This window comes from Vibrio sp. B172a, from assembly GCF_030248355.1.
Classification (GTDB): Bacteria; Pseudomonadota; Gammaproteobacteria; order Enterobacterales; family Vibrionaceae; genus Vibrio; species Vibrio owensii.
Genome location: NZ_JAHGAC010000030.1, coordinates 1 through 47,530, shown reverse-complemented (window position 1 = coordinate 47,530; position 47,530 = coordinate 1). Strand labels below are relative to the sequence as shown.

Sequence of the window (47,530 nt, the reverse complement as noted above, 5' to 3'; positions counted from 1 at the left end):
GGGAGGCGCCTCCATTATTCTCTTGTAGAATGAATGCGACACTAGCTCAGTTGGTAGAGCGCAACCTTGCCAAGGTTGAGGTCACGAGTTCGAACCTCGTGTGTCGCTCCAAATAAAAATGATATGGCGTTAAGCGGTATCAGATGATGGTGTTTTACTTTTCTGTAAAGGCATCACAAAGAAATTTGTGTGCCCTGGTGGTGGAATTGGTAGACACAAGGGATTTAAAATCCCTCGACGTTCGCGTTGTGCCGGTTCAAGTCCGGCCCGGGGCACCATCTCAAATCTGCGACACTAGCTCAGTTGGTAGAGCGCAACCTTGCCAAGGTTGAGGTCACGAGTTCGAACCTCGTGTGTCGCTCCAGATTCGGAAAGCCCAGCATAAATGCTGGGCTTTTTCGTTTCTATCGATTCAACTTCAATGAGCTCACTTTTCTCATCCCCTGAGCTTCACACCGCTGATCAGAATCGGTTTCTCACATCTTCAATATTATACCAATCGTAGTAAATAACTGGTCATTCTAGCTTGTTAAAATACTCGATAACTGCGTTGCAATTTTTGATTGTAGAATAACTACTTATCGAAAAATTGCGCCTTGTTCTCAAGCATTTTCCCTACGCTATTTCTGATCACTTATTTACTGTGATTGGTATTAGCTTTAGGGCTTCCTAAGTTTACTGAGTTGCTTCCTGACTCTTCCTTTGAGCATTTCAGATGATCCACTTCTGACGCTAATTTCTGCGATAGATATCAATATTACGGAAAATGAACTGAGTAAACGTTTGCTGTGATTGTGATCTCAATCAATATGCAACCTGTGAAAACATATTGCCAGAAGATTTTAGTTTGTGATAAATTCGCGCGCAATCTCGGAGCGTATTATTACGACTTTGATTCTCTGGGGGATACGCGTAGTGAACATTCAAGCTGATTGTGACACTACGTAGGGTAGGTATCGGCAAAGCCATTTGTCGATAGACGGGATACTAGTGCTGTAAGAAACAGCATGTTAATGGGAAACCCAACATTGAAACCTTTAAACAAACACACACTAATCAGCTTCATACTGCCGAAATGTCCTGTTTTACAAAACGGGTGCATTACGGAACCTTGATTACTCCCCAATCAAAATAAAAAGTCGCGTTCGTCGTGACGGGTTATCTGTATTTGTCATTTAATCGATGACGAATGCGGAGGTGTATCTATATCTCCTGTTATTTAATACTAACGAGAATAAATACAGGAAAGAGAATCATTATAATTCAAGGGATTATGTAGTATGAGCACTGCCTTTGAAGTCGATAACACTATCGCAAATTACTTTTCCTCCCAGGTTCCTGTTGTTGAAGGAATCTACGATTTAACGCCTGATCAAGTTCTTATCGAACAAGCAGAGCATGAATCTGAGGTTCGTTCTTACCCACGTCGTCTACCAATCGCGATTAAGCAAGCTTATGGCTGTTTGGTTGAAGACACGCGTGGTCAAATCTTCCTAGATTGTCTTGCTGGTGCGGGTACATTGGCTTTGGGTTATAACCACCCAGAGATTAACCAAGCGCTAAAAGAACAATTGGATTCTGGTTTGCCGTACCAGACTCTGGATATCGCAACGTCTGCGAAAACGCACTTCATCAAGTCTGTTAAAGGCTTTTTACCGCAAGAGCTGAGCGACAACTGTGTGATTCAGTTCTGTGGCCCTTCAGGTGCAGACGCGGTTGAGGCAGCAATCAAACTTGCCAAACAAACCACGGGTCGTAACACTATGTTCGCTTTCCGCGGTGCCTACCACGGTATGACGAACGGCACCATGGGTATGATGGGGAACTTGGGCACCAAAGCTCGTCGTACAGGCTTGATGTCAGACGTGCACTTTATGCCATTTCCTTACAGCTTGCGTTGTCCGTTTGGTCTAGGTGGAGATGAAGGTGCGAAAGCAAGCATCCGCTACATCGAGCGTCTACTGAACGACGACGAAGCAGGCATCATGAAACCGGCTGCAATCATTGTAGAGCCAGTACAAGGTGAGGGTGGTGTGATCCCTGCGCCTGCATTCTGGCTACGTGAGCTGCGCCGCATCTGTGACGATCACGGTATCCTACTGATTTTTGATGAAATTCAATGTGGTGTTGGTAAGTCGGGCTACAACTTCGCATTCGAAGAAGCGGGCATTGTTCCTGATATTTTGTGTTTGTCTAAAGCGATCGGTGGTGGCTTGCCAATGTCACTATTGGTGATCAACAAGCAACACGACACATGGAAGCCAGGTGAACACACTGGTACTTTCCGTGGTAACCAGCTTGCAATGGTATCAGGTGCGAAAGCATTAGAAATCATTCAACGTGACAACCTTGTTGAGCACGCCAATGTTGCAGGTCAATACCTTCGTTTTGGTCTTGAGAGCATTCAAAAACGCGTAAACTGTATTGCAGACGTACGCGGCAAAGGTTTGATGCTTGGCGTTGAGATTAAACATCCAAGTGGCGAGCTAAACAAGTTTGGTGAGCCGTTGTCAGATAGCCAGCTTACTCTTGCTATCCAACGTGCGGCGCTTGAGCGTGGATTGATGGTAGAAAAGGGCGGCCGTGACGGTTCAGTCATTCGTTTCCTTCCTCCGCTTATCATTTCTTTCGAGCAAATTGACTTTGCACTTCGTGTTCTGGAAGACGCAATTATCGCTGCAGGCGGTAGCCACGTTGAAGCAGACCCACAAGACGAGTGGAAAAAGCACTTCATTCAAACCGGTGAACTTGGTGGTACTGAGTTTGCGTCCGTGATGAATCACATGACTGCAGCAATGAAGTCGGTGTTTGAGCAGGTGAATGCACCATACTCGGGAATGGAGCCTAAACTGCTGGAAGCGGCGATTAACGCGGTCGATCTGGACAACAAAAACGCTTCGCTAAAGTCAGTGATTGATGAAGCAGCAGAGCTTGTTGCGAAGAATGCGATTTTCACTCAGCACCCAGATTGCATTGCTCACCTACATACGCCTCCTCTCATGCCTGCGGTAGCGGCAGAAGCCATGATTGCAGCATTGAACCAATCAATGGATTCATGGGATCAAGCATCGTCTGCGACTTACGTTGAGCAGAAGGTAATCAACTGGCTTTGTGACAAGTACGAGCTTGGTGATAAGGCAGATGGCATCTTCACTAGCGGCGGCACACAAAGCAACCAGATGGGCCTAATGCTGGCGCGTGACTGGATTGCTGACAAGCTAAGTAATCACTCAATTCAGAAGCTGGGTCTTCCAGAATACGCGGACAAACTTCGTATCGTATGTTCGAAGAAATCGCACTTCACGGTTCAAAAGTCAGCATCTTGGATGGGACTGGGTGAGAAAGCCGTGATGACCGTCGATGCGAACGCTGACGGCACAATGGACATTACTCAGTTAGATCAAGTTCTAAAACAGGCAAAAGCAGAAGGTTTGATTCCATTCGCTATTGTTGGCACCGCGGGTACGACCGATCACGGCGCAATTGACGATCTAGATTTCATTGCTGATATGGCAGCGAAACACGAAATGTGGATGCACGTGGATGGTGCTTACGGTGGCGCATTGATTCTTAGCGGCCACAAATCACGCCTGAAAGGTGTAGAGCGTGCCCACTCGATCAGTGTCGACTTCCACAAACTGTTCTACCAAACAATCAGCTGCGGTGCGTTGCTGGTGAACGACAAGTCTAACTTTAAGTTCCTGCTTCATCATGCTGACTACCTAAACCGTGAACACGATGAGCTACCAAACTTGGTCGACAAATCTATCGCAACGACGAAGCGTTTTGACGCATTGAAAGTCTTTATGACGATGCAAAACGTTGGTCCTAAAGCGCTTGGCGATATGTACGATCACTTATTGGTACAAACGCAGCAGGTTGCCGACATGGTTCGCAACCACGAGCAGTTTGAACTTCTTGCTGAACCTGCACTTTCAACGGTTCTATTCCGCGCAACTAATGTACGCACAAACAACGCATCTGCAGATTTAGATGAACTGAACAAAGCATTGCGTCTTGAAGCGTTAACTCGTGGTATCGCGGTACTTGGTGAAACCATCGTTGATGGTAAAACCGCTCTTAAATTTACGATTTTGAATCCTTGTCTAACGACAGCGGACTTTGAATCTTTGCTCTTGAAAATCAACACGCTAGCAGTTGAGCTAGTTTAATAAAGGTAACGGAAAACTATGGCAGTTCTACAGATTGGTGCAGGCGGCGTTGGCTGGGTTGTTGCACATAAAGCAGCACAAAACAACGACGTTCTGGGTGATATCACAATCGCATCACGTACTATCGGTAAGTGTGAGAAGATCATCGAATCGATTCAGAAGAAAAACAACCTGAAAGATTCAGCTAAGAAACTAGACGCGCGTGCAGTGAATGCTGACGACGTAGATTCTCTGGTTGCTCTTATTGAAGAAGTAAAACCGGATCTAGTGATCAACGCGGGTCCTCCGTGGGTTAACATGCCAATCATGGAAGCGTGTTACCGAGCAAAAGTTTCATACTTAGATACATCAGTAGCGGTTGACCTATGTTCTGAAGGTCAGCAGGTTCCCGAAGCTTACGATTGGCAGTGGGGCTACCGTGAGAAGTTTGAAGAAGCGGGCATCACGGGTATCCTAGGCGCGGGTTTCGATCCAGGCGTAGTATCAGTATTCGCGGCGTATGCAGTGAAGCATCTGTTTGATGAAATCGACACGATTGACGTAATGGACGTGAACGCAGGCGATCACGGTAAGAAGTTTGCGACGAACTTTGACCCAGAAACGAACATGCTTGAGATCCAAGGCGATTCATTCTACTGGGAAAACGGCGAGTGGAAACAGGTACCTTGTCACTCTCGTATGCTAGAGTTCGATTTCCCGAACTGTGGTTCACACAAAGTGTACTCAATGGCACACGATGAAGTTCGCTCAATGAAAGAGTTCATCCCTGCGAAACGCATTGAATTCTGGATGGGTTTCGGTGACCGTTACCTAAACTACTTCAATGTAATGCGTGATATCGGCCTATTGAGCCCAGAACCATTAACGCTGCACGATGGTACAGTCGTACAACCTTTGCACGTATTAAAAGCGATGTTGCCAGATCCAACGTCTCTAGCACCGGGCTACACTGGCCTAACGTGTATCGGTACTTGGGTTCAAGGTAAGAAAGACGGCAAAGAGCGCAGCGTGTTTATCTACAACAACGCAGACCACGAAGTGGCTTACGAAGATGTAGAACACCAAGCGATCTCTTACACTACGGGTGTTCCTGCTATTACTGCAGCGCTGCAATTCTTCCGTGGCGAATGGGCAGATAAAGGTGTGTTCAACATGGAACAGCTAAACCCAGACCCGTTCCTAGAAACGATGCCAACCATCGGTCTTGATTGGCATGTTCAGGAATTAGAAGCAGGTCAAGGTTTGCCGCTGATTCACGAACTGAACAAATAAGTTTAACGTCAAACTTATTTAGATTACTCGAGCAGTCATGGCGTGAAGCCGTGGCTGCTTTTGTTGTATTTAAGGTTAACCCCTTCCAGCCTCCCCTTGAAAAGGGGAGGAGCAAAGAAAGGCCGAGCTTAGTTTCAAATCTTCCACTTTTAAAAGGGGGGAAGTTGAGGCAAACCGAGTACAGTTTCCACTTTCCTTTTTAAGGGGAGTAGCAGAAACAGACTGATCGTGGCTTCAATCTCTCTACTTTTTTGGCAAGAGTAGAGGTGGCTTGGTTTAATCCTCCCCCTTTCTAAGGGGGGAGTTAGAGGGGGTTAATCGTTGATAAATGGTTAGTTATGAGCAAAGAACAACTGAAAACCCCGTACTTCATGATCAATGAAGACAAGTTGGTTGAGAACTTAGAGAAAGCAAAACAGCTGAAAGATATCTCTGGAGTGAAGCTGGTGTTGGCACTGAAGTGCTTCTCAACATGGGGTGTGTTCGACATCATCAAACCTTACCTAGACGGGACAACCAGCTCTGGCCCGTTTGAAGTAAAGCTTGGCTACGAAACTTTCGGCGGTGAGACGCATGCATACAGCGTGGGCTACAGCGAAAATGATGTCCGTGAAGTAGCAGATATCTGCGACAAGATGATCTTCAACTCTCAATCACAGCTGGCGGCATACCGTCATATTGTTGAAGGTAAAGCATCGATTGGTTTGCGCTTAAACCCGGGTGTAAGCTACGCGGGTCAAGATTTGGCGAACCCAGCACGCCAATACTCTCGTTTGGGCGTACAAGCTGACCACATCAAGCCAGAAATTTTCGATGGTATTGATGGCGTGATGTTCCACATGAACTGTGAGAACAAAGACGTGGACGCATTTATCGGCTTGCTTGATTCGATTTCAGAACAGTTTGGCGAGTACCTAAACAAGCTAGACTGGGTAAGCATGGGCGGTGGTGTATTCTTCACATGGCCGGGCTACGACATCGAGAAGCTAGGTCTTGCGCTAAAAGCTTTCTCTGAAAAACATGGCGTGCAAATGTACCTAGAGCCGGGCGAAGCCATTATTACCAAGACCACGGATCTTGTCGTGACTGTGGTAGATATCGTTGAGAACGTGAAGAAGACAGCGATTGTGGATTCGGCAACGGAAGCGCACAGACTAGATACCTTGATTTACAACGAGCCAGCGTCAATTCTGGAAGCGTCTGAAAGCGGCGAGCATGAATACGTCATTGGTTCATGTTCTTGTCTGGCTGGTGACCAGTTCTGTGTGGCGAACTTTGAGCAACCACTAGAGATTGGTCAGCGTCTGCATATTCTGGATAGCGCGGGTTACACCATGGTGAAGTTGAACTGGTTTAACGGTCTACGTATGCCATCTGTGTACTGCGAGCGTTCAAGCGGCGAGATTCAAAAACTGAACGAGTTTGATTATTCAGATTTCAAACGTTCGTTGTCTCAATGGACAGTGAAGTAACCACCAAATTGTCCAAGACAAAACGAAAAAGAGCAGCATAACGCTGCTCTTTTTATTGGATGAAAGAATAGGAACAGTGCGTTAACCTTCCACAATAACACGCGTATCTTCACTTAATGCTTCTAGCTCATTCGCTACGTCATCAATGCCTAACTCACTTGGCAACTTAATCGCCATTTTTGCACTGAATAGACTTGAGCTAACACCGCCGCCGCCAGCAATAAACACACGTTGGCAGTCCATATCAAGAATAGAGATACCTTGGCCGTCCAAGACATGAGTGATTTCATTGACGATACCAGCTCGGTCGTTGGCATCCAGACGCAGTTGAAAAACCGTCTCTTGAGCGTGAGCATTCGGTTCTGAATCAACAAATCTTACCACCAACGTTTGGCAAGCAGAGAACGCCTCTTTAACGATATCTACGTTCTTTTCAGGAAGTTCAACCTTGATAACACCGGCGACCTGATCCTCAATAAAGTTCACTTTACTGATTAACCATTTGCCGTCGTTTTCATGTGTAACCGCTGCTAGCTGTTTAATGGTTGCGGGTGATGCCTGACCAACAAAATTAACGATAAACACTGTGTTCATAATGTCCCCTCCCGGAATAAGGTTTGGGTGCGGCACGGTTAGACGTATCGCTGTAGTGATTTGAGCTTAAGGTTCAAGAACTTAAGTTATTGGAATTTTTCCTTAATTTCAGTGTAGGTGCTGGGGGAGGGTTATGTTTGACGAAGGTCAATTTTTGACGCTAATTCGTGATGCAAATAATGAAAACTATGCTTGGGGCACAAAAAAAGCAGCCCGTGAGCTGCTTCTTAAATGTTTGGTTTTAGAAGGTTACCTTCATTTCGAAACCGTAGAAGACGTTATCGTAGCTTGCGCCAGCGTCCATCGCGAATTTCGCTGCGTCTTGGTTGCCGAACCAAGGAGATGAGCTGAACTGGAATTCTGCGCTACCACCCCAAGCATCGGATACCCAGTAGTGGATATGACCTACAGGGTTTAGGAAGAACAGAGATACATCACCCATTGTCTCTGAACCCATCACTTCACCGCCGCCGGCAATAATGTCCTGTTCGGCTGTTAGCATCATTTCACCTACCACGGCACCAAAAAATGGAGTAATAAACAAGTCTTGCCATGATGGGACTTCAGCAAACGCTTCGACACCGTACTCCCAGAAGAAAGTCGACATGGTCGCTGAGTATAGGAACGATTCAAACTCGTTGTAACCCGCGTGACGCGCTGCCGTGTAGTAAACACCACCAAAGTAAGGGTGCATGATGTAGTTTAGGAAGTGTTCATCACGATCCCAAACTGGACCGTCTGAAACGTTATCTTTCCACTTACTACCAAGCTTACTCATGTCACGGTCTTCTTCGTCCCATTTGGTAATGCTTTCTGGTAGCAATGTCATCAAACCAACAGTCGCCACACTCAAACCGAGAATGGTATAAGTTTGACCCATTAGGTAATCCCAATCTTTGTCTTTTGGCACGATCATGTGCTTTGGTTGAAGACCTGCGTCGAGATTTAAGGAATCATCGCTATCCAACCCCATAGCAAAGCTACGATTTTGTGGTTCGAAGCTATACAGAGTAGTCGTTTCGCAGTAACCTGACAGGCAATCAGGCGTGTAAGAGAACTCGATATGGTTACTCATATCGTACTGGCTCGCGTTCGCCGCAGCTGACGCAGTCAGAACAAGACCACTTAGAGTTTTCTTGAACATGGATGATTTTGACACAGAGGTCTCCGAGTTGTTGGTTTGATGATCGGGCTCACAATTATCCCCTAAAAGAACAGCCATTTAAATACTTGACCTACATTTAATCTCAACAAATTAACTAAGAGATTAGTCTAATAAAATGAAAACGATATAGGCACAATGTCGAAAAAATGTGGATTTTGCCTATTTTCAGGAGTCAGTTGTGAAAATTGCTATGCTTAGTACCGGTGAAGAAGTCCTTCACGGTGATATTGTTGATACAAATGCTGCTTGGCTGTCGAGCTTGTTTTATCAGCATGGATTTGGCTTAACGAAACGCTCAACCGTTGGTGACAAGCAGTCGAGCCTAATTGAAGAATTCCTAATGCTCAGCTTCAATAACGATGTGGTCATCGTTAATGGTGGCTTAGGACCAACCACCGATGACATGAGTGCGGCGGCGGCAGCAAAAGCCGCTGAGTGTAAGCTTGTGTTGTTCAAAGATTGGTTAGAGCATCTAGAGGCAATGTATGCGCGTCGTGGTATTCCAATGCCAGACAGCAACCTAAAACAAGCGATGTTGCCAGAGACGGCAGAAATCGTAGATAACCCAATTGGTACCGCTTGCGGTTTTAAGATGCTGATCAATGATGCCGTCTTTTATTTTACCCCTGGCGTACCAAGCGAATTTAAGCTGATGGCAGAAATGCAAATTTTGCCAGATTTGAAAAAACTGTTCCCTGAAGTCGAAAGTTCGTCTTGCAGTCGAATTTATACCTTTGGTCTGTCAGAGTCTGGTATTTCAGATAAGCTTGACCAAATGAAACTGCCACAAGGTTATGAGCTTGGCTATCGCTCGTATTTACCTTTTATTGAAGTGAAGCTGTTTGGTCCATCCAATCAAGTAGAGCAGCGCATGAAGCTCATGCAGATCATCCACAAGCACCTTGAAAGCAATACGGTGAGTGTTGATATGCCAATGGTCGACCATGTAGGTCAACTGCTGGTGGATAAAGGATTAACCTTGTCCGTTTCAGAGAAGAGCAGTGCAGGGCACTTAACTTATTGGCTTAACGGTGATGAGAACGTTGAAAAGCAATTTGGTCATGGCTGGGTATTAGCCGGTCAGAGCCAAACCATTACTGACGAAGGTGATCCGTTGGCGGCGGCTTTTGCGCTGGCGGGTGCGACGCGTGAGAAGTGTGGTACTGATTTAGCGTTAGCCACAGGTAAGCTTGATGAGGGTGTTTTCTCTGTCGCACTTTCCACTTCTACGGGTGAGTGGGGGGCGTTGTACAAGCTATCGAGAAAATATCAACGCGATGATCAAGTCAAAGTCATCAGTGCGGCAGCGCTAGATATGTTGCGCCGTTATTTGGAGCGAAAGCCAATGTCGGCTCAATACGCTTTCTTAGAGAAAGTGAAAGAGATGCACATTCCGAGCAGTGCACTTTAATTCTGTCGCTTGAAAATGGCAGATAACAAAAAGCCAAGGCAAATGCCTTGGCTTTTTAGTATTCACTGGTGCTAAATCTATGCGCGTTTTTCTTTCATCGCGTAGTTCACACCACTGAGCGAAACACTGGATTTCGCTTTGCAAATACATGGCAGAATCTCATCTGGCTGAGTATAGGCCATAGCAAAACCAACATACTCCACTTCACCTGACTCTAACTTACAGCGGCAAGCACCACAGTGTCCGTCACGGCAGTTGTATTCAGGGAGTAAACCAGCTTGTTCCATCGTCTCCAAAATTGTATTGGATGGGTTGGACTCAATGCTGACGAGTTTGTTGATTTTGATGCTTGGCATTACAGCTCAAATCCTTCGAAGTCGTCTGCGCTTACTTCATTGTCAATCTGACCAACAAGGTAAGATGAAATTTCTGCTTCTTGTGGCGCAACCTGAACGTTATCCGATGACAACCAAGCGTTGATCCATGGGATAGGGTTTGAAGTTGCTTCAGGGTATGCCATTGGTAGACCTACCGCTTGCATACGGATGTTGGTGATGTACTCAACGTATTGGCTCAGGATATCTTTGTTCAAGCCGATCATTGAACCGTCTTTGAATAGGTATTCTGCCCATTCTTTTTCTTGCTCAGCCGCTTCTTTGAAAAGATCAAAACAGTCTTGTTTTGCTTCTTCAGCGATTTGCATGAATGTGAAGTCATCTTGGCCGTTGCGTAGCAAGTTGATCATGTGTTGTGTGCCGTTCAGGTGAAGGGCTTCATCACGGGCGATCAGCTTGATGATTTTCGCGTTACCTTCCATTAGCTCACGCTCTGCGAAAGCGAATGAACAAGCAAAACTTACGTAGAAGCGGATTGCTTCTAGTGCGTTTACTGACATTAGACATACGTACAGTTTCTTCTTCAGATCGTACAGGCTAACTTTAACCGTTTCGCCGTTCAGAACGTGCTCACCTTCACCGTAACGGTGGTAGTCATTTGTCGCTTGGATTAGGTCATCGTAGTAGTGTGCGATGTCTTTTGCACGCTTAAGGATGTGCTCGTTTTCAACGATGTCATCAAATACCACACTTGGATCATTCACGATGTTACGGATGATGTGTGTGTATGAACGAGAGTGAATCGTTTCAGAGAAAGACCAAGTCTCGATCCAAGTTTCTAGCTCAGGCAGAGAAACAAGCGGTAGCAGCGCTACGTTTGGGCTACGACCTTGAATTGAGTCAAGCAGCGTTTGGTACTTCAAGTTTGAGATGAAGATGTGCTTTTCGTGGTCTGGTAGCTTGTTGTAATCGATGCGATCGCTTGATACGTCCACTTCTTCCGGACGCCAGAAGAAAGACAATTGCTTTTCGATTAGCTTTTCGAAGATCTCGAATTTCTGTTGGTCGTAACGAGCAACGTTCACTGATTGACCTAGGAACATTGGTTCCTTTAGTTGGTCGTTTTTGTTCTGGTTAAAAGTACTGTAAGCCATAATGCCTCAATTCCTTTTAGACCTCCCCAAGCGGGGAGGTGTTCGATTGTTTGTTTCTACGGATTGTTAGGGTGGGTAAGATTAAATCTTACAACCGCCGCCTGCACAATCATCATCTTGTGGTTGAACTGCGTCTTTCTGGTCGTCTTTCGCGCCGTCACGAGTGTTGTGGTAGTAAAGTGTCTTCACACCAAACTTGTACGCAGTTAGAAGGTCTTGAAGAAGCTTCTTCATAGGAACCTTACCGCTCTCGTAACCAGAAGGGTCGTAGTTTGTGTTTGCAGAGATCGCTTGGTCAACGAATTTCTGCATGATGCCAACAAGGTGTAGGTAACCGTCGTTAGAACCGATGTTCCAAAGCAGTTCGTAGTTGTCTTTCAGTTCAGTGAAATCTGGCACAACTTGCTTCAAGATACCGTCTTTCGACGCTTTAACAGATACGAAACCACGTGGTGGCTCAATACCGTTTGTCGCGTTAGAGATCTGAGAAGAGGTCTCAGATGGCATTAGCGCAGTCAGTGTTGAGTTACGTAGACCGTGTTCCATGATCTCTTGACGTAGGCTATCCCAATCGTAATGCAGTTCTTCTTCACAGATTAGGTCAACGTCTTTCTTGTAAGTGTCGATTGGCAATAGGCCTTTCGCGTAGTTCGTTTCGTGGAACGAAGGACACTTACCTTGTTCTTTTGCTAGCGCTACAGACGCTTTCAATAGGTAGTATTGAATCGCTTCAAACGTGCGGTGAGTTAGACCGTTTGCGCTACCGTCAGAGTACTTAACGCCGTTCTTCGCTAGGTAGTATGCGAAGTTGATAACACCAACACCTAGCGTACGACGGTTCATTGTCGACTTGTATGCCGCTGGTAGTGGGTAATCTTGGTAATCAAGCAGTGCATCTAGTGCACGTACTACAAGCTCAGATAGCTCTTCGAAGTCATCTAGAGATTTGATAGCACCAAGGTTGAACGCAGATAGCGTACACAGAGCGATCTCACCTGAGTCATCTTCAACGTTCTTCAAAGGCTTAGTTGGCAGTGCGATTTCCAAACATAGGTTTGATTGACGAACTGGCGCTACTTCTGAATCGAATGGGCTGTGAGTGTTACAGTGGTCCACGTTCTGAATGTAGATACGGCCTGTTGATGCGCGCTCTTGCATTAGCAGAGTGAACATTTCGATCGCTTTAACCGTTTCTTTCTTGATTGAAGGATCGTTTTCGTATTTCACGTATAGACGTTCGAATTCTTCTTGGTTTTCGAAGAACGCGTCGTATAGGCCCGGAACGTCTGATGGTGAGAACAACGTGATGTTGCCACCTTCTACTAGGCGTTGGTACATCAGTTTGTTCAACTGAACACCGTAGTCCATGTGACGAACACGGTTCTCTTCAACACCACGGTTGTTCTTAAGAACCATTAGCGAACGAGCTTCACCGTGCCATAGTGGGTAGAACACAGTCGCTGCACCGCCACGAACACCACCTTGAGAACAACACTTAACGGCTGTTTGGAAGTATTTGTAGAACGGGATACAACCTGTGTGGAATGCTTCACCACCACGGATTTCAGAACCTAGCGCACGGATACGACCTGCGTTGATACCAATACCAGCACGTTGAGAAACGTAACGCACGATTGAGCTTGCTGTTGCGTTGATAGAATCAAGGCTATCACCACACTCGATAAGTACACATGAGCTGAACTGACGAGTAGGGGTACGTACACCAGACATGATTGGTGTAGGTAGAGAAATCTTAAATGTTGACGTCGCATCGTAGAAACGCTTGATGTAGTCAAGACGCGTTTCCTTCGGGTAGTTAGCGAATAGGCAAGCAGACACTAGGATGTATAGGAACTGCGCACTTTCGTAGATCTCACCAGATACACGGTTTTGTACGAAGTATTTGCCTTCTAGCTGTTTTACTGCTGCGTAAGAGAAATCTAGATCGCGCTTGTGGTCAAGGTACGCATCAAGTTCGTCCAGTTCAGCTTTCGTGTAGTCTTCTAGAATGTGTTGATCGTACTTACCCATATCAACAAGACGAGCTACGTGGTTGTAAAGCGTTGGCGGCTCGTATTGGCCGTATGCTTTTTTACGTAGGTGGAATACCGCTAGGCGAGCAGCTAGGTATTGGTAATCCGGTGTCTCTTCAGAGATCAGGTCTGCTGCAGACTTGATAATAGTCTCGTGGATATCTGTCGTCGTAATGCCGTCGTAAAACTGGATGTGAGCGCGTAGTTCTACTTGTGATACCGAAACGTTATTCAGGCCTTCTGCAGCCCACGTAATAACGCGATGGATTTTTTCCAGATCGATAGTTTCTTTGCGGCCATCACGCTTAGTGACGGTAAGTTGTTGGTTCATTCTGCTTTATTTCCCTAAGAAAACTGATAAAAGCCGTGTTTTTGTTTGTTTATGTGCAAAACTTGTAAAATTTGCGGCGGCTTTGTGATCAAAGTCTATCTATATATTGTAGTCGAAACACAACATATAGGGGTTCATTTGTTTGCGAGTTACAAGATAGTGCTATTACCCTGAGTTTTCAAGGTACAGGTTTGGGATGACTTGTGGATAACTAACAAAATAAAAAAAATCAGTAAGTGAACACTAACCGATGAGAAAAGGGCTGACTTGAATGGGGAAAATTACGTTTTTCAGATCGGTTCATAAATAACCGCATGTAAAAATATTTTCCTTGATCTTTGACAGTTTTTGTTTGTTAAAAACAGATTGGTCAAAATGGAATCTAGAGCACTTTTTTTCTACAGAAATTGACAAAAAAAGCGGCGCTTCTGTGCTACCGCTTTTCAATAAATTTCATATTACTGTTCGTCAAACTGGCTAGGCAATAATGATTCTATTAATCAGTATTTAGCAGTGTGAACGATGTAGTTTACATCCACATTACGACCGAGTTTGTAGCTGTCGTTAAGAGGGTTGTAGTGCAAACCCGTAATACCCATTTCAGTTAGGTCGGTTTGGTCAATCATCTTCATCATTTCTGCCGGTTTGATGAACTTCTCATGGTCATGAGTGCCTTCAGGAACAATCTTGAGTAGCTTTTCAGCACCGACAATCGCAAACAAGTAAGATTTGATATTGCGGTTTAAGGTAGAGAAGAATACGTGGCCACCAGGTTTCACCAATGCGGCGCAAGAGCGAATCACAGACAGTGGGTCAGGAACGTGCTCAAGCATCTCCATACAAGTCACTACATCATAAGTACCTGCGTTTTCGGCAGCGTGGTCTTCGATAGTGCTTTGGATATAAGTCAACTTAGTGCCTGTCTCAAGAGCATGAAGACGTGCCACTTCTAATGGCTCTTTGCCCATATCAAGACCGGTAACGACAGCGCCTTCTTTTGCCATGCTTTCCGCAAGGATGCCACCGCCACAGCCAACATCGAGCACTTTTTTGCCAAATAGGCCGTTAGCTTTCTCTAGGACATAGTTCAAGCGAAGCGGGTTAATTTGATGAAGTGGTTTGAACTCGCCTTCTAAATCCCACCAACGAGAAGCCATCTCTTCGAATTTCTTAATTTCACTTGGGTCGACGTTTTGTGCTTTTGTCATGATAGTTATATCGCTTCGCTAATAGTCCTTTGGAAGGCGTGATTATACTCCAATGGTACGATACGTTAAAACTGCTTCTTTTCTCACAATCGCTACAGGAGAGATTTTTGAGCGGTGTTGGTGGAAATATAGTCAGTTTTCATAAAGATATGGGATGAATGTGCAAATTCTCTTCATTTAACTCATAACGAAGCTCACAACCTGATAAAACGAGTGGGAAAGTGATGCCCCGTTGATGAATTGTGTGTTATATTTTTGCACCTTACACGTATCGTAATTACGATCAGATAATAGAGGGATAATGGCTCTATGAGCGATTTAGCTAAAGAGATCACGCCCGTAAACATTGAAGATGAGCTTAGAGGTTCATACCTAGACTACGCGATGTCAGTAATCGTGGGTCGTGCTCTTCCAGATGTGCGTGATGGCCTAAAACCAGTACACCGCCGCGTTTTATTCGCGATGAACGTACTAGGCAACGATTGGAACAAACCATATAAAAAATCAGCCCGTGTTGTTGGCGACGTAATCGGTAAATATCACCCACACGGTGATAGCGCTGTGTACGACACAATCGTACGTATGGCTCAGCCGTTCTCACTTCGTTACATGCTGGTCGATGGTCAAGGTAACTTTGGCTCGATCGATGGCGACTCTGCTGCGGCAATGCGTTATACCGAAGTACGTATGGCAAAAATTGCCCACGAACTTCTGGCTGACCTAGATAAAGAAACCGTGGACTACGTACCTAACTACGATGGTACGGAGCAAATCCCAGCGGTTCTTCCAACTAAAATTCCTAACCTATTGGTAAACGGTGCTTCTGGTATCGCGGTAGGTATGGCAACCAACATCCCACCGCACAACCTTGGCGAAGTGATCGATGGCTGTCTTGCGTTCATCAATAATGAAGAAATCACTATTGATGAGCTAATGGATTACATCCCTGGTCCTGATTTCCCAACGGCAGCGCTAATCAGCGGTCGTAAAGGCATCGTAGACGCGTACAAAACTGGTCGCGGCAAGATCTACATGCGTTCAAAAGCGGAAATCGAAGTGGAGAAGAATGGTAAAGAAACCATCATCGTCACTGAAATCCCTTACCAGGTAAACAAAGCTCGTTTGATCGAAAAGATCGCTGAGCTAGTTAAAGATAAGAAAGTAGAAGGCATCAGTGCACTACGTGACGAGTCTGATAAAGACGGTATGCGTATTGTTATTGAATGTAAGCGCGACGCTGTGGGTGAAGTTGTTCTGAACAACCTTTACGCACAAACTCAGCTTCAAACGACTTTCGGTATCAACATGGTTGCGCTAAACAACGGCCAGCCACAGCTATTCAACCTAAAAGACATGTTGAAGTGCTTCGTTGACCACCGTCGTGAAGTTGTAACTCGTCGTACTATCTTCGAACTACGCAAAGCGCGTGAACGTGCTCATATCCTTGAAGCACTGTCTCTTGCTCTTGCAAACATCGATGAAGTTATCGAGCTAATCAAAAACGCACCAACACCAGCAGAAGCAAAAGTTGGCTTGGTATCGCGTGGTTGGGATCTTGGTAACGTAGCATCAATGCTTGAGCGTGCTGGTACTGATGCAGCACGTCCAGAATGGCTAGAAGATCAATACGGTATCCGTGATGGTCTGTACTACCTAACAGAGACTCAAGCTCAAGCAATTCTAGAACTTCGTCTACACCGCTTAACTGGTCTAGAGCATGAGAAGATTCTTGATGAATACAAAGCACTTCTAGATGAAATCGCAGAGCTAATGCACATCCTTGCAAGCACTGAGCGTCTAATGGAAGTGATCCGCGAAGAACTTGAAGCGGTTCGTGATGGTTACGGTGATGTTCGTCGTACAGAAATCACAGCAGCAACCCATGACATCGACATGGAAGAGCTGATTGCTCGTGAAGACGTAGTAGTAACTCTGTCTCACGAAGGTTACGTTAAGTACCAAATTCTAAGCGACTACGAAGCTCAGCGTCGTGGTGGTAAAGGTAAGAGTGCAACGAAGATGAAAGATGAAGACTTCATCGAACGTCTACTTGTTGCAAATACTCACGATAACATTCTGTGTTTCTCAACTCGTGGTAAGACTTACCGTCTGAAAGTTTACCAATTGCCTCATGCAACTCGTACTGCACGTGGTAAGCCAATCGTAAACATTCTTCCTCTAGAGGAAGGTGAACGTATCACTGCTATTCTTCCTGTTGATGAGTTCTCACCAGAGAAATTTATCTTCATGGCGACAGGCGATGGTACGGTTAAGAAGACCCCACTGAACCAGTTTGCAAACGTACGTTCAAACGGCCTAATCGCTGTGAACCTACGTGATGATGACTCACTAATTGGTGTTGATATCACAAACGGCGATAGCGACATCATGCTGTTCTCTAAAGCAGGTAAAGTGGTTCGCTTCAGCGAAGACAAAGTACGTGCAATGGGTCGTACAGCGGCAGGTGTTCGCGGTATGAAACTAGCAGACGAAGACCAAGTTGTTTCTCTAATCGTTCCGTCTAACGAAGGCGATATCCTAACGGTTACACAAAACGGCTACGGTAAGCGTACTGAACTAGCGGAATACCCAACGAAAGGCCGTGCAACTCAGGGCGTTGTGTCTATCAAGGTTTCTGAGCGTAACGGTCCAGTTGTTGGCGCGGTACAAGTAGAAGAAGGCGACGAGATGATGATGATCACCGACGCTGGTACTCTAGTTCGTACACGTGTTGCGGAAGTGAGCCAAGTTGGCCGTAACACCCAAGGTGTGACACTTATCCGTACAGCTGAAGACGAATCAGTCGTTGGTCTACAACGCATCGACGAAGTTGAAGAAGTTGAATTGCCAGAAGGCGAAGAAGCAGAAGCAACAGAGGCGAACGCAGAAGGTCAAGCTCCTGAAGCGCCAGCAGCAGACGATGCAGCTGAAGGTTCAGAAGAAGAGTAAGCTTCTTCTAAATCGCTAAATTTGAAAGCCGAGCATAACGCTCGGCTTTTTTGTATCTGTATCAACGCAATGAAAATCAGAAACCAGTACACTGGCGTTATATTTATTCATAGGTTGCTTTATGTCTGTTTGGTTTTTCGTTGCCATCACCTTGATGGGCTTGTTCATCGTCCTCTTATCACTGAGTGCATTAAAAGTGAAACCTGCCCAATGGTTCGGCTTTTGTCTGTTAGTGCTTGTCATAACCAGTGCAAGCTTCTTACTGCTGCGTCAAACTCCGCCTCAACCGATGCAAGCAGAAATGTCACGTATGATGACTGCTCGTGACATCATGCAAGAGATTCAAGACCAGTTGCGAGAGGACCCAAACAACGCTGAATTGTGGTTCCAACTCGGGCAGGGCTACCTACTAGAGGGTGAATTTGACGGAGCGTTGATTTGCTTTGATTACGCGATCCAACTGACTGAACCTGTCAGTGCCACGCAACTTGCCGCAAAGGCGACCACTTTATACTACATCCACCAACAATCTATGACGCAAGAAGTCAGCCTGCTTCTGGAACAAGCTCTACAGATAGAACCGCACAATGAAGCAGCTTTGTCTTTGATCGCAAATGACCATTTTCTGTCATTCCGCTTTCAGGAAGCCATTGATACTTGGGTACTATTATTAGATTCTAATGATCCAAACTTAGATAGAGTGCAAATCATTAACTCTATCAACAAAGCAAAAGAGCTGTTGTAAGCGTACAATTTATTAAGCAGTAGAGGGAAAGGTGGGCAACGAATGAAAAATAAGGCACTGAGCATATTGGTTTTTCTGTGCGGCTCTGTATTAGCGGGTTGTAGCTCTTCCGATCATTCTGGTTCTTCCTCTTCGGTTTATTATTCTTCAGGTTATTACGATCCGTGGTGGTACGATCATGACGACTACTGGATTTATTACTATCCGGGTTGTTGCGACAACGACGACGAATACAAAGAGAAACTGGAAGAGTGGTGGAATGGTTTAGATGAAGACCAACAGCAATCCATCAAAGACAAAGTCGAGGATTGGAAGGACGATGATATGTCCGCCAATATCGATAACATGAAACGCCAACTCGACGATCATTGGCAATCACTGCCAAACGAGCAAAAGCAAGAGATTCAAACCAAATGGGAGAATCGTCCGGAGCGTATTGAGCCAGCGGCTTTACAAGACAAAGCGGTAAAAGAAAAGGTTCAACAAAGAAAAGCATTACCGGAAACGAAGATCCAGCGCCCAGTTGCTCGCCCAAATGTGCAGATGCCTAAAGCACGTCCAAATATTCAACCGAGACCGAGGCTTCCTCGTCGTTAGTACATTCGATTTTTACTCTCGATAAAATCGAGGATGAAGAAATAAAGATAACAAAGAAACAAATAAACAAAAAAAGGGGCGTTAAGTACGCCCCTTGTTGTATCTATAAATTAACCTCTGCCAGTGAGACTAATACGTGGCTTCGCGTTCAGCTGCTGCTTTATCCCATTCTGGTGCCACCGTTTCTAGGAAGTGTTTCTTGTCTGCGTTCATCTTATCCATATCCATGCCCAGTGCTTGTTGTGCTTTCGCTTTGGTCGAGATATCTGGAATTTGAACAGGGTCAGTAATGCCTTTGGTTGCTAGTAAACGAATCAACTTGGTACGAGCGTCAGCGGCGCGGTCAACTGCAGTACCTAGTACTTCAAGTGCTACCTCAGGAGCATGCATGTGAACACCGTGAGAAGCAATTGCGTAGTCCCAACGCCATTGTGCATGGCGAATATCTTGTAGGATAGGTTCCATCTCTGCTTCTGTTGCGCCTGCTTTCCACGCTGCGCCTGCTTCAAAGTGTGCCGCTACGATTTGCTTCTCGGCGGTTAGCTTCATGTTCAATACTTGCGCTTTGCGAGTCGAAACGATGCCTTGTAGCTGCTCTTTAGTTTGGGTATGACATTGTGCACAGGTGTCTTCGAAGCGATCAAACGGGTTACCCACTTTGTGGTCTGTGTACACCGTGCCATCTTCTTTGGTTACTTTAGGCATGTGACAGTCCACACACACCACTTTGTTTTTGCCATGGATGCCATCGCGCCATGTTTCGTAACCTGGGTGTTGTGCTTTTAGCATCGGAGCTTTAGATACTGCATGCGTCCAATCTTTGAAATTCAATGCGTCGTAGTATTTCTCCATGTCATTAACGGTGGTGCCCATATCCCATGGGAACTTAACCGCTTTAGTCGGACCGGTGAAGTAGTATTCAACGTGACATTGAGCGCAGACCGATGCTTGCTTATCTAGGCGAGATTGTTCATCAAAGTTTTTACCAATAGTATCAAAAGCACGCTCGACATAAGGGCGAGTTATCGCCAGTGCTGGTTCGCCTTTCTTAAATTCTTCAGAGCGAGTGTCGTGACAGTCAGAACAACCAATAGGGTTGACGATTTCTGAGCCCAATCGTGCCCATTTACCTTCGAAATAACCGTCTTCACCACGTTCATCAATCACGCGAGCAACGTCAGGGCTTTTACAGCTCCAACAGGCCATCGGCATAGGGCCGGATTTTTCATCAGTCGGTGCGCCAGTACGTAAGGTTTGGCGAACATCATCAAGTGCGTAAAAGTGACCGCGCGCTTTGTTGTAGTCTTTCGCAAAGCCGTAGCCAGCCCATAAGATCACCATGTTTGGGTCTTCACTTAGGGCATCCTCAATGTGTTCGCTTTCGGATGTTGCTTTCCAAGAGTGGTATTGGTCGGGGTGGTTCTGTTCAAAGGCGTCATTACGAGGATCGATGAGGCCTTTTTCTTCTGCCGCCAACGGAGCGCCGACCAAAAATAATTGGCTGGCGAATAAGGTCGCAACCGCGATAGGTGCGCTCATCCAGTGTTTTATGCTCACGGTGTTATCTCCATATTCGTTTTTATTAGCAGCGTTGTGAGAAGCTATTCCAAATAAGAACTGGAGATCTACGATTAATAATATTGCTTAATTGGATAGATGAAATAGTGAGCGAATCTTGTCTTGTTTTAGATCAATTTACACCAGTGATCTCAGTCATGTTTGAATTTATATACCCCTAAAGTGGTAGTGGTTAAGTCCTTATTCGTCAATGTTTTGGGCTTTTAACCTTTTTAAAAATAGGGTGATTTAGTTCGCTTTTTGAGCAGGTGTTTCTACCCCTTATGAATAATAGAGGTATTATAAATATAGGTTTAGCGTTGTGGCTTTCCGAAATAAGAATTGATGTCATTTGAAGATTTGAAAAATATCTTCAGAGGAAATTAATTGTCGCTCAAATAAATAATTGAGAATAGTTATCAATTATTGTCGAGCTAAGGAAAGAACAATATGGGCAATATAAAATTGACCATAGAGACAATGCTGAAACTTCTCTTCGTCTTTGCCATCTATGGTTTCTCCATCGCCGCCCATGCGACTTCTTCAGAGCCGATTGAAGGTGCTCAAGCTGAGCGTCATCAAGTCGAGTTGATCCGTGACCGAGACTACAAGTGTCTGCAATGTCATAAGGATGCCAAAGAGACTCTGAACCTTTCGCATGACCCGCAAGCTCTACTCAGCCAAGGGAAGCAACTTAATTGCACCAATTGCCATAGCAACATTGGTCCCGACCATCGTGAAGGCGCGCCTGATGTGATTAAGTTTTCTGCCGCGCAATCGAAAGAGGTACACGACAAAGTGTTCCTTGATCCAAGCATGATTCTTAAAGCTAACAGCCAATGTGTGGATTGCCACGCACCGGCACAGCTGAGAGAAAGCCACTGGACACACGATGTGCACGCCAAAAACCTCACTTGTTCAAATTGCCACGATGTACACGCAGCGAAAACCAAAGCGTTGTCATACGACAGAAAACAACTGATCAAGCAGTGTGTGGATTGTCACTCTGAATTTGCCGTCGAACCTGAACTTGCCAAAGAAGAGGAGAGATAGCATGAAATGTTCGAGAAGAAACTTTTTAGCCGGCAGCGGCGCGTTGATTTTAACTACAGGCGTTGCAGGCACTTCCGTTGTTAGCTCCTCTCTTTATGCCAGCAACAGTGAACAAGCGAAACGCATGGGTATGGTTCATGATGAAAATGCCTGTATTGGCTGTACCGCCTGTACTGATGCTTGTCGCGAAGTAAATAAAGTCCCTGAAGGCGTGACCCGACTTAAAATTCATCGCAGTGAACCGATTGGCGAGTTCCCAGATGTGGAATACCAGTTTACTCGTGAATCCTGTCAGCACTGTGATAACCCACCATGTGTATACGTTTGTCCAACAGGCGCTGCATACAAAGATGAAGCGACCGGCATCGTGGATGTACATAAAGAGAAATGTGTCGGATGTGGCTATTGCCTTGCTGCTTGCCCTTACCAAGTGCGCTTTTTTAATCCAGTCGATCACTCTGCGGATAAATGTAACTTCTGCCGTGATACCAACCTAGCGCAAGGTAAGCAGCCAGCTTGCGTGGAATCTTGCCCAACAAAAGCACTCATCTTTGGTGATTTAAATGACCCAACTAGCGAGGTGAGCAAAGCTATCGAAAGCCATGTTGTCTATCGCGATAAATCGCATTTAGGTACGCAACCTAAACTGTACAAAATTCCGCATAGCAAAGGGGAGGTGTCATCATGAACGGCTTCGAAAGTGCATTCCACTTTGACTCGTTAGTCTGGGATTGGATCATCGCGATTTACTTATTCCTTGCTGGGATGTCAGCAGGTGCGGTGATGATTTCTATCTATTTAAAACGCAAAGTGATTGAAGGTGATCCCGCAAACAACGGCATCATGAAAGCGATGGCTTGGCTTGCGCCATTTGGCATCATTGCTGGGTTAGTAATTTTGATTTTCCATTTAACCAAGCCTTTAGAGTTTTGGAAGATCATGATCTACTACAACCCAACGTCGGTGATGTCGATGGGCGTGATCTTGTTCCAAGTGTACATGCTAGTGCTGTTTGTTTGGATTGGCGTTATCTTCCGCCATCAAATCATCAGCTTCTGTGAAGGGAAGTTACCAAGCAAGCTGCTGGATTTTGCCGATGGTATTTTGATTAAGGCGGGGAAAGCCAACAACGCAATTGAATTGTTTTTGGGATTCTTAGCCATCGTGCTTGCGGCATACACTGGCTTTCTATTGTCTGCGTTGAAGAGTTACCCAATGCTAAACAATCCAGTACTGCCAATCTTGTTCCTGTTCTCTAGTTTGTCCTCGGGTGCAGCAGCATGTTTGATGTTCGGAATCTTGGTGTTTAAAGAGTCGACCAGCAGCCCAAGTGTGTCTTGGGTACACGGATTTGAACGCCCAGTAGTATTGTTTGAGCTGTTTGTCTTAGTGACTTTCTTTACTGGGCTGATCTTCAGCGGTGGTCAGAACGAAGTCGCGGCTTGGAATGCTATTTCGAGTGGGTTCTGGGCTCAATGGTTCTGGGTTGGAGTAGTGTTCATCGGCATGATTACGCCTTTGACTCTCAATTGGTTAACGCCTTCAGAAGTGCGCCACAAAGGCAGTTACGTTTTTGTCGTCACGACGTTGAGCTTGGTTGGCGTACTTATGCTGCGTACTTTCATTCTCTATGCCGGTCAAATGACCATAGTGTAAGGGGGAAAAATGGAGGCTGAGCTAGGGTTTTTCTTACTGATATTAGTGGCTGTAACATCGACTTGTGCATCGCTGCTGCATTGGATACGTCGTGCTATAGGTAAGAAGGCAACGTTGCCGCATCAAGTCGCGATGTCCCACATCATTAGCTTAGCTTCCATCATTTGCTTAGCTCTTCTGGTCGTCTGCTTCGTGCAAGACAACTTCACGTTGGAATATGTTGTTACGCATTCCAACAGTCAACTTCCCGTGGCGTTCAAAATTGCTGCCGCTTGGGGTGGGCACCAAGGCTCCATGTTGTTTTGGGTCGTCACCTTGAGTTTATGGGCGTCGTTTATTGCATTTAAGTCACCGCTCAATGCCCAATATACTTGTGACTGTCTAGGAATCATGAACGTTCTGATTGCGACGTTTGCATGGTTCACGTTAATGACCTCTAACCCGTTCGAATATGCTCAAGTATTGGCGTCGGAAGGACGAGATCTAAACCCAATGTTGCAAGATGTTGGGCTTATCATCCATCCACCATTGCTTTATCTCGGTTATGTCGGTTACGCAGCAATATTAGCTTTTGCATTAGCGGCGCTATTGGGTAAACAACCTATGAGCGATTGGTATGTGGTCGCTCGAAGCGCAGCGTTTTTTGCATGGGGAACGCTCACGTTGGGTATCTTGGTGGGATCATGGTGGGCGTACAATGAGTTAGGGTGGGGCGGATGGTGGTTTTGGGACCCTGTCGAGAACGCTTCTTTACTACCTTGGCTTACGGGTACTGCTTTGTTACACAGCGGTGTTGTCGCAACACGTAACAGAGGCGCAATTTGGAGCACTTATGCACTGGCGTTTGCTACGTTCAGCCTAAGCATTTTAGGGACATTCGTGGTGCGCTCTGGCGTGCTGACTTCAGTGCATGCTTTTGCGGTGGACCCAACTAAAGGTTTGGTGCTGCTTGGTGTATTGAGCTTGCTTGTCATCATCACTTTTGGCGTATTGATTTTGCGAGGAGAACAACTCCCTTGCTTCAAACTTCAATCTCTAACGAGCCGAGCTTACACTGTTTATATCGCCAAAGGGCTGCTGGTTATTGCGACTGCCATCGTTTTTCTTGGCACTTTTTATCCTATGGTTTATCAACTGCTCGGCTTAGGGAATATTTCAGTTGGCGCACCTTACTTTAATAGTCTGATCTTCCCATTAAGCATACTGGCTCTGATTGCCTTAGCTTTCATGCCGGTGCTGAAATGGACAAAAGGCACAGTTCCGAGTGCAAGCGGTGATATCGCGATCAGTATCGCGTTATCTCTAGTCTCTGGGATCGGGTTTATGTTCTCAGTGAATGCACTGCATTTCGAAGTATTGTTAACCATAACGTTGGCTACTTGGGTGATTGTGGCGCATCTCGTTATGCTGTTTCGCTGCTCCAATAAGCGTAAACTCATGCCAATCGTGATGGCACATATCGGTTTTGCAATGGCGGTGAGTGGGGCTGTTTTCAATAGTCACTACTCTTATGAATACAATTTACGTGTCTACCCCGGCGGTTCTCAACAAAGGGCGGGGATCACTATCGATTATCATGGTATCGAATGGCTGGTGGGGCCAAACTACACCGCGGAACAAGGACAGATCACCTTGCATTTGGAAGATGGCCGCATGCTCAATTTCAACCCGCAGAAGCGCCATTACCCTGTGCGAGTAATGAACATGACCGAGCCTGCGATTCGTTCACTATGGCATGGCGATTATTACGTGACACTGGGTGACAAAGTCGACACTCATGCTTATGCGATTAAAGTTCAGTATCGAGCAGGTATTTGGTGGATATGGTCTGGTGGGTTATTAGCTGTGTTTGGTGCGTTGTTAACCGGCCTAAAGAAAAGGAGAGAGGCTATCAATGCGATCGAGAAATACGCTTAAACTTGCAGGTCTCGTTGTGGCTGTTGCCGTGTTTGCAGTAGTAACTGCGGTGGCTTTGTCTGAGCGACCGCATGTTGAATTGTCCCCACAACGAAATTTAGAGACACCTAATTTTCGCTCAACTTCTCTGATCTCTGATGACATGGTTTCTGAGCAGTTGTTCAAAAGCGACGGATATAAATTATTGAATGTTTGGGCATCTTGGTGCGGGGTATGCAAACGAGAGCACGAAGAGTTATTGCAGTTAGCAGAACTTGGTGTGCCTATTATTGGGCTGAATTATAGAGATCAAAAACAAGCTGCTCGTGAATATTTGAGCTCTAAACGAAACCCATATATTGAAGTAATAAGTGACCCTAATGGAAAGCTCGCTGTGGAGCTAGGCGTTATAGGAACACCAGAAACTTACTTGATTGATCAAAATGGTCGTATATTGATCAAATATCGTGGGGAGTTAACGGCAGATAAATGGAACGATATATTTTCAGGGTATTTGAATGTTTCGATTTAATAGTCTTCTTCTCACAATAATCCTATTTACACTATTTTCTCCTTTCACGAGAAGTGCGGATTTAGAACAGAATGTTGATCTGTTTGAGTTTCATTCTGTTGAAGTGCAACAGCGCGCAACCTCATTAGCCAAGACATTACGCTGCCCGCAATGCCAAAACCAAAACCTTGTAGAGTCCAATGCACAAGCCGCCAAAGACCTTAGATTGAAGGTGTACACCATGGCTAATCAAGGCAGTTCAAATCAAGAAATAAAAGATTACCTAGTCGCTCGTTATGGGAATATTGTTCTGTATCAACCGCCATTTAATTATACCACCGCGTTACTTTGGATCTTTCCTGCTCTATTTTTGATCCTTTTTGTCTTATATTCGATCCAAATGGTAAAGCGCAATTAATGTGACCGTTATTCCACTATTAAAAATAAATTGTGCACATAACAAGCAGAATGTTATCATTTTCTCGAATTTATGAAGGCTCCAGTGAATAGCAGACCATAAAAATTGAGCTGGAGGAGTAATAAAAGAATGAATAGGTGTACGCAGTGGATTCAGTTATATCGCAATTAAAAAAGGACTTTTATTCGCAGATTCGTGCATTGCAGTCACCGAAGCTGCCACAAGTCACTTCTACACTCGCCGTTTTAACCGACGAAGAGATTCAAGAACTTGAAGCGGTTTGGATTGAGCTCGCCGTATGGAAGCGCAGCCAAACGCACTAAAATCAATTCTTCAACTAACGCTTTCGAAACCCCAGGCAAATTTGTCTGGGGTTTTTTATTGTAGTTAATCATAAATGTTATATTATAACATTTGTAAAGTCGGCTAGCGGGAAGTGTCCGAACAGGATTTCCTAGCTTGTCATGAATAAGAATAGGGTTCTTTGTGATCTCAACATTGAAAAATGCGGTATCAATCCCCATAGTTGAAGAGCAAATGAGAGCAATCCCATGAATGCGATAACGAAAATGCATCAAGCAATAAATCGAGTGAGTGTAGATATGGCGGAAGTACGTGCCAGAGTAGATTTTAAAGTCGGGGCTAAAAGTAACATTGATGCCGAAATCCTGTCTTTCCATGGTCTGAAGACAGATAAAGAGCATGTTGCGATTATCTTCAAACAAGCAGACCAAACTCAGGACATGCCATTAGTTCGCATGCATTCTGAGTGTTTGACTGGCGATGTGTTCCACTCTTCACGCTGTGACTGTGGTGAGCAACTAGAAGAGACCATTAATCGTATGGGCGAATCAGGTGGCATCATCCTTTACCTTCGCCAAGAAGGGCGCGGTATTGGTCTATACAACAAGATTGATGCTTACCGCTTGCAAAGCCAAGGCATGAATACCTACGAAGCGAATAATCATTTGGGTTTCGATGATGACCTGCGTGACTTCACAGAAGCAGCACAAATGCTAGAAGCACTGGGGGTTAGCAAGATTCGTTTGGTAACGAATAATCCTAAGAAGATCCGTGAGTTATCGGAATACGGAATCGAAATTTCAGAAGTTGTCAACACTTCTGCGCACATCAAAGATGGCAATGAAAATTACCTGAAGGCAAAAGTTTCTCACGGGAAACATAACCTAAAGGTTTAATTATAAAGATAAAATTGACAATAAAGCATATGAAAAGCCTCATTATTATGAGGCTTTTTTTGTATCTGGAGTTGCAAATAAATTGTAAATTTGTATTATCTCGGGACTAAAGTGCAAATAAGAATAATTAGCACTACCAATACGATAATTAAAATGCTCAACAAGGATGCTTCAGATGAATGCAAAAAAAGTTTTAGTCCAATCTATTGCTGCATCACTCCTCATTGCCAGTGGTTCTACCGTTGCTGCTACAGTAACTAAACAACAAGTTGTCGAACATTACGCGGACGTTGCCCATGCTGTGTTTGCTGATTCAGTAACAACAGCGAAAGCGCTGGATGTAAAAATCGACGAATTCCTAAAATCACCATCAGCGAAAAAGCTTGAAGAAGTAAAACAAGCTTGGCTAGATTCTCGCGTTCCTTACCAACAGTCTGAAGTTTTCCGTTTTGGCAACGCGATTGTTGACGATTGGGAAGGTCAGCTGAATGCATGGCCACTTGATGAAGGTCTGATCGACTACGTAGCAGCGGATTACCAGTACGAACTGGGTAACGAAGGTGCGGCTGCAAACATCATCGCAAACACTAGCTTACAGATTGGTGCTTCTAAACTGGACGTTTCAAAAATTACGCCAGAATTGCTAGCGGATCTAAACGAAGTAGGCGGTTCTGAGGCAAACGTTGCGTCAGGTTACCACGCGATTGAATTCTTGCTTTGGGGTCAAGACCTAAACGGCACTAACGCGGGTGCAGGTCAACGTGCTTACACTGATTTCGTTGTCGGTTCTGAGTGTACAAATGGTCATTGTGATCGTCGTGGTGAGTACCTAAAAGCGGCTGCGGATCTACTAGTTCAAGACCTAGAGTGGATGGAAAAGCAGTGGTCTGCTGAAGTGAAGGGCAACTACCGTGAAGAGCTATTGAACGAATCTGCTGATAATGGTCTTCGTAAGATGCTATTCGGCATGGGTTCTCTTTCTCTAGGTGAGCTAGCGGGTGAGCGCATGAAGGTGGCACTAGAAGCGAACTCAACTGAAGACGAGCACGATTGTTTCTCAGACAACACGCACAACTCTCACTACTACAATGAGCAAGGCATCTACAACGTTTACACAGGTACATACAAAGGCGTAAACGGCAAAGAGCTATCTGGTCCAAGTATCGCTGACCTTGTTGCTCAAAAAGACAAGAAGGCAGCGACCGAAATTCAAAAGCAGTTTGATACAACACGTAGCCAAGTTGGTGAGCTAGTGACTTCTGCAGAGAAGAACAACCAGCACTTTGACCAACTTATTGCGGCGGGTAACGCACAAGGCAACGCGCTAGTAAACGACACCATCATGTCGTTGGTGGCGCAAACTGGTGCGATTGAGCGAGCGGCAAACATTGTCGGCATCGACAGCCTAAGCCCAGATACTGCTGACCACGAGTTTTAATAAGAAAACCATAATAAATAAGGGCTCTTTGTGAGCCCTTTTGCCGTTTGAGCTCGTTGTTATCACCCTTGTTGTATATGTAGAGCAATGATATGAAGCCATACCTAATTTCTGCGCTAGCCGCGATCCTTTCTTCTTCTGCCATGGCTTACGATGTTAAGTCTGGTGGCAAAACCAGTGTTAAAAAAGATGGCGCGAATGCCTATTCTCTTCCTGCTGCCAACCTGCCGATGAGCAAGCGCCTCGATTTCAGTGTGGGTAACAGCTTTTTTCGCAACCCTTGGGTACAAGCGCCAGCGTCAACGGACGCTCGTGATGGCCTAGGCCCGCTTTTTAATACCAATGGTTGTCAGAACTGCCACATCAAAGATGGCCGTGGTCATCCGCCAGAGAAAGATGATTTACATGCCGTGTCTATGTTAGTGCGCTTGAGCATTCCTGCGATGACGCCAGAACAAAAGAAAGCCTACATCAAAGATGGCGGCATACCTGAGCCGACTTATGGTGGCCAGCTTCAAGATTTCGCCCTGCAAGATCAAACGCCAGAAGGCAAAATCGAAATCACTTACACCGATGTGCCAGTGAAATTTAAAGACGGTACGGCGGTGACACTAAGAAAACCTCATTTAAACATTACCGATCTGGGGTACGGCGATATGCACCCAGATACCGAGTTTTCAGCACGTGTGGCACCGCCAATGATCGGCCTTGGTTTGTTGGAGAGTATTCCCGACGAAACGCTACTCGCTTGGGCCGATGAACAAGATGCCAACAAAGATGGTATCTCAGGCAAAGTAAATAAGGTGTGGGATATTGAGAAGGACGATTTCTCGATTGGTCGCTTTGGATGGAAAGCCGGACAGCCGACGCTAATGCAGCAAAATGCGGCGGCATTCAATGGTGATGTGGGTCTTACGAGCCATTTATTCCCGAACGAAAACTGCACCTCGAAACAAAGCATTTGTGACGACATGCCAAATGGCGGCAAACCAGAAGTGAGTGAAAATATTCTCGACTTCGTTGAGTTTTACAGCCAGCACTTAGCCGTACCTATTCGCCGTAACATCAATGATCCTAGCGTGAAACTAGGTCAGCAAATCTTTGCTGCGTCTGGCTGTGAAAGTTGCCATAAGACCAGTGTTAAAACGGCGAAACGACCAGAGTTGCCGGCGCTTTCTGAGCAGCTTATCCACCCATACACAGATATGCTTTTGCATGACATGGGTGAAGGCTTGGCCGATAACCGTCCGGAATACCTAGCAAACGGCCGTGAATGGCGAACGGCACCGTTGTGGGGCATTGGTTATACCGAAGAAGTAAACGGACACACTTACTTTTTACATGATGGCCGCGCTCGTAACCTGATGGAAGCGGTGTTGTGGCACGGCGGCGAAGCGGAGACAGCTAAACAAAACGTCTTAGCACTGAACAAAAAAGAACGTGACGCATTGATTGCGTTTCTGAATTCTCTATAAGGAAGCAACCATGAAAAAAACACTATTAGTGAGTGCGATTGCCGCAACGTTAAGTTTGGTTGGTTGCCAATCGACCGCCGGTTCGAGCTCAGCCAAGCCTGAGAGTACAAGTCATATTTCTCAAAGCGTGTACGAGGTTGAGTTTCAATCAGCTCAGACGTTTTTAGCGCAAACCACAGAACTTGAACAACGCTTCGCAGATTACTGCGCATCAGAGTCGAAAGATGATGCACAAGTAAAACAGCAATGGCATCAAACGATGCTTTCGTGGATGGCATTACAAGGTCAAGAACGTGGCCCTGCTACGGCATTGGAGCAAAGCTGGAATGTTCAGTTTTGGCCAGATAAAAAGAACACCACTGGTCGTAAAATGTCTGTATTGACGAAATCTGATCAAGCTTGGAGTGCAGAAGATATCTCAACCCAAAGTGTCACCGTGCAAGGTTTAGGGGCATTGGAATGGCTGCTTTACGATAAAGCGTCGACCTTATCTAGCAACAGTAATACCTGTGCGACAGGCGTTTCGATTGCAGAAAACCTCGATAATAAAGCGCAGATCATCGCGGATTCTTGGGCAGAGAACCCTTGGAAATCGCTGGAGATGACGGAATGGGAATCTGAGTACATTTCACTGCTTTCGAATCAGCTTGAATATAGCATGAAGAAGTTGAGCCGACCGCTAGCGAAGATTGGTAAGCCTCGCCCGTATTTCTCAGAATCGTGGCGTTCAGAGACCTCGCTTTCAAACCTAAAAGCCAACCTTCAAGGGATGGAAGCGTTGTACTTTGCTAACGGAAATGGTCTAGATGCGCTACTTAGAGAGCAAGGCCATGCAGATCTCGCAGACCGTGTTGTTCATCAATTTGAAATGACGTTAGAAACTTGGCCAGAAGATAAGAGCTTGTTTGCTGCACTACAAACAAAAGAAGGCTATCGCATGGTGCTTGCTCAATACAATAAGCTAGAGCAATTGAAGTACCTGATTCACGAAGAAGTGGCGATCGAGCTTGGTGTGGTTATAGGATTTAATGCAACCGATGGTGACTGATCAAACCCGCCGAAACTTACTGAAAGCCGCTCTATTCGGGGCGGCTACACCTATGATGCCATTTGGTTGTGCTTCAACAAGCTCACGTGAGCCTGCGTTGATCGGCTGCTCAATCATTGGCCGAGATAAATACGCCGCGGTGGTGGCAGATGAGCATGGTATACCGCTATCTTCATTGCCGATTCCTGAGCGTGGTCACGGTGTGGCAACAAACCAACAAGGCCACGCCGTAGTCTTTGGTCGTCGACCAGGTACTTTCTTCATGGTGTTTGATTATCGCTCAGAGCAGATGATCAAACTGCAGCTAGCAAAACCAAACCGCCATTTCTATGGGCATGGCGTTTACTCCCATGATGGCACGTTGCTATTTGCCACTGAAGGGGAGAGGGGGACAAGTCGTGGGATCATTGGTGTTTATGATGTGCAGAAGCAATATCAAAAAATCGATGAGTTAACGGGTTTTGGCCTTGGCCCTCATGAAGTGATCATGATGCCTGATGGCGCACTAGCGATTGGTGTCGGTGGTGTACACACCAACGGCCGTGAACCTCTCAATCTTGATAGCATGAGGCCGAGCCTGAGTTACCTATCACAGGAAGGTGAGCTACTGGATCAAGTGTCTTTACCGGATCATAAGTTGAGTATTCGCCACTTAGCCCATGATGGAGCGGAAACCGTGCTTTGTGGTCAGCAATATCGTGGTGAGCCGGACGAGTATCCAGCCCTGATCGCCATGCACACGCGTGGTGGTGAAATGCAAGATCTTCAAGCTGAACCTGAAGAGTGGGCGCGTTTCAATCACTACGTTGCGAGTATTGCAGCAACCGATGAATGGATCTTAGCCACTTCGCCTCCGGGCAGTTGTTATGGTATATGGTCTAAATCTACTGGCAAATTGGTAGAGCTAAGTGCGTTACCAGACGCCTCTGGTGTTGTGATCTACGGTGATGAATTCCGAGTCAGTTCTGGCGCGGGAAAAGTGGTAGAGCAAAGGCCTGAAGAGTCAAAAAATACCTTCGCAAGCGGTGTGCAATGGGATAACCATTGGTCGAGAATTATCTAGAAAGATCATCGAGTAAGCACTTATTGAGAATTTTGTTGTCGTTTTCGTCTTCAGATTCTTAATTTTAAAGCTGCAACCCGTGAGATATTTGCCATACTTTTTTTATGGCATGTAACGGAAGGATCGTTTCAGTGATTGCTAGACTCCTAATGATAACGGCACTTTTGGTGCCGTTTTGCAGCTTTTCAACAGTAGTTTCTCTCGATGCTTCTGCACAAACAGAGCAAGAGGGGGCGGTTGATCAGCTGTCTGTAGAAAAAATGATCCATTACCCAGATGTAATTGATCAACTGTATCAAAGCACTAATTATCGCTTGAACTGGGAAAACGAAAGCGATGTAGAACAACTCCTTTTTCAGCTTAAGCTCGTTGCTTTAGCAGATGTGACTCAAGAGTTTGACAACCAACTGCGCCGCATAGAACAAGTGCGTGAACAAGGCGACAAGCTTGATTTCGATCTTGTAATGAGTGACTCATTACTCATGTATCTTTCGTATCTAGAGCAGGTTCCAGAAGAGGGCATCAATTGGTTATTTGCGAACAAAGGTAATGTTAGCTTCCCTGCGCCGAGTATTGAGACGCTCTCGTTACTGAGTAATGAAATCACAGTCGGAAAGTTAGACGAGTTCCTTGCTGAGTTGCGCTCACCTTTGCAAATGGACGAATCGTTCAATACTGCATATGCATCTTTGTCGACTTACGCCAAGTTTGAGTTCCCTCTTTATCAACAAGATCAACGCTTAGCCCGAGTTGGGGATGAGTTGTTTGATAAAGCCAGTATGATTGCTCGAATGCAGATTGTAGGTGTTGATGTTGGGCATTTGGAGACGGAAACCACACTCTACGATGAAAACCTAGAGTTAGCGGTGATGGAGTTCCAACGTATTCATGGCTTGAAACAAGACGGCATCATCGGTCCCAATACGATTCGTTGGATTAACTTCTCACCACAGCAACGTTTGCACTCATTAGCCTTGAACGCAGAACGTTCTCGTATTTGGGCAAAAGAGCGAGACAACGTGGTGTTCGTTAACGTTCCCGGATATGAAGTGACTTATTGGCATGATGGACAGCCGTTGTTTGAATCTAAAGTCGTTGTAGGGAAAGCATCACGTAAGACGCCAATCATGACAGGTACATTGGACTCAGTGATCTTAAACCCTACTTGGAATGTGCCGTGGAAGATCATGGTGAAAGACATCATTCCAAAGGTGAAACGCAATCCGATGTATCTGATGCAACACAACATCCAGATTATTCGCTCTTGGACATCGCGCGAGATCATTGATCCAACAACCATCAACTGGGCAACCGTTAACCCAAGAACTTTCCCATATCGTATGAGACAATCATCTGGTTCACACAATGCTTTGGGTCTGTATAAGTTCAACATGCCGAACCCACAAGCGATCTACTTGCACGACACACCAAGTAAAAACCTGTTCAATCAGGATCGTCGAGCGTTCAGTTCTGGTTGCGTTCGTGTCGAACATGCTGACCAATTGGCGGAGTTACTCTTCAAGACTCAAGGTCTGGAAGAAAGGCTAGCGAAGAAGCGTCAAAATGGTCGTCGCTCTAACACCTCTGTACCACTTAGTGAACGAATTCAAGTGCATATCATCTATCAAACCGCATGGTTAGAAGAGGGCACCTTGTACTACCGTGATGATATTTATCAATACGATGATCAAGGGTGAGATTCGTTCTCAATTTAAAAAAATTTACAATTCATAAAATCTGTTTTCTGTTCAATAAGTAAACAGAAAAACCAGCCTAAAAACGACAAGCCGGACCGATTTATGCATTTGACGCGTTAAATTGGTTTCGGTAATGTCCGCTGCTCGTACAGTAATTGAGCAGTATTTTCATGGTAAGTCGTAATTTCTCCCGTCGTGATTTTCTTAAAATGACCGCTGGTGGTGTCGTTGTTGCTTCAGCAATGCCAAGCATGTCTTGGGCATCTCTGCCTGATGAACCTCGTGTTCTCGCGATGAATAACCTCAATACTGGTGAGCTGTTGGAGTCGTGCTACTTCAATGGGACAAATTATGTCGACGAAGAACTGAAGCGTCTTGATCAGTTTTGTCGTGATCATCGCCGTAATGAAGTTCATCCAATGGATCGACGTCTGTTCGATCAGATCAGTCAAATCCAAAAGTTGATTGGTACGGAAGCCGAGGTGATTGTGATCTCTGGCTACCGCTCTCCATTGACTAACGCATCATTGCGTAATGGTTCTTCAGGTGTGGCGAAAAAGAGCATGCACATGGAAGGAAAGGCCATTGATTTCCGTTTAGATGGCGTGAAGCTTTCAACGGTTCGAGATGCGGCATTGAGCCTAAAAGCCGGTGGAGTGGGTTATTATCCGCGCAGTAACTTTGTTCATATCGATACGGGTGCTGTTCGTTCTTGGTAGTGCCAAGTTGAGACAGGGTTTCTCGTCTCAGAACGTCGCCTATTACCCATGGTACAAAGCTTGAAGTCACTAGGGCTTAGTGTCATAGTTGCGGCAGTTTTCATGCAAATTTATTCGGTATAGGTTATCTATGGCTCTGAAATACCAAGTTGTTCCAGTAACATCTTTCTCTCAAAACTGTTCTATCGTCTGGTGTGACGAAACCATGAAGGGCATTGTGGTTGATCCAGGTGGTGATGAAAAGCAACTCGCAATGCTGATCAAAGAACTGGGTGTTGAAGTAGTAAACCTAGTGCTAACACACGGCCACTTAGACCACGTTGGTGGTACAGAGCCGCTGTCTGCACTGCTTGGTGGTACTGAGATTGTTGGCCCTCACAAGGCAGATAACTTCTGGTTGCAAGGTTTAGAAGGCCAAAGCCAAATGTTTGGTTTCCCACTGACTGAAGCGTTTGAACCGCATCAGTGGCTAAATGAAGGTGACAAGGTCACTTTTGGTAATCAAACCCTAAACGTGATTCACACTCCAGGCCATACGCCGGGTCACGTAGTGCTTTACAGCGAAGAAGCACGCTTGGCGTTTGTCGGCGACGTTCTGTTTAACGGTAGCGTTGGTCGTACAGATTTCCCACAAGGTGATTTCAACACGCTGATTGGCTCAATCAAAGAGAAGTTATGGCCGCTTGGCAACGATGTTACTTTCGTACCAGGTCATGGTCCACAGTCGACATTTGGCCACGAGCGCAAAACTAACCCATTCGTTGCTGACGAAATGCCGCTTTACTAAAGCGTTTCTGAATTAAGCATCTGGCTCGGCGGCCGCTAGGTAACGTCGAGCCAATCCCACAAACTCTTCCGCTTCTCTATCCAAATCACTGGCTGAGATAAACACGTCGTAGCCATAAAATCGTCTTTGATATTTCATTCTGTTCGCTAGCATTGCTTGTAGGCCCTCATAGTGCATCCCTTCTTTATTGATGTAAGGAGCGGGGTCTAACACCATGTCTTCAAACTTTGTTTCGCAATTATTTTGTCTTGCTCCTAAATAAAGCAGGGCCCTTTGCCCAAGCAAGATTTCTGTCGCGATACGTGGACAAATCGCGTTGAGATAAGGGGAGTAATGCTTCAACCGAATTCCTATCCAAGGAAGGGGTTGGTGCCAGCCTTCTTGCTCGTATGTGCAAATGCCTATGGAGTCGATGTCTTTCCAGCGTACCACCCAGCCGCCTTTAAAGAGGTGTTGTTGAAAGTGAGAGGCGGTGAGGGTGAAGGAGACTTGGCTCTTTTTTATCATGATGATGGCGAAACCAACGATGATGGCCATCAGTACGACCGACAGCATCGCTTGTTTCCATCCCGGCGCAATCAAAACCAGAAACATGGTGATGGTGACGACCATAAACATAATCAGTTTGTTGATGGGGGAGTCGGATTTGAAATGTGAGTTACTTAGATGCAGCGTTTCCATGCTTTCAACCTCAATGAACAATGGCGTTGAGACACATGTTTCTCGATATTCACTTATTTGCCTATCAAGAACAAAGAACCTCTGTTTTTATACCCAGTATTCAATAAATCCGTTCACAATTTATCTGATTAAATAGTAGACGTTCTATGCAGTGAGCGCATTTTTCATCGCGTTTCGCCGCTAAAACCTACAAATCGCTGATGAATTTTGGTATAAAACGCGCTTCAAATTTTCATCCCTGCTGAGATGCAGTGAACTGGAGAAATATTCAATGAGACTTGCTCATAAGCGTAAAGTGCAGATGAAACTGCAAAAACGCATTAAAGCGACAGTAGCAAACGTAGCTGCGGCACCAAAAGCGGCAAAACCTGTTGCTGAGAAAGCAGTAGCTGAGAAGAAAGTAGCTGCAGCGAAAACTGTTGAGGTTGCACTAACTCCTAAGCAACAACAAGTTCTAGATATCGTTGTAGCAAATGCTGAAGGTATCAACCCTAAAGGTATTGGTCTAGCTGCAGGTCAAGAAGACACTAAAGCGGCATCATGGGCTACTGGCGCACTGAAGAAGCTTCTTGAAGAAAACCTAGTTCAAAAAGAGCAGTTAGCAGGTAACAAAGTTATCTATAAAGCAGTTTAATTACCGCTGTAATTCTGTTTCTTAATTGAATACCTCGACTCCAGTCGGGGTATTTTTTTGCCCGAAAAACGCTTTTCACTCATTTCTAACTGAGTATTCTAACTATACAATTCCGTCATTTGTCACATTTTATTAAATACTGTGTAAATTCTTTCGCAGTCAACTACGTACGTGCTTTATAAGATTTTGATGTGACGGCTTGTTTGTTAACTATCTGAATAATAAAAATTCCTGTAATTTGATATTAAAAAGACTACGTATAACCACGTAATACTAATGGCTAAGGCTCGCGTTTAAGTGCATTTTTGTTGCGTGTTCATGCCCATTTCTTACTTCCATGTAATGTCCCATCTTCTATAGCGAATCCTTATGTAATGGATGACAACAATAACCTTGGTGACAAAGGACGTGAACGATGAGTCTTATCCAAAAATCTCTTAAACGAGTGCTCAAGGCGACAGCAATGGTCGCGACGATGGCATTCGTAGCAACTTCTGCTCATGCTGCTGATGACAAAGTATACCGCCTCAAACTAGCGGAGACGTGGGGGCCAAATTTCCCTATCTTTGGTGACGCAACAAAGAACATGGCAAAAATGGCGGAAGAAATGTCAAACGGACGCTTACAAATCCGCATTGACTCTGCGAACAAACACAAAGCACCACTTGGTGTGTTTGATATGGTGAAATCCGGTCAATACGACATGGGTCACTCGGCGTCTTACTACTGGAAAGGCAAAGTACCAAACACCCTTTACTTTACCTCTATGCCTTTCGGTATGTTGCCAACAGAACAATACGCATGGTTCTACTACGGTGGCGGTATGGAGTTGATGGAAAAAGTTTACTCTCCGCACAACCTACTATCTTTCCCTGGTGGTAACACGGATACCCAAATGGGTGGCTGGTTCCAGAAAGAAATCAAATCAGTCGATGACCTACAAGGTCTGAAAATGCGTATCCCAGGCTTTGCAGGTGAAATTCTTGCTGAGCTAGGTGCGAAGCCAACTAACATTGCACCGGGTGAACTATACACCTCGCTTGAGCGTCGTACGATTGATGCATTGGAGTGGGTAGGTCCTTCTCTTGATTTACGTATGGGTTTCCACAAAATTGCACCTTACTACTACACAGGTTGGCATGAGCCGGGTACTGAGCTGCAGTTCCTAGTGAACAAGCGTACTTGGGAACGTCTACCAGATGACCTGAAAGCGATCCTTCAAGTTGCGATGAAAGCAGCCGCGTACGACATGTACACTCAGTCTAAGCACGAGAGTGGTAAGAACTGGGCTTCAATTCAATCAGAATACCCTGATGTTCAAGTAAAAGACTTCCCGCCTGAGGTTATTTCAGCGCTACGTGAAGCGAACGAACGTCTACTTAAACAGCACGCGGAAAAAGATGCGCTAGCGAAAGAGATTCAAGAATCTCAAGCAAGCTACATCGAGCAAGTGCGTCCTTGGTCTGATATCTCACACCGAGCTTACCTAAACAGCCAAGCCCAGCAATAACTTCGACTGCTGGCTAGCTCAAGCGATTTAGCCAGCAAAAGAAGCCCAAGAAAAACTTCTCTTAGAGAAGACTATAACAAGTGCTCCGCGAACCAGCGGAGCCAATCCCACACGTTCCATGGAGTTCGGAATGAGAAGCCTTATTTATATTGAGCGAATCTTTAACCGCTTTGGTGATTTTCTGGGGTGGTTATCCAGCATCCTATTCATTTTGTTATTAGCGAACGTGGTGTACGACGTTGTTATGCGCTACGTGTTTAATGACGTATCCATTGCCTTCCAAGAAATGGAGTGGCATCTATTTTCCGCTGTATTTTTATTGGGTGTGCCATACGCGATTAAATCCGGTGGTCACGTTCGAGTCGACATTTTCTATGAGCGTTTATCCTATAAAGCACAATCCATCATCGATATCTTGGGCACGTTACTTTTTCTATTCCCATTCTGCTTATTGGTTGCTTGGTTCGGTATCGATTTTGCCAAAGAGAGTTTCGCTCTCGGAGAAACGTCTGGAGACCCTGGTGGTTTACCATATCGATGGATCATAAAAGCCATGATTCCACTCTCATTCTTGTTTATGGCGATCAGTGGTATGGGCTTACTGCTTCATTCGATCAATAAAATTGTTAACCCTCATCTTATCTATGCCGGTAACAACGGTAAGTCGTAAAAGGAAGTCAACATGATCGGTATAGTGATGTTTTTTGTAGCGCTGTTTGCGTTACTACTCGGTTTCCCTGTTGCCTTTACCTTTGGCGGCATTGCATTAATTTTCGGCGTATGGGCAGAAGGCATCGAGATGTTTGCATTCATGCCATATCGCATTCAATCCATCATGGAAAACACGGTATTGATGGCAGTACCACTGTTTGTCTTCATGGGGTTGGTTCTACAAAAGACCCGATTGGCAGAGCAGTTGCTTGAGTCGATGGGGCGTTTGTTTGGTGGTATTCGTGGTGGTATCGCTATCTCAACGGTTTTGGTTGGTGCGCTGCTTGCAGCATCGACGGGCGTGGTTGGTGCATCAGTAGTGGCAATGGGGTTGATCTCTTTGCCAGTGATGCTTAAGTACAACTACGACAAAGGTTTGGCATGCGGCACCATTTGTGCTTCAGGCACGCTTGGACAAATCATTCCGCCTTCTATTGTTCTAATTCTTCTTGGTGATGTGCTGGGGGTGCCAGTCGGAGACCTTTTCCAAGCCGCGGTTTGGCCGGGTTTAATGCTGGTTGGTGCGTACGTTATCTATATTTTGATTTACGCTAAGCTCAACCCAGAGGCAGCTCAACCTATCGAACGTGATGAATCCATCAGCCGTAAGGAAGAGGTGATTACTGCGCTCAAAGCCGTTTTGCCACCTTTGGCACTGATCATTGTGGTTTTGGGTTCTATCTTTGCTGGTATTGCCACTCCGACCGAATCAGCGGCGCTAGGCGGTGCTGGTGCGATTGTTCTTTCGCTACTTTACAAACAGTTCAGCTGGTCAATGGTGTATGAAGCATCAAAAGAGACGGTAAAAGTCACAGCGATGGTTTTCGCGATTCTACTGGGTGCAACGGCATTCTCGATGGCATTTACCTACACGGGCGGCGACTACTTGGTAGAAGAGTGGATGCTAGAGCTTCCAGGCGAGAAGTGGGGCTTTTTGATCATTACCATGTTGGTGATTCTTATTCTCGGTTTCTTTATCGACTTTGTAGAGATCTGTTTCATCATCGTGCCGATCATTGCGCCTGTGGCTGAGTTAATGGGTATCAACATGACGTGGTTTGCGATTTTGATTGCCATGAACCTACAAACCTCATTCCTCACACCACCATTTGGATTTAGCTTGTTCTATTTGAAAGGTGTAGCACCAACGGGTGTGACAACTCGTGATATCTATCGAGGCGTTATGCCATTTATCGCGATTCAAATCGTGGTTCTGGCTTCCCTGTTGTTCTTCCCTGGCTTTTACGGCATGTCATAAAAGCCATGATGTCATCGGTGAACGAAGTTTTTGTGACCTGAGAGTTTTTACCTTTTGAGACAAGTTGTTAAGCTGATTAGTTATTAAGCTAATCAGCGTTTCATTGGAGGAAAGGGATGCCTCTCAAAGCCAAATTAATCTTGCTGGCATTGATCCCGGTGGTGTTGGTGTCAGCAAGCATCAGTTGGATTTCCATCTACCAAGCGAAAACGTTGGGTCAACGTGAAGTGGAGATCTTTCACCAAAGTCTGATCCAATCAAAAGAAGTGGCATTGAAAGATACCGTTGATCTGGCTTTCGATGCTATTTCTCACATCTATAACGACTCTACTATCGACGAGCATGTTGCCAAAGAACGTGTAAAAGCCATTCTCAATCGCCTTCGCTATGGCTCAGATGGTTACTTCTTCGCTTACGATAAACACGGCACGAATCTAGTTCATCCGATATTGCCTGATCTCGTGGGGCAGAACTTACTTCACATTCAAGATGAAAACGGCGATCACCTGATTGAGGCGCTACTTTATCAAGCTCAACTTGGCGGCGGTTTCCATCAATATCTTTGGCAGAAGCCCTCCACAGGTGAAGTCGTGCCTAAGTTAAGCTACGCGGCATGGCTTGATAAATGGGAATGGATGATTGGAACGGGGTTGTACATAGAGGATGTGAGCCGTGAAGTTGCCAACATGCGCGCTGCGGTGAATCAGAATATCGAGACGACTTTCTTTACCGTAGTTGTGATTTTGGTTGTGACGGTCGCCGTGATCATTGTTTTAACCCTCGCTATCAACCTCCATGAACATCGCTTAGCGGATAAAAACCTTAAAGAACTGGCGCACAAAACGGTGATGTTCCAAGAGGATGAGAAAAAGCACCTAGCGAGAGAGCTGCATGATGGTATCAATCAGTTGTTGGTTTCAAGTAAATGCCATCTCGATTTGATGGGGCATCGTATTGAAGATGAAAAGCTTAAATCCCACCTCGACAAATCACAGCGCTCGTTGATCACCGCAATTAATGAAGTGCGTCATATCTCCCATCAACTTCGCCCGAGCGCCTTGGATGACATCGGCCTAGAGGCGGCGCTTTCTACGTTATTGCAGGACTTTCATTCCCATTCTGGTATGGACATCGACAGTCATTTCGATACCGGTCAGGTTAAGCTGAAATCGGAAGTGGCGACCACGCTATATCGCGTTGCTCAGGAATCGTTGAACAATATTGAAAAACACGCCAAGGCAAAAAAGGTCACCGTTATTTTGCAAAAAATGGGCAATATGCTGCAATTACTGATACGGGACGACGGTATTGGCTTTATGGTCAATCAATCGGTACACCGCCAAGGGATTGGCCTGCGTAACATGCGTGAGCGTGTGGAGTTTATTGGCGGCGAGTTTGAATTGATGAGCGAACCAGGGTTGGGGACGGAAATCACCGTATTGTTAGATTTGGATGGATTAGTTTATGGATAAACCAATTAGTGTGGTGATTGTGGACGATCATCAGGTTGTACTGGATGGGTTTATGGCGCGTCTGGAATTGGAACCTGACATTGATGTGATCGGCACAGCAAGCAATGGGCTTGAGGCCATTGAAGTGTCAAAAGTGCTCAACCCGGATGTCATCTTAATGGATATCAGCATGCCAATTATGAATGGGATAGAAGCCACAGGCGTGATTAAGGAAGAACGCCCGGAAAGTAAAATTCTGATGCTGACTATGCACGACAATCGCGAATACATCATGAAGGTGATGCAAGCCGGAGCAGTCGGTTATATGTTGAAAGAAATCTCAGCCGACAAGATGGTTCAAGCGATTAAAACCGTGAATCAAGGTTCGACGTATTTTTGTGAATCTGTCACGCAGACCCTGTTTACTCAAGATGTTGTACCTGCGGCACAAAAGCCCAATCCACTGAGTCGCCGCGAAGAAGCAGTACTTAAATTAGTCGCACAGGGGAATAGTAGTAAAAAGATTGCTACGCTTTTGGATATTAGTTATCGAACGGTGGAAACGCATCGTCACAACATCAAACACAAGCTGGACTTACATTCGACCGCTGAGTTAGCGAAATATGCGTTTGAAACAGGGTTGATTGAGTAAGAGAAGGGCAAACGCGCTCATCACGGATGGGAGTCATGAGCGCACAGAGAAGCTTATTCTGGTTTAGTGATGCTGCCTAGTTCAAGCATTGGCGCAACATCGATGTCTTCTGCGTTCATCATGGTAGAGATGCGCTGAACAGAAGATAGCAGCAAGCTTTGTTCCCACTCTTCAAGCTTTTGGAAGCGACTGATGAAGTGCTCTTGCAATGGCGTCGGAGCTTGTTTAAGCGCTTCTTGGCCTTTTTCCGTCAAGACAGCATGAACTTTACGCTTGTCTTCTACGCTGCGGCGTCGTTCGACAAGTTGATTGCGCTCTAAACGGTCAAGGATAGTCGTAGCCGTTGCCTGACTCATGTTGGTATGGCTAGACAATTGCTTGATAGTGACATTATCAAGTTCACTAATAGCACGCATTAGAATCAGCTGAGGAGCCGTCAAACCAGACTCTTTGCTCAACTTCTTTGAATGTAAATCAATAGCGCGGATGATCTGACGAATCGAGACCAAGACTTCTTCGTACTTTTCCAATTTCGTAATCCAGTCATTAAGGGATCATGTAACGAGGCGACACTAACTCAAAAGCGTTGTTATTAAAAGGGCTTAGTTAGGGATCGCAACACCAATTTTCAATTATTTGCCTTGGCTCTCCTTATTGTTTTTAAGGGTATTCGGCGGGTAAAAAAGTAACGGCTAGAATTATTATAGTAATAAATGTTTGTGGTCTAATTATTGTCGTGGTTGTTTTCGCTTTTTTTGGTGGATTTTTCTGATTGAAAAGTAAGTTATTGGATTTTTTATCAGCAAAAGATAGACAAAAACGCCTCAAATGGTAGGATCTTCCACTTTCATGGAAAATAAAATGTATCGTGTTCGAATGAATTTTTGGTTTGCTGCCGAAAAACTAGAACACAAAAGAGAGGAACAATGACAAAAGGTATAGATAAGTACAGTATCGACAGTACCGACTATACGGTTGGTCAAGACAACGTCCAGAAATGGGGTTTTGACGTACATAATCCTGTTTTTGGTATCAGTGCTGGTTTCATTGCACTATTTCTTATCGCGGCGTTGGTGCTTGATGCACATACCGCAAAAACAGCGTTGGATGGCATTAAGCTAAAAATCATTAGCTCATTTGACTGGCTGTTCATCCTTTCAGGCAACATCTTCGTAATCTTCTGTTTAGCTTTGATTGTGTCACCAATGGGTAAGATTCGCCTTGGTGGTAAAGATGCGGTAGCAGATTACTCTTTCATGTCTTGGCTTGCGATGTTATTCGCGGCAGGCATGGGTATCGGTTTGATGTTCTGGAGTGTGGCAGAGCCTGTAGCTTACTTCACTGGTTGGTACGAAACGCCTCTCGGTGTTGAAGCCAATACCCCAGAGGCTGCAAAGCTTGCACTGGGCGCGACAATGTTCCACTGGGGTCTACACCCATGGGCAATCTACGGTGTCGTAGCACTTTCATTAGCTTTCTTTACTTACAACAAAGGCCTTCCGCTTTCTATGCGTTCGATCTTCTACCCATTGTTGGGCGATCGCGCGTGGGGTTGGGCTGGTCATATTGTTGATATCCTTGCAGTACTAGCAACGCTATTTGGTCTTGCAACGTCTCTAGGTCTTGGTGCGCAACAAGCAGCGAGTGGTATTCACCACGTGTTTGGTGTGGAGCCGGGTCTAGGCCTACAGATCGTCGTTATTACGATTGTGACGTTACTTGCGGTTGTTTCGGTAATCCGTGGTATCGATGGTGGTGTAAAGGTCATCAGTAACATCAACATGGTTATTGCATTCCTACTGCTTATCCTTGTGGGTTTGATTGGTTGGGCAGTGAGCTTAGGTTCAATTCCTACAACCTTCATGGCGTACATAGAAAACTTGGTTCCACTGAGTAACCCGTTTGGTCGTACTGACGAAGCTTGGTTCCAAGGTTGGACAGTATTCTACTGGGCTTGGTGGATTTCATGGTCACCATTCGTAGGTATGTTCATTGCTCGCGTATCTCGTGGCCGTACGGTTCGTGAATTCATCACGGCAGTACTGATTGTTCCTACAGCGGTAACACTAATTTGGATGTCAGTATTCGGTGGTCTAGCTATCGATCAAGTGATCAACAATGTGGGTGAGCTAGGTGCAAACGGTCTAACTGACGTATCACTAGCGATGTTCCAAATGTTTGATGTTCTGCCATTCGGTAACATGCTGTCTATCATTGCTGTTGTGTTGGTATTGGTATTCTTCATCACTTCATCGGACTCTGGCTCACTGGTTATCGACAGTATTACTGCTGGTGGTAAAGTGGATGCGCCAGTTCTACAACGTGTATTCTGGGCATTTATGGAAGGTGCGATTGCGGTTGCACTATTGTGGATTGGTGGTTCAGAAGCGGTTCAAGCGCTGCAGGCTGGTGCTATCTCTACCGCGTTACCATTCACATTCGTTTTGCTTGCAATGTGTGTCAGCCTATTGATGGGCATGAGAACAGAACGTCAGTAATTGATGTGATTTATAAATATCGTTAGATATTAACGAGTTAAAAAGCCAGCGGAATGCTGGCTTTTTTTGTGCGATTTTTCTGACGCTTGCCAAAAAAATGACGAAGTAAATTCTTTATTTTACAACAGGTTATTGTCTTAATTTTGTGAATAATCTTCGTGATTACTTTGTCAGAAATGTGTAATATTCAGCCACCTTAACTGTTCTCCCAACCTCTTATAATAATTATGAAATTATCATTAAAACAAAAGCTAATTGGCGCAAGCCTATCTGCTGTTGTAGTGATGGCAACAGCACTGACTTGGCTGTCGGCTGGTCAATTGTTTGATCAGACGCGTTCAGGTGTCTATTCACGCGCACAAAGCCTAAGTAACGCAGCATCAGAAGGTATTTCTGACTGGGTTTCGATTCGCAAAGACATTGCAACGGCTTTCAACGACTACTCAACAGAGCAAGACGTGGTGCCTTTCTTACAACAAGCGCGCAAAGCGGGGGGCTTTGACGATATCTTCCTAGGTACTCCGGAAGGTGGCATGTACCGTTCTCATCCAGAACGTAACCGTGCAGACTATGATCCTCGTACTCGCCCTTGGTACAAAGATGCAAATGCAGCAGGTAAGCAGATCATCACTGAAGCTTACCAAGATGCGATCACTAACGCGCTACTGGTTACCATTGCAGAACCTGTAATGAAAAACGGTAAGTTTGTTGGTGTTGTTGGTGCCGACGTTCTGATTGATCAGTTGATCAATGACGTTATCAGTTTAGATGCGGGTGAAAATGCGCATGCAATGCTGATCGACATGAATGACGGAACTTTCCTTGCGCATCCAAACAAAAGTTTAACGCTTAAGCCAATCACTGACCTATCTAAAGAATTTACGAAAGATTCTATTGAACGTGCAGCAAACACGGGTTCAATTGAAACGGCAACCATTCAGGGCAAAGACAAGCTTTATTACTTCAGTAAAGTACCTGGTACAAACTGGATGTTTGCGATTGAAATGGACCGCGCGACAGAAGAAGCAAGCCACGCGCAACTGCTACGTGAAATGCTGATTACTGCGGTACTGATTACGATCGTGGTGATTGTGGCCGTATCTTGGCTAGTGGGCTTCTTGTTCCGCGACCTTGGCCGAGTATCACAAGCGCTTGAAGAGATTGCATCGGGTGAAGGTGACCTAACGCAACGTCTTGAACCGCGCAGTGATGATGAAGTCGGTAAACTGGCAGACAACTTCAACCGCTTTGTGGGCAATATGCACACGATGGTAACCAAGTTAAGCCATGTATCATCGGCACTTTCTGAGCAAGCACGCACAACGGCTCAACAAGCTGAAGAGCGTAGTCAGCGTATTTCTTACCAGCAAGACGAAATCAACATGGTCGCGACGGCTGTTAACGAAATGGCAGCAGCGACACAAGAGATTGCAGGCAACGCAGATAACACAGCATCAAGCTCTGAAGAAGCGGTTCAAGCATGTGTTCACGGTTCTGGCCAAGTTACTCAAACGCAAGGCTCTATCCAAAACCTAGCGCAAGAAGTACAAGTAGCAACCAACGTGATCCAAGAGCTGGAAGCACACGGTAACGCAATTAATACGATTCTTTCGACTATCCAAGGCATCGCAGAGCAAACTAACCTGCTAGCACTAAACGCAGCTATCGAAGCGGCGCGTGCGGGTGAGCAAGGTCGTGGTTTTGCGGTAGTGGCGGATGAAGTTCGTGTTCTGAGCCAACGTACTCATGCTTCTACTCAAGAGATTCAAGAAACGATTGAGATGCTACAAGGCACAACAGCGAAAGCGGTCGGTATTATGGATGACAGTCGTCGTCTAGCAGACACCAGCGTTGATGATGCAAACTCAGCAGCAGTGAGCCTTACTCAAATTCACTTAGCGGTAGAGCGTATCAGCGATATGGCAACGCAAATTGCGTCTGCAGCGGAAGAGCAAGCGTCTGTGACAACGGAAATCACTCGTAACACTGAAGGCATTCGTGACGTGTCTAACGAGCTTTCTGTTGAAGCGCACCAAGCGGCAGAGCAAGCGGCGCATTTGTCTGAGCTTTCTCATGAGCTAGAGCAAGAGATCAATCGCTTCAAGCTGTAAGCTTAGAGTGTTAGCTAAGCGCTGATATTCGCGTTTAGTGGAAAGAGAAAAGGAGCCAATTGGCTCCTT

General features: G+C 45.4%; 39 protein-coding genes and 3 tRNA genes. 33 read left to right on the top strand and 9 right to left on the bottom strand.

What is annotated here, in order from left to right:
• The first annotated feature begins 35 nt into the window (after positions 1-35).
• The 6 genes from KIT90_RS23485 (at position 36) to nspC (ending at position 6,916) form a co-directional block, all read left to right on the top strand.
• Positions 36-111: transfer RNA gene (locus tag KIT90_RS23485), tRNA-Gly, on the top strand.
• 80 nt (positions 112-191) lie between these two features.
• Positions 192-278: transfer RNA gene (locus KIT90_RS23480), tRNA-Leu, on the top strand.
• Between the two features lie 10 nt (positions 279-288).
• Positions 289-364, top strand: a tRNA-Gly gene (locus KIT90_RS23475).
• A gap of 916 nt (positions 365-1,280) precedes the next feature.
• Entirely contained in the window at positions 1,281-4,172 is a 2,892-nt protein-coding gene (locus tag KIT90_RS23470; RefSeq protein ID WP_285379023.1) for a pyridoxal phosphate-dependent class III aminotransferase, read from the top strand.
• Between the two features lie 18 nt (positions 4,173-4,190).
• Positions 4,191-5,444, top strand: a complete 1,254-nt coding sequence (locus tag KIT90_RS23465; RefSeq protein WP_005443318.1) for a carboxynorspermidine synthase — start codon at positions 4,191-4,193, stop codon at positions 5,442-5,444.
• Positions 5,445-5,782: 338 nt separating this feature from the next.
• On the top strand, positions 5,783-6,916 hold the full coding sequence (gene nspC / locus KIT90_RS23460) for a carboxynorspermidine decarboxylase (RefSeq protein WP_285379021.1): 1,134 nt from the start codon (positions 5,783-5,785) through the stop codon (positions 6,914-6,916).
• A gap of 81 nt (positions 6,917-6,997) precedes the next feature.
• Here the strand turns inward: nspC and KIT90_RS23455 are convergent, their stop codons facing one another.
• Entirely contained in the window at positions 6,998-7,510 is a 513-nt protein-coding gene (locus KIT90_RS23455; protein WP_285379019.1) for a glycine cleavage system protein R, read from the bottom strand.
• Between the two features lie 241 nt (positions 7,511-7,751).
• Positions 7,752-8,654 (bottom strand): DUF3943 domain-containing protein, encoded by a 903-nt coding sequence (locus KIT90_RS23450; RefSeq protein ID WP_005444051.1) that lies wholly within the window; start codon positions 8,652-8,654, stop codon positions 7,752-7,754.
• Positions 8,655-8,853: 199 nt separating this feature from the next.
• Here KIT90_RS23450 and KIT90_RS23445 point away from each other — a divergent pair, with 199 nt between their 5' ends.
• Positions 8,854-10,086 carry a CinA family nicotinamide mononucleotide deamidase-related protein gene (locus tag KIT90_RS23445; RefSeq protein ID WP_285379017.1) on the top strand — a complete coding sequence of 411 codons (1,233 nt, stop codon included), beginning with the start codon at positions 8,854-8,856 and terminating at the stop codon, positions 10,084-10,086.
• 77 nt (positions 10,087-10,163) lie between these two features.
• Here the strand turns inward: KIT90_RS23445 and yfaE are convergent, their stop codons facing one another.
• The 4 genes from yfaE to ubiG form a co-directional block, all read right to left on the bottom strand.
• Positions 10,164-10,442, bottom strand: a complete 279-nt coding sequence (yfaE, locus tag KIT90_RS23440) for a class I ribonucleotide reductase maintenance protein YfaE (protein WP_005443370.1) — start codon at positions 10,440-10,442, stop codon at positions 10,164-10,166.
• Positions 10,442-11,575: a class Ia ribonucleoside-diphosphate reductase subunit beta gene (gene nrdB / locus KIT90_RS23435; protein ID WP_005443372.1), complete on the bottom strand. Its 1,134-nt coding sequence runs from the start codon at positions 11,573-11,575 to the stop codon at positions 10,442-10,444. Before nrdB ends, yfaE begins: the two co-directional genes overlap by 1 nt.
• Positions 11,576-11,656: 81 nt before the next feature.
• The gene (gene nrdA, locus KIT90_RS23430; RefSeq protein WP_005443373.1) at positions 11,657-13,939 is read right to left on the bottom strand and encodes a class 1a ribonucleoside-diphosphate reductase subunit alpha; all 2,283 of its coding nucleotides are present in this window, start codon (positions 13,937-13,939) and stop codon (positions 11,657-11,659) included.
• A gap of 500 nt (positions 13,940-14,439) precedes the next feature.
• Positions 14,440-15,147, bottom strand: a complete 708-nt coding sequence (gene ubiG, locus KIT90_RS23425) for a bifunctional 2-polyprenyl-6-hydroxyphenol methylase/3-demethylubiquinol 3-O-methyltransferase UbiG (RefSeq protein WP_285379015.1) — start codon at positions 15,145-15,147, stop codon at positions 14,440-14,442.
• A 309-nt stretch (positions 15,148-15,456) separates the two neighbouring features.
• Here ubiG and gyrA point away from each other — a divergent pair, with 309 nt between their 5' ends.
• The 3 genes from gyrA to KIT90_RS23410 all read left to right on the top strand — a co-directional run bounded on the left by gyrA (position 15,457) and on the right by KIT90_RS23410 (position 19,438).
• The gene (gyrA, locus tag KIT90_RS23420) at positions 15,457-18,096 is read left to right on the top strand and encodes a DNA gyrase subunit A (protein ID WP_045480900.1); all 2,640 of its coding nucleotides are present in this window, start codon (positions 15,457-15,459) and stop codon (positions 18,094-18,096) included.
• A gap of 121 nt (positions 18,097-18,217) precedes the next feature.
• Positions 18,218-18,841 (top strand): tetratricopeptide repeat protein, encoded by a 624-nt coding sequence (locus tag KIT90_RS23415; protein WP_020196493.1) that lies wholly within the window; start codon positions 18,218-18,220, stop codon positions 18,839-18,841.
• Positions 18,842-18,883: 42 nt separating this feature from the next.
• Positions 18,884-19,438, top strand: a complete 555-nt coding sequence (locus KIT90_RS23410; protein ID WP_285379012.1) for a hypothetical protein — start codon at positions 18,884-18,886, stop codon at positions 19,436-19,438.
• A gap of 129 nt (positions 19,439-19,567) precedes the next feature.
• On the opposite strand, the gene nrfA is transcribed toward KIT90_RS23410, so the two are convergent.
• A complete protein-coding gene (gene nrfA / locus KIT90_RS23405) occupies positions 19,568-20,995 on the bottom strand; it encodes an ammonia-forming nitrite reductase cytochrome c552 subunit (RefSeq protein ID WP_285379010.1) in 1,428 nt (475 codons plus the stop codon).
• Between the two features lie 450 nt (positions 20,996-21,445).
• On the opposite strand from nrfA, the gene nrfB reads away from it, so the two are divergent.
• From nrfB to KIT90_RS23330, 15 genes are all read left to right on the top strand, one after another.
• Positions 21,446-22,048 carry a cytochrome c nitrite reductase pentaheme subunit gene (gene nrfB, locus KIT90_RS23400; RefSeq protein ID WP_045480906.1) on the top strand — a complete coding sequence of 201 codons (603 nt, stop codon included), beginning with the start codon at positions 21,446-21,448 and terminating at the stop codon, positions 22,046-22,048.
• A 1-nt stretch (position 22,049) separates the two neighbouring features.
• The gene (gene nrfC, locus KIT90_RS23395; protein WP_017636123.1) at positions 22,050-22,736 is read left to right on the top strand and encodes a cytochrome c nitrite reductase Fe-S protein; all 687 of its coding nucleotides are present in this window, start codon (positions 22,050-22,052) and stop codon (positions 22,734-22,736) included.
• Entirely contained in the window at positions 22,733-23,704 is a 972-nt protein-coding gene (gene nrfD, locus KIT90_RS23390) for a cytochrome c nitrite reductase subunit NrfD (RefSeq protein WP_285379007.1), read from the top strand. Before nrfC ends, nrfD begins: the two co-directional genes overlap by 4 nt.
• Before the next feature lie 9 nt (positions 23,705-23,713).
• Complete coding sequence (locus KIT90_RS23385; protein ID WP_285379005.1) at positions 23,714-25,621, top strand: heme lyase CcmF/NrfE family subunit; 1,908 nt, start codon at positions 23,714-23,716, stop codon at positions 25,619-25,621.
• Positions 25,599-26,132 (top strand): DsbE family thiol:disulfide interchange protein, encoded by a 534-nt coding sequence (locus KIT90_RS23380; RefSeq protein ID WP_009706895.1) that lies wholly within the window; start codon positions 25,599-25,601, stop codon positions 26,130-26,132. Before KIT90_RS23385 ends, KIT90_RS23380 begins: the two co-directional genes overlap by 23 nt.
• Positions 26,119-26,529: a cytochrome c-type biogenesis protein CcmH gene (locus KIT90_RS23375; RefSeq protein ID WP_285379003.1), complete on the top strand. Its 411-nt coding sequence runs from the start codon at positions 26,119-26,121 to the stop codon at positions 26,527-26,529. The genes KIT90_RS23380 and KIT90_RS23375 overlap by 14 nt, the downstream gene beginning before the upstream one ends.
• 146 nt (positions 26,530-26,675) lie before the next feature.
• Positions 26,676-26,852: a hypothetical protein gene (locus tag KIT90_RS23370; protein WP_009706892.1), complete on the top strand. Its 177-nt coding sequence runs from the start codon at positions 26,676-26,678 to the stop codon at positions 26,850-26,852.
• A 228-nt stretch (positions 26,853-27,080) separates the two neighbouring features.
• Positions 27,081-27,728 (top strand): GTP cyclohydrolase II, encoded by a 648-nt coding sequence (gene ribA / locus KIT90_RS23365; protein WP_171371056.1) that lies wholly within the window; start codon positions 27,081-27,083, stop codon positions 27,726-27,728.
• Between the two features lie 175 nt (positions 27,729-27,903).
• Positions 27,904-29,166 (top strand): imelysin family protein, encoded by a 1,263-nt coding sequence (locus KIT90_RS23360; RefSeq protein WP_020196502.1) that lies wholly within the window; start codon positions 27,904-27,906, stop codon positions 29,164-29,166.
• A 92-nt stretch (positions 29,167-29,258) separates the two neighbouring features.
• Positions 29,259-30,641, top strand: a complete 1,383-nt coding sequence (locus KIT90_RS23355) for a di-heme oxidoredictase family protein (protein WP_285379001.1) — start codon at positions 29,259-29,261, stop codon at positions 30,639-30,641.
• 10 nt (positions 30,642-30,651) lie between these two features.
• Positions 30,652-31,689 (top strand): imelysin family protein, encoded by a 1,038-nt coding sequence (locus tag KIT90_RS23350; RefSeq protein ID WP_285379000.1) that lies wholly within the window; start codon positions 30,652-30,654, stop codon positions 31,687-31,689.
• A complete protein-coding gene (locus KIT90_RS23345) occupies positions 31,670-32,752 on the top strand; it encodes a DUF1513 domain-containing protein (protein WP_032802897.1) in 1,083 nt (360 codons plus the stop codon). Before KIT90_RS23350 ends, KIT90_RS23345 begins: the two co-directional genes overlap by 20 nt.
• A 104-nt stretch (positions 32,753-32,856) precedes the next feature.
• Positions 32,857-34,449, top strand: a complete 1,593-nt coding sequence (locus tag KIT90_RS23340; RefSeq protein WP_285378997.1) for a murein L,D-transpeptidase — start codon at positions 32,857-32,859, stop codon at positions 34,447-34,449.
• A 170-nt stretch (positions 34,450-34,619) separates the two neighbouring features.
• Complete coding sequence (locus KIT90_RS23335; RefSeq protein WP_038895173.1) at positions 34,620-35,168, top strand: DUF882 domain-containing protein; 549 nt, start codon at positions 34,620-34,622, stop codon at positions 35,166-35,168.
• Positions 35,169-35,298: 130 nt separating this feature from the next.
• Positions 35,299-35,955, top strand: a complete 657-nt coding sequence (locus KIT90_RS23330) for an MBL fold metallo-hydrolase (RefSeq protein ID WP_258489195.1) — start codon at positions 35,299-35,301, stop codon at positions 35,953-35,955.
• Positions 35,956-35,967: 12 nt separating this feature from the next.
• On the opposite strand, the gene KIT90_RS23325 is transcribed toward KIT90_RS23330, so the two are convergent.
• Positions 35,968-36,636: a DUF2982 domain-containing protein gene (locus KIT90_RS23325; protein ID WP_039838926.1), complete on the bottom strand. Its 669-nt coding sequence runs from the start codon at positions 36,634-36,636 to the stop codon at positions 35,968-35,970.
• A 271-nt stretch (positions 36,637-36,907) separates the two neighbouring features.
• Between KIT90_RS23325 and KIT90_RS23320 the strand changes: the two genes are divergently transcribed.
• From KIT90_RS23320 to KIT90_RS23295, 6 genes are all read left to right on the top strand, one after another.
• Complete coding sequence (locus KIT90_RS23320) at positions 36,908-37,270, top strand: hypothetical protein (protein ID WP_005438876.1); 363 nt, start codon at positions 36,908-36,910, stop codon at positions 37,268-37,270.
• A gap of 415 nt (positions 37,271-37,685) precedes the next feature.
• Positions 37,686-38,780: a TRAP transporter substrate-binding protein gene (locus KIT90_RS23315; protein WP_020196510.1), complete on the top strand. Its 1,095-nt coding sequence runs from the start codon at positions 37,686-37,688 to the stop codon at positions 38,778-38,780.
• 130 nt (positions 38,781-38,910) lie between these two features.
• A complete protein-coding gene (locus KIT90_RS23310; protein WP_039838931.1) occupies positions 38,911-39,450 on the top strand; it encodes a TRAP transporter small permease subunit in 540 nt (179 codons plus the stop codon).
• Positions 39,451-39,462: 12 nt separating this feature from the next.
• A complete protein-coding gene (locus tag KIT90_RS23305) occupies positions 39,463-40,749 on the top strand; it encodes a TRAP transporter large permease subunit (protein WP_005438870.1) in 1,287 nt (428 codons plus the stop codon).
• Between the two features lie 116 nt (positions 40,750-40,865).
• A complete protein-coding gene (locus tag KIT90_RS23300; RefSeq protein ID WP_005438868.1) occupies positions 40,866-42,221 on the top strand; it encodes a cache domain-containing protein in 1,356 nt (451 codons plus the stop codon).
• Positions 42,214-42,852, top strand: coding sequence for a response regulator transcription factor (locus tag KIT90_RS23295; RefSeq protein ID WP_009706881.1), 639 nt, complete (start codon positions 42,214-42,216; stop codon positions 42,850-42,852). Before KIT90_RS23300 ends, KIT90_RS23295 begins: the two co-directional genes overlap by 8 nt.
• A gap of 53 nt (positions 42,853-42,905) precedes the next feature.
• On the opposite strand, the gene cosR is transcribed toward KIT90_RS23295, so the two are convergent.
• Positions 42,906-43,382 carry a MarR family transcriptional regulator CosR gene (gene cosR / locus KIT90_RS23290; protein ID WP_005438864.1) on the bottom strand — a complete coding sequence of 159 codons (477 nt, stop codon included), beginning with the start codon at positions 43,380-43,382 and terminating at the stop codon, positions 42,906-42,908.
• Between the two features lie 396 nt (positions 43,383-43,778).
• On the opposite strand from cosR, the gene KIT90_RS23285 reads away from it, so the two are divergent.
• Complete coding sequence (locus KIT90_RS23285) at positions 43,779-45,350, top strand: BCCT family transporter (RefSeq protein WP_005438862.1); 1,572 nt, start codon at positions 43,779-43,781, stop codon at positions 45,348-45,350.
• 227 nt (positions 45,351-45,577) lie between these two features.
• Positions 45,578-47,461 (top strand): methyl-accepting chemotaxis protein, encoded by a 1,884-nt coding sequence (locus KIT90_RS23280; RefSeq protein ID WP_285378988.1) that lies wholly within the window; start codon positions 45,578-45,580, stop codon positions 47,459-47,461.
• Positions 47,462-47,530: the final 69 nt, after the last annotated feature.

Bases quoted from the DNA above. Each gene is read 5' to 3' on its own strand.
- KIT90_RS23455 (WP_285379019.1), bottom strand. From the start codon at position 7,510: ATGAACACAGTGTTTATCGTTAATTTTGTTGGTCAGGCATCACCCGCA.
- KIT90_RS23380 (WP_009706895.1), top strand. From the start codon at position 25,599: ATGCGATCGAGAAATACGCTTAAACTTGCAGGTCTCGTTGTGGCTGTT.
- KIT90_RS23385 (WP_285379005.1), top strand. From the start codon at position 23,714: ATGGAGGCTGAGCTAGGGTTTTTCTTACTGATATTAGTGGCTGTAACA.
- KIT90_RS23450 (WP_005444051.1), bottom strand. From the start codon at position 8,654: ATGTTCAAGAAAACTCTAAGTGGTCTTGTTCTGACTGCGTCAGCTGCG.
- KIT90_RS23355 (WP_285379001.1), top strand. From the start codon at position 29,259: ATGAAGCCATACCTAATTTCTGCGCTAGCCGCGATCCTTTCTTCTTCT.
- ubiG (WP_285379015.1), bottom strand. From the start codon at position 15,147: ATGACAAAAGCACAAAACGTCGACCCAAGTGAAATTAAGAAATTCGAA.
- KIT90_RS23285 (WP_005438862.1), top strand. From the start codon at position 43,779: ATGACAAAAGGTATAGATAAGTACAGTATCGACAGTACCGACTATACG.
- KIT90_RS23325 (WP_039838926.1), bottom strand. From the start codon at position 36,636: ATGGAAACGCTGCATCTAAGTAACTCACATTTCAAATCCGACTCCCCC.
- gyrA (WP_045480900.1), top strand. From the start codon at position 15,457: ATGAGCGATTTAGCTAAAGAGATCACGCCCGTAAACATTGAAGATGAG.
- KIT90_RS23335 (WP_038895173.1), top strand. From the start codon at position 34,620: ATGGTAAGTCGTAATTTCTCCCGTCGTGATTTTCTTAAAATGACCGCT.
- KIT90_RS23300 (WP_005438868.1), top strand. From the start codon at position 40,866: ATGCCTCTCAAAGCCAAATTAATCTTGCTGGCATTGATCCCGGTGGTG.
- KIT90_RS23320 (WP_005438876.1), top strand. From the start codon at position 36,908: ATGAGACTTGCTCATAAGCGTAAAGTGCAGATGAAACTGCAAAAACGC.
- KIT90_RS23330 (WP_258489195.1), top strand. From the start codon at position 35,299: ATGGCTCTGAAATACCAAGTTGTTCCAGTAACATCTTTCTCTCAAAAC.
- KIT90_RS23315 (WP_020196510.1), top strand. From the start codon at position 37,686: ATGAGTCTTATCCAAAAATCTCTTAAACGAGTGCTCAAGGCGACAGCA.
- nspC (WP_285379021.1), top strand. From the start codon at position 5,783: ATGAGCAAAGAACAACTGAAAACCCCGTACTTCATGATCAATGAAGAC.
- KIT90_RS23305 (WP_005438870.1), top strand. From the start codon at position 39,463: ATGATCGGTATAGTGATGTTTTTTGTAGCGCTGTTTGCGTTACTACTC.
- KIT90_RS23360 (WP_020196502.1), top strand. From the start codon at position 27,904: ATGAATGCAAAAAAAGTTTTAGTCCAATCTATTGCTGCATCACTCCTC.
- KIT90_RS23310 (WP_039838931.1), top strand. From the start codon at position 38,911: ATGAGAAGCCTTATTTATATTGAGCGAATCTTTAACCGCTTTGGTGAT.
- KIT90_RS23340 (WP_285378997.1), top strand. From the start codon at position 32,857: ATGGCATGTAACGGAAGGATCGTTTCAGTGATTGCTAGACTCCTAATG.
- KIT90_RS23415 (WP_020196493.1), top strand. From the start codon at position 18,218: ATGTCTGTTTGGTTTTTCGTTGCCATCACCTTGATGGGCTTGTTCATC.
- nrfD (WP_285379007.1), top strand. From the start codon at position 22,733: ATGAACGGCTTCGAAAGTGCATTCCACTTTGACTCGTTAGTCTGGGAT.
- KIT90_RS23410 (WP_285379012.1), top strand. From the start codon at position 18,884: ATGAAAAATAAGGCACTGAGCATATTGGTTTTTCTGTGCGGCTCTGTA.
- nrfC (WP_017636123.1), top strand. From the start codon at position 22,050: ATGAAATGTTCGAGAAGAAACTTTTTAGCCGGCAGCGGCGCGTTGATT.
- KIT90_RS23465 (WP_005443318.1), top strand. From the start codon at position 4,191: ATGGCAGTTCTACAGATTGGTGCAGGCGGCGTTGGCTGGGTTGTTGCA.
- nrdA (WP_005443373.1), bottom strand. From the start codon at position 13,939: ATGAACCAACAACTTACCGTCACTAAGCGTGATGGCCGCAAAGAAACT.
- KIT90_RS23470 (WP_285379023.1), top strand. From the start codon at position 1,281: ATGAGCACTGCCTTTGAAGTCGATAACACTATCGCAAATTACTTTTCC.
- KIT90_RS23375 (WP_285379003.1), top strand. From the start codon at position 26,119: ATGTTTCGATTTAATAGTCTTCTTCTCACAATAATCCTATTTACACTA.
- ribA (WP_171371056.1), top strand. From the start codon at position 27,081: ATGAATGCGATAACGAAAATGCATCAAGCAATAAATCGAGTGAGTGTA.
- KIT90_RS23345 (WP_032802897.1), top strand. From the start codon at position 31,670: ATGCAACCGATGGTGACTGATCAAACCCGCCGAAACTTACTGAAAGCC.
- KIT90_RS23295 (WP_009706881.1), top strand. From the start codon at position 42,214: ATGGATAAACCAATTAGTGTGGTGATTGTGGACGATCATCAGGTTGTA.
- nrfB (WP_045480906.1), top strand. From the start codon at position 21,446: ATGGGCAATATAAAATTGACCATAGAGACAATGCTGAAACTTCTCTTC.
- nrdB (WP_005443372.1), bottom strand. From the start codon at position 11,575: ATGGCTTACAGTACTTTTAACCAGAACAAAAACGACCAACTAAAGGAA.
- KIT90_RS23280 (WP_285378988.1), top strand. From the start codon at position 45,578: ATGAAATTATCATTAAAACAAAAGCTAATTGGCGCAAGCCTATCTGCT.
- yfaE (WP_005443370.1), bottom strand. From the start codon at position 10,442: ATGCCAAGCATCAAAATCAACAAACTCGTCAGCATTGAGTCCAACCCA.
- KIT90_RS23350 (WP_285379000.1), top strand. From the start codon at position 30,652: ATGAAAAAAACACTATTAGTGAGTGCGATTGCCGCAACGTTAAGTTTG.